This window comes from Actinomadura sp. 3N407, assembly GCF_052245875.1.
Taxonomy (GTDB): Bacteria; Actinomycetota; Actinomycetes; order Streptosporangiales; family Streptosporangiaceae; genus Spirillospora.
On the sequence record NZ_JBQQBP010000002.1, the window covers coordinates 280,874 to 338,544 of the forward strand.

Consider the following 57,671-nt stretch of genomic DNA (forward strand, 5'->3'; position numbering starts at 1 on the left):
ACGAGGCCCTCCGCATGATGACCCGCTCGTACGTGGAGCACATGCGGCACAATGACCCCGTCCACACCTGGCCTCTCGGACCGTAGTTCTTTACAAGTCCTGAGTTCTTCACAAGTCCTGCACATTTCGGGCTCGTTGCGCACATAACGGGCTTCTAGAGTCTGGTCCGTGACTGGGAACGAGACGCGGATCCTCGTCGTCGAGGACGAGCCGACGATCGCGCGGGCCGTGGCCGACCGGCTGGCGGCGGAAGGGTTCGGCGTCGAGGTCGCCGGTGACGGGCCCTCGGCGGTCGAGCGCGCCCGCGCGTACGAGCCCCATCTCATCGTCCTGGACGTGATGCTGCCCGGATTCGACGGGCTGGAGGTCTGCCGGCGGGTGCAGGCGGAACGCCCCGTGCCGGTGCTGATGCTGACCGCCCGCGACGACGAGACGGACCTCATCGTCGGGCTCGGCGTGGGCGCCGACGACTACGTGACCAAGCCGTTCAGCATGCGGGAGCTCGTGGCCCGCATCCGCGCGGTGCTGCGCCGGGTCGACCGGCCGCGGGTGGACGCCGTGGCCGACGGGCCCGTGCGGATGGGGGCGCTGGAGATCGATCAGCGGGCCCGGCGGGTTCGCAGGGACGGCCGCGAAGTGCATCTCACGCCGACCGAGTTCGACTTGCTCGCCTGCCTCATGCGGAACCGGGGGGCGGTGCTGACCCGGGCCGTCCTGCTCGAACAGGTGTGGGACTGGGCCGACGCGTCCGGGACGCGGGTCGTCGACAGCCACGTCAAGGCGCTGCGCCGCAAACTCGGGCAAGGGCTGATCCGGACCGTCCACGGTGTCGGCTACAGCCTGGAGGGCACGTCGTGACGGCCGTCGAGCGCGGCTTCGTCCACAGGCTGTGGACAAGGCTGCCCCGGCCGCTGGATCCGCTCCGGTCGATCAAGGTGAAGTTCGGCGTCGTGGTGGTCGTCACCGCATGCGTCGCCGTCCTGATCGTCCTGTGGGGGTACCCGCTGGGGTTCCGCGCGCGGGAGACGATGCCGGTCGGCCTGCTCATCTCGGTCGTCGTGATACAGCTCGTCGCGCACGGCATGACCGCGCCGCTGCGCGAGATGACGACGGCGGCGCGGGCGATGGCGCGCGGCGACTACAGCCGCCGCGTGCGGGCCACGTCCCGGGACGAGGTCGGCGAGCTGGCGCAGGCGTTCAACCGGATGGCCGCCGACCTCGCCGAGGTCGACCGGCAGCGGCGCGAGTTCGTCGCGAACGTGTCGCACGAGCTGCGCACCCCGATCAGCGCGCTGCGGGCCGTCCTGGAGAACGTCGCGGACGGTGTCACGCCCGCGACGCCCGACGTCCTCGAATCGGCGCTGGACCAGACCGAGCGGCTCGGACGCCTCGTCACGCAGCTCCTGGACCTGTCGCGGGTCGAGGCGGGCGCGGCGACGCTGGACGTGGCCGACATCGACGTGGCCGCGTTCACCGCCGACGTCCTGGCGGAGGCCACCGCCGGGCACCCGGACGCGGTGTTCGAGTCCGATGTCGCGCCCGGCCTGCACGCCGTCGCCGACCGCGACCGGCTCCACCAGATCGTCGCGAACCTGCTCGACAACGCGGCCCGGCACGGCCCGGACGGCAGGCCCGTCACCGTGACGGCGCGTCCGGCGAACCTACCGGGCGGGCTCGTCATCGAAGTAACCGACGAGGGACCCGGCATTCCACCGGAGGAACGCGCCCGTGTCTTCGAACGCTTCACCCGCGGCTCCGCGTCCGGCCCCCGCGCCGGGACGCCGGGCGGCGGCACCGGTCTCGGCCTCGCCATCGCGAGCTGGGCGACCGACCTGCACGGCGGCGACATCACCGTCCTGGACACACCGAGCGGCTGCCGCATCCGTGTCGTGATCCCCCCGAACATCGGAGAATCCGCATGACGAAACCTTCGCAGGACTCGTCCGGCAAGCCCGAGGAACCCTCCACCCCGGACAAGGAGCCGGCCGCCAATCCGGGTGAGACGGCCGCCGCCCCCACAGAGCCGGCCGCAGCGTCCGCCAAGTCGGCCGCCGCGTCCACGGAACCGGCCGCCGCGTCCACCGAAGCGACCGTCCCGACGGAGAAGGACACCGCACCTGGCGAGAAGGACACCGCGCCCAAAGAGACGACCGCGGCCTCCGCCAAGCCGGGGGCCGCATGGGCGGAACCGGCCGTCTCCCCCGGGCCCGGGAGGGCCGCCGCTTCCCAGGCGCCCCCGGAGGCGGGCACCGGGCATGCGGGAGGTGTGCAGGGGCGTGCGCCATATGGGGCCGCGCCATACCCGGCGGGTTATGGGCGGCCGCCCTACCCGCCGCCGCCTCACGGCCACCGCGGTTATCCGCCGCCGCCCCCGGTCGTCTACACGCCGACGAAGCTGGACCGGGCCATCGCGGCCTGGAAGCGTCCCGCGCTTCCGATGTCGCCCGCGCTGGCCGCGGGCGCGGCCATCGCCGGGCTGATCGGCGCGGTCACGATCGGCCCCGCGCTGCGCGGCGGGCATCTCGGCGTGGGCGTCCTCATCACCGCCGCGGCCGTCGCGTACGTGACGGGGGCGTCGGCCTGGTCCGCGGGACGACTCGTCCGGGGCTCCTCCGCCAAGGGCGCCTCGCGGTTCAACCGGACCGGGGGCGTGTTCCTGCTGCTCGCGCTGTGCCTGTCGGCGACCGCGGCGGTCCGCGACGCGGACTGGATCGTCCTGCCGGCGTTGCTGCTCGCCGTCGCCGCCGGCTCGTACGCGGCGTGCGGCGGACGGTCCTGGGCGGAGGTCCTCGGCGGGGGGCTCGCGATCATGCCGGCGGTCGGATACATGATGCCGTGGGCGGGACGCGGCGCGTATCAGGCGGCGTCGCCGCGCCGGGGCAACGCCTGGCCGGTCATCCGGACCGGCCTGATCGTGGCCGGGCTGCTCGCGGTGTTCGGCGGGCTGTTCGTCGGGGCGGACGCGGCGTTCGGCAGCCTCGCCGCCGGTCTCGTCCCCGAGATCTCGGCGGCCTCCGTCGTCCTGTACGTGTTCGCGGGTGCCGCGACGCTGCTGCTGGCGTCCGCCGCCGCGTACCTCGGGCAGGCGCCGCCGCCGCTGCGGATGCTGATCCCCGAGCCCGCCAAGCCCGCCGGGCGCTGGTCGTGGGCCGTGCCGATCGCCGCGCTTGATCTGCTGTTCCTGATGTTCTGCGCGATCCAGGCCGGTGTGTTCCTCGCCGACGACAAGGACAAGCTGCTCGCCTCGACCGGCCTCACCTACGCCGAGTACGCGCGCCAGGGCTTCTTCCAGCTCGTCATCGTGACGGTCCTCGTCCTCGCGGTCGTCGCGGTCGCCATGCGGTACGCGCCTTCCGGCGGGCGCGGCGACCGCGTCACCGTCCGGGTGCTGCTCGGGCTGCTGTGCGCGCTGACCCTCGTCGTCGTCGCCGTCGCGCTGCGGCGCCTCTACCTGTACGAGGAGACCTTCGGCTGGACGCGGCTGCGGCTGTGGGTGCACGCGTTCGAGTTCTGGCTCGGCGGCGTGGTGGTGCTGGTCGCGGTCGCGGGCGTCATGAAGGGACGTGCCGCGTGGCTGCCGCGGGCCGTCGCGGCCGGCGGCGCCGTCGCGTTGATCGCCCTGGCGTCGATCAACCCGGACGGGTTCATCGCCGGGAACAACGTCGACCGCTACGAGGACACCGGCAAGCTCGACGTCGGTTACCTGCGGGGCCTGTCCGCCGACGCCGTCCCGGCGCTGGACCGGCTGCCCGAGCCGCAGCGGTCCTGCGCGCTGCGCTCCATCGCCCGCGACCTGGAGGACGACGAACCGGCCATGGGCGCCAACCACGCGCGGAGCAGGGCCCGCGAGATCCTGGAGCGCCGTCCCGTGGACGACGCCGCGAGCTGCGCCGGCTCCTACCGTTCCGGTTGAGCCGGTCGTCCGCGGTCGAGCCGGCCGTCCGTGGTGAGCTGGTCGTCCATGGTGAGCAGGGCGAACGCGGCGAGGGTCGAGTCGTCGGTGATCCGGCCCTCCCGCACCAGCGCCGCGAACTCGTCCCTGGAGAACCACTTCTGCCGCATGTCCTGCTCCTCGGGCTCCCGGTCGGTCTCGCCGGCGCGCAGGTCGGACGCGACGAAGATGTTGAAGCCCTGGCCGCTCGTCCCGTGGGAGCAGTTCAGGTAGCCGAGGTGTTTCAGCGTCCCGGCGCGGAGCCCGGTCTCCTGCGCGAGCTCCAGGCGGGCCAGCTCCTCCGGGTCGGCGTCCCGCCGGCCGGGGAGGGAGCCCTGCGGGAAGTTCCAGGTGCGCTTCCCGATCGGGTACCGGTACTCCTCGACGAGATGGAACCCGTCCCCGTCGAGGGGGATGACGAGCACGAAGTCGGGTTTGTCGACGACCCCGTAGATGCCGCGCGAGCCGTCCAGCCGCTCGACCTCGTCCTCCCGGACGACCATCCACGGGTTCTCGTAGACCACCCGCGTGCCGACCTGGCGGACCGCGGGCTCGCCGGGCTTTCCGGTGTCATGCATGCTCAGGCTCCCGAACCGTAGCGGTAGACGAGTTCGTGCCGGTCGCCGACCACCACCCGGTGGGTGACCTCGACGACGCGGCCATCCTGGTCGTACGCGCGGCGCCACAGCGTGAGGACGGGCTGATCGGGGCCGATCTCCAGCGTCTCCTGCTCGTCCGCGCACGGCAGCCGGCACGTCACCGACTCCTCGAACGTGATGTGGTGGCCGGTCTCCTCCAGCCGCGAGTAGATGCCGCCCGGACCGGTGTCGACCTCGCGCAGCACCGGGATCCGCTCGACGACCTCGGGGACCACCCAGGTCGTCGCCGTCTGGACGGGCGGTTCGCCTTCCACTCCCTGGACGCGGGCGCGCTCCAGGACGCGCGTCCCGGGCGGCACGTCCAGCCGGGGCGCGAGGCGCTCACCGGCCTCGACCTCGCTGACCGTCGTCCGGGTGAACGGTGTGCGGCCGTCCTTCCGCGCCGAGACGTGGAACCCGCGCCACGCCCCGTCCTGCCGCGTGATGTCGGCCGCGGCGCGCCGCACCCGCTGCGCCGTCCGCACCTGCGTGCCCGCACCGTGCCGCAGCCGGACGAGTCCCTGTTCGGCCAGCATCCGCAGGGCCCGCCGGACGGTCGAGCGGTCGGCCTCGTACGCGCGCGCCAGCTCCCGCTCGGACGGCAGCCACGCGCCCGGATCGAGCTCACCCTCGACGATCCGGGCGGCCAGCGCGTTGCTGATCGCCTGTGCCTTCGTGGGGGGTCGCGGCATACCAGATCCTGCTCCGGGTCGATGCGTTGGCCTCACACCGTACAGATGCCACAACGAACGGCCGCCTTTTGGGGTTATGCCGAACGCGTTGTGACCGGTGCTCGACCGTCCTATGGTAGACCTACCATAGGCCCACCGAGGGAGCCCGCGCGATGTCGGTGATCATGTGCATGCCCGGCTGGCACAGCGAACGCTCGAACAGCGGCCTGCGGGCCACCCGAATCAGTCCCCTGTCGGACTACCAGCTGCTCAACGGCTGCCTGGAGGAGATCGTCGCGGCGGACGAGGGCGAACTGTGGCTGCTCTGCGACGCCCAGACCCGGCTGGCCGAGCGCGTCGCCACCGCCGAGCGGCTCCGCGCCGCGCCGGCCCGGCCCGGCCCGGGTGGTTCCGGGGCGGGCAGGTCCGGCACGGGCAGGACCGGGACGGTCACGTCCGGCGGAAGGTGACCACCTCGCCCGAGTCGCCGACGGCCTCGCGCGGCGGCTGGATCATGCGCTCGCCCGCGTTGTCGGCCAGCAGCGCGCGGGCGCGCAGCACGATCTCCAGGTCGAACCGCAGGTCCGGGTCGAGAAGCTGTTCGCCGAACAGTTCCTCCAGCTGACGCAGCCGGTACCGGACGGTCTGCGGGTGGACGTGCAGCCGCATCGCGACCTCGTTGGCGTTGCGGCCCGACTGCAGCCACGCCAGCAGCGTCTCGGCCAGCCGGTCCTGCTGGCTGGGCCGCAGGTGCGCCAGCGGCGCGAGGCGCAGATCGGCCAGCGAGGTGATGAGCCCCTCGTCCTGGAACAGGATGAGCGTGGACATGTGCTCCACGCTGCGGATCACGCCGCTCTCCGCCTCGATCACGCCGCGCTGGACGAGGCAGAGCGTCTTGCGGGCCCACTGGATGGAACGCGCCGCCTCCATCAGCGGGACGGTCGGGCCGACGACGGCGAGCGTCCCGGACAGGGCGCGGTCGACGAGCTTGGCGCGTCCGGGACCGTCCGGGTCGGGGATGATCAGGCTGGGGGTGCGGCGGGTGAGGTCGGCGAGGACGTCGGGCGGGAACGCGGGCTGCCGGTTGCCCTGGTGGTGGCGGCCGAGCGCCACCGCGGCGATCGTCCGGGGGACGGGCCAGTGCGCGGCGGCGGCGAGGTCGGCGATGGCCTCCTGCGCGGCGGGCGGGTCGGCGAACAGCAGGTCGAGCAGGCGCTTGCGGCGGCGCTGCATCTCCCCCGCGACGGCGGCCTTGGCCTGGGAGAACCCCTCGGCGGCGGCGTGCGCCAGCTCGTTCTGGAACTCCATCAGGACCTCCCCCACGGCGCCGAGGGTGCGCGGCGAGACGTTGAGGGCGTCGGCGCCGTCGGTGAGCCGCCGCCAGGCGATCATGCCGCCGACCCGCATCGCGCTCTGCATGGCGTCGAGGCTGCGCCCCTCTCCGGCCTCGCCCCGGCCGATGGCGCGGAAGAAGTCCACCACCGCTGCGGAATCGTGGCCGGGGTCGGCCACCCGGTCCACGAAGTAGTGGAGCACCCGCTCGACGGCGAGCCGCAGTGTCCCCGAATAGGAGCCGTCTCCCGGCCGGTCGTACTCCCTGACGCGCGTCTGGATTTCCTGGATCATGTCGTCCGCCACCTCGTCGAGGTGCGGCCGCATGTGATCTGCCAGTTCTCTCGGCAGATCCGGCCACAGGCGCCCGTTCGTGGTCGAACCAACGTCCGCCACAGAACCTCCCAGCTCTCGTCCCCCTGCGTTGCGCGCCGTACACACGGGGTAATTACTTACTTATGTGACTTGTGTGAGGCAAATCATGACCCGCGGCGGGCCCGGGAGCAAAGTGTAGGTCGAGATTCGACCGAATTCGGCCTGCTTTGTGATGAGGAATCAACAGGTCGGCGAACCCTGGCCGGTTCGCTCGCCCGATGCGACAGTGGGAGCACAGCGAGCGAAGCGTGAGGTGATCACGTGCCTGCGAGCCCCGGCGACCGCACCCCCGCCCAGGCCCCCGGCGTCCCCCCGAAGGCCCTGGGCGCCGCCGGCCGAGCCGCCGACGACCGGTTCGGCGCCACGTCGTTCATGCGGAAGGCGCTGCGCAAGGCGTTCCCCGACCACTGGAGCTTCCTGCTCGGCGAGATCGCCATGTACTCGTTCTTCGTCATCCTGCTGACGGGCGTCTTCCTGACCCTGTTCTTCGTCCCGAGCATGAAGGAAGTCGTCTACGACGGCTCCTACGAGCCGCTGCAGGGCGTCCGGATGAGCGAGGCGTACGCGTCGACGCTGCACATCAGCTTCGACGTGCGCGGCGGGCTGCTGATGCGGCAGATCCACCACTGGTCGACGATCATCTTCATGGCGGCGATCCTCGTCCACATGCTCCGCAACTTCTTCACCGGAGCGTTCCGCAAACCCCGCGAACTCAACTGGCTCATCGGGATCGTCCTGTTCATGCTGGTCATGGTGAACGGCCTGTTCGGCTACTCCCTGCCGGACGACCTGCTCTCCGGTACCGGCCTGCGCATCCTCGAAGGCGTCATCGCCTCGATCCCGCTCGTCGGCTCCTACGTCCTGATGTTCCTGTTCGGCGGCGAGTTCCCCGGCACCGTGATCATCCCGCGGCTCTACGTACTCCACGTCCTGCTGATCCCCGGGATCCTCCTCGCCCTGATCCCGCTGCACGCCGTCGTCCTCACCTGGCGGCAGACCCACACCCAGTTCCCCGGCAAGGGCAGCACGAACACGACCGTCCGCGGCTACCGGTTCTTCCCCGTCTTCATCGCCAAGACCACCGCGTTCTTCCTGTGGGTGTTCGGCGCCACGGCCCTCCTCGCGACGATCTTCCAGATCAACCCCGTCTGGCTGTTCGGCCCCTACGACCCGGGCGCGATCAGCTCCGGCTCCCAGCCCGACTGGTACATGGGCTGGCTGGAGGGCTCCCTCCGCATCATGCCCGCCTGGGAGATCAGCGCCTGGGGCCACACCGTCCCGATGAGCGTCCTCGTCCCGGCCCTCGTCGTCCCCGGCCTCCTGTTCACCGGCCTCGCCGCCTACCCGTTCCTCGAACGCTGGGTCACCGGCGACCATCGCGTCCACCACCTGCTCGACCGTCCCCGCGACGTCCCCGCCCGGACCGCCATCGGCGCGGGCGGCGTCGCCTTCTACGGCGTCCTGTGGGCGGCAGGCGGCAACGACGTGATCGCCGAAACCTTCGAGGTCCCCCTCTTCTGGACGACATGGTTCTTCCGCGTCGCGATCGTCCTCGGCCCGCTTCTCGCCTTCGTCATCGCGTACCTCATCTGCATCGGCCTCCAGCACGGCGACCGCTCCCTGGTGCACCACGGCCTGGAGACCGGCGTGATCCGCCGCCTCCCGAGCGGCGAGTACCTGGAGGTCGAACGGCCCCTCGACGACGAACGCCTGGCCCCCGTGACCGACGACCGTCCACCCGCCGCCGTCGACCTCGACCGTCCCGGCACGGACGGAGTGGACCCACCCGAAGCCCGCACCCGCCTCGGCCGACTGCGCATAGCGCTCAACCGCCGCTTCAGGGACGACCTGGCCCGCCCACCCGCCGACGAGCACAAAACCCTCGGCCCCTGACCCGCGCGGGACCGCGTCAGCCGAACTCCAGATCAAAGCCGGAGGCACCGGCACACCCGGCGATCGTGGCGGCATCGGACTCGGCCGCATCCCTGTGCCGAGGGGCCAGGGCATCGAACGGCTCGACCCTCAACGCCAACCGGTCACGTTTCCGCCGTTGCCGCCACACCCCGGCGATCTCGCCGTCGACCAGCACGATTCCCGGATTGGCGGCCGGCCGCCACACCGCCTTGCGCCGGGCCGGGTCGGGCACCAGGAGATGCCGGTCGCCCAGCTCGGTGATCGGATCGTACGGCGGCAGCAGGCGGACACCACTCGGATCGGCCGCCGCCCCGAGCGCCTCGATCTGCTCGGCGTGCGCCCAGTACTCGGCGCCGTCCACCTCGACGGGACGCAGCTCCTCTTCGACCGGCTTCCACCAGCGGCGCGCGGCCCGCGGCGTGATGCCCAGCCAGGACGCCAGCTGAGCCGGCCCGGCCGGACCGGACGTCGCGAGGAAGCCACGCACCAGCCCGGCGCGGCCGTCGACCGGATCCGCGGGCCGGAACGGCTCGGCCGGACGGTAACGGAACCGGCTCGGAGTCCCGGTGTCGACCTCGATGACGAGCCCGGCCTGAAGCGCGGCCCGACGGAAACAGCTGGTCCTGGACGTGGAACACCCCGCACCCCTCGCACCACGGCGCGAGCCGCCGGTCCACCTCCGGGCTCACGGCCCCGCTGAGTTCACCCTTCGTCGGCGACCGCCCGTCCGCGACAGCCGCCCGCATCACCGTGGCGACCTCGTCCAACGCGGCCCCGAAAGAGAGGCCCTCTTCGGCGAGTGCGGCACCGAACGGCCCGATCGACTGCGGCGGCAGATCACCACCGTCCTCAATCCGCAGCGCCGCCGCCAGCCGCGCCAAGTCGGCGGCGCGGTGCATGTGCATGGCCGCCCGTATCGAATGAACCAGCACCATCGACGCGTCCGGCACCTGCCCCGTCCGCAGCCGCACGGCAAGTGGCGCGCTCCGCCCAGGCGGATAATCCTGGACGCCGGTCGCCAGCACCGTCTCCGCCCGTCCCCGCGGGCCGAGCCCGTGCGCGGCGAACCGGTACGCGATCACTTGGGCACGGCCGACCATCATTCCGCCGCCCTCCGATCGCACATCACGTCGAGCAGCTTCCCCATCACCGACTGGGCTGTCGCCGACGCCCGGGGCCCGACCGCGGTGAGCGACGCGACCAGCACGGCCGCCTCCCCCGGCGTCAGGGTGAGCGGCGGCAGCGCCGGACGCAGATCGAGCCCGTACCCGCCACCGCTGCCGCGCCGAGCTCGGACGGGCACACCCGCGTCCTGAAGCTCGGCGACGTCCCGTTCGACCGTCCGGGTCGTGACGCCCAGCGTCTCGGCCAGTTCCCCCGCCGACACGTACGGCCCGCTCCTGAGCCGCAGCTCCTCGATGAGCCGATGCTGACGCTCCACCCGTCCGATCACAGGTTGCGTGGACCTGAGCATGTGAACCACGCTAGGCCACCATCCCGACACGCCCATGTCGGGAACCCGCCGAGCGGCGCCCGCCATCGGCGCAGACCCTCCGAGACATGCGGCCTGAAAGGCATAAATCCCGTGAGCCGGGTAAATGGAATGACCTGACCAGGGGTTCGGGACCCAATGCCTGGATGTGACATGTTCGAGATCGAGGACATTCGCGAGTGGCGCGGCCGTGAAGTGATCGACGAGTCCGGAAGCAAGGTCGGCCAGCTGGAGGCCATCTACGTCGACACCGCGACCGACCAGCCTTCCTTCGCCACCATCAAGACCGGCCTGCCGACCCGGCAGCGCCTCGTGTTCGCACCGCTCTCCGGGGCGACGGTGGGCCCGGAGCACCTGCGGGTCGCGCGCGCGAAGAAGCAGATCAAGAACGCTCCCGCGATCAGTACCGACGGAGAGCTTCTCGCCGGCGACGAGCAGGCGGTCTTCGACTACTACGACATGCCCTACCGGGCGGCCCCGGACGAGCGCCGGCTCGCACGCCGCTGACCGGCCACCACGTCCCGCCAGGGAGGGATCGCCGTGACTTTGTTCTTGTTCATCCTTCTAGTGGCGATCGCGCTGGGAATCATCGGCTTCGTCGTGGAGGGCCTGTTCTACTTGCTGATCATCGGCGTCCTGGTGTTCCTGGCCAATCTCGTCCTGAGCGGAATACGCCTGGGCCGCCACCGAGCCTCCCGCCCCACCCGCTGACCCAACGACCGGCTCACCTGACCGCGAACACTCAGGGCACCAGGGCGCGGTTCATCGGTGCCACCCCTCGTACGCTCCCGGAGCCGAACCCAAGGTGGAGTTCACCGACGCCGCCTGGCACCGGGATGCGAGGGCAAACACCGGAACAGCTCCCCGTGACGGGGAACGCCACACGGACGCCGTGGAGTTCGATGAACTCGCGCTAGACCGTGGGGGACGCCGCGCTCCGTCGGCCGCGCGGGCAGGCGCACGGCTTGCGCCGGCGGTGTCTAGTTGAGGTGCTCGGGCGCGTCCTTGTGGGTGAGGGACGTAGCTTGGTCGAGGGGCCTGTAGGAGGTAGCGGGTGCGGTACATGGTGTTGGTTTATGACTGCGACGGATCTCCAGAGGACAGCGAGGAGTACGTCGCGAAGCGCGACGCCGTCCTGGACTATGTCTCGATGCTTCGCGAACGGGGCGTCTTCCGGGGGGCAGACCCGCTGCGGGGGCCGCACGCCGCGACGACGGTCAAGGTTCAGGACGGGGAGACGCTGGTCCGGGACGGGCCTTTCGCGGAGACCCGGGAGTGGTTCGCGGGATACTTCCTTCTTGAGTGCCACGACTTGGACGAAGCGCTGGAGTATGCGGCGGCCTGTCCGATGGCAGCGGACGCGGGGGTGGAGGTACGCCCGGTTCGTCTGGTGCCGCAGTGGTATGACCCCGTCGACCGGCTCCGGGAAGTGCTGAGCGAGTGACCTCCGCCCCAGGTGCGGACGACGAGGGATCCGCCGATCGCCGGGATGCTGAGATCGGCGAACAGGCGGACGCCGGTGCAGCAGGTGTCGCCCAGGCCGAACTGGACCGGGTGTTCTCCGAGCACCATGGGCGTCTTCTTGCGGGACTCGTGCGCGGCCTCGGAGACTTCGAGGCCGCCGAGGACGCGCTGGCCGACTCGCTCGAGATCGCGATGCGGCACTGGCCCCGGGACGGGATACCGGACGACCCCGTTGCCTGGTTGTTGACGGTGGCGCGTCGACGCGGACTCGACCGGCTGCGAAGGGTCGAGGCGAAGGAGGCCAGGACTCGCGCGGCCTTGTCGGTCGACCCGACCGCCCACCGCTTCCGGGCTCCGGCGGTGGAGTGGGAGTCGGGACTCGGGGCGTTGGGCGATGAGCGACTGTCCCTGCTGTTCACGTGCTGCCATCCGCTGCTCGGGATGCCCGCCCGGGTCTCGCTGACGCTCCAGGCCGTCGGGGGCCTGACCGCCGCCGAGATCGCCAGGCTGTTCCTGGTTTCGGAGGCCGCGATGGCCCAGCGTCTGGTCCGTGCCAAGCGGAAGATCCGCGACGCCGGGATCGCCATCGCCGTGCCGCCGGATTCCGCGCTCCCCGAGCGTCTGGATTCCGTGCTCGCCGTGATCTACACGATGTTCACCGGCGGGTACGTCCGCGGGCCTGGCGACGAGCGGCTCCTGAGCGTCGACGTGTGCTCCGAGGCGATCCGGATCGCCAAGCTGCTCGCCGTGCTGATGCCCAGCGAGCCGGAGGTTCTCGGGCTCAACGCGCTGTTGCTGCTGCAGCACTCCCGTCGGGCCGCCCGGGTCGGCCCCGGCGGCGACCTCGTGTCCCTGGAGGACCAGGATCGCGGCACATGGGATCGTCGAGATGTCGACGAGGGTCTGCGAGTCCTCCGGGCCGCGGCTCGTCACAGGCGCCCCGGTGTCTATCAGCTTCAAGGGGCCATCGCCGCTGAACATGCGCGGGCATCCGCGGCCTCCGAAACCGACTGGACCACGATCGCGGAGTTGTACGCCGCGCTGGCCGAGATGGACCCTTCTCCGGTGGTCGCCCTCAACCACGCCGTGGCCGTGGCGATGGCGACGACGCCGCAGGGGGGTCTGCGGCTGCTGGACGGCCTGGCCGGCCTGGAGGCGTACCACCCGTTCTACTCGGCACGCGCCGAACTGCTCCGCCGCGCCGGCGATGCCCCCGGCGCCCGGGTCGCCTACGAGCGTGCTCTGGAACTGGTCACGAACCGGGTCGAGGAGCGGCATCTGCGGGCCCGGCTGACTGCGCTCGACGCCTGATTCACGACCCGGCGCAGCTTTCCTCTCATCGAGGTGTCGAGTCCGGCGGGGCGATTGCGTCCTTGGTTCGGAAGACGGAGCGAGGCGCTCCCACCCCACCGAGAGGAAAGCTCTGATGAGCACAAATCTGGTCTGGTTCGAGATTCCCGGCGCGGGACGCATGGCCGTCTGCAAGGACGACCAGGGCACCACGTTCGGGCTCTACGAGCCCGCGCGAGCATGAGCCGGGAGAGGGTGCCGGCCTGGACGCTGGCGATCACGTGCACGGCCGCGTTCATCGAGGCGGTCGATCTGCTGGCGGTCACGACGGCCCTCCCGCAGATCGGGCGGGACACGGGTGCTTCGTTCATCGACCTCGAGTGGGTGATCAACGCCTACGCGCTGGCCGTCGCGGTCGGGCTCTTCGCCGGCGGGGCGCTGGGTGAGCGTTTCGGACGGCTCCGCGTCTTCAACGCCGGCGTGGCCATCTTCACGATCGCGTCGATCGCCGCGGCGCTGGCGCCCGACGCGGAGACGCTGATCGCGGCGCGGGCGGCGCAGGGCATCGGCACGGCGATCGTGACACCGGTGACGCTCACGCTGATCATCGCCGCCTTCCCGGCCCGGCGCCTCGGCGTGGCACTGGGAGTCTGGGGCGGAGTGGTGGGCACCGGCGTCGGTGTGGGACCACTCGTCGGCGGCGCGGTCACCGACGTGTTCGGGTGGCAGTCGATCTTCTGGATCAACGTTCCCCTCGGCATCCTGACCGTGGTGCTCTCGCTGCGCTTCATGGCCGAGTCCCGCGGTCGTGGACAGCCGCTCGACCTGGTCGGGCTCGCCTTGGTCAGCGCCGGTTCGCTCGTGATCGTGCGGGCCGTCCAGGGTGCCGACAGCGCCGGGTGGGACGACGCGTCCACGCTGGTCCAACTGGTCGTCGGCGCGGTGATCGTGGCCGGGTTCGTCCTGTGGGAGAGCAGGACGCCCGAACCGATGCTGCCGCTCTCACTCCTGCGGATGCCGAGTTTCGCCTCGGCGAACGCGAGTGCCTTCCTGATGGGCGCGGCACTCTTCAGTTCCGGTGTACTGATCACCCAGTACTTCCAACTCGGGAGGGGCTACTCGCCGACCGAGTCGGGCCTGGGGCTGCTCCCGTGGACGGCGACGCCCATCCTGGTCTCCCCGATCGCGGGCAAGCTGGCGGAGTCGGTCGGCAACCGGCCTCTCATCGCGGCCGGATTGCTGCTGCAGGGCATCGGGCTCGGCTGGTTCAGCGTGGTGGCCGGGGTCGGAACGTCCTACCTCACCTTGCTGGCGCCGCTGTTCGTCGCCGGAGTGGGCATCTCGCTGGTCTTCCCGACCGTGGCGGCCGCGACCCTCGACGCCGCCGGCCCGGCCAGGATGGGCGTCGCGTCCTCGACCACCAACGCCGGCAGGCATGTCGGCGGGGCCATCGGGATCGCGGCCATCGGAGCCGTCTTCCTGGCGGCCGGGGGGTTCGAGTCGCAGGACTCGATCGTCGATGGCCTGCGCCCCGCCCTCGTGACCGCCGCGGTCCTTTCCGTGCTCGGCGCGCTGACGGGCTTGGGCGTTCGACCATCTCCCTCCCCGGCCGGCTCCGAGCCGACCGGCGCCGGTTCGGGCACCGAGCCGCGCACCGCGGAAGCCAAGTGAGGCGACCACGGCCACGAGCATGATGTCGCTCACCACCGGCGATCACAGGTCGCCGGCCCAGGTGAGGGCTCGATCGACTGAGTGGCGGGTGAGGCCGGTCGCGGAGTCGATGGAAATGAGCAGCGGACGTGTCACCTTGGTGTCTCTCCCCAGACGAGCCCCCGCCCAATGAGGGCAGGGGCTCGTTGCCTTGCGCCACCTAGCGGTTGACAGGTCCGGTGCGGTCACCCGTACTCCTCCATCACCTTCGTGATCAAGGTACGCGACTCCTCGACGGGCGTGAGGTGGAAGGCAGGCCGCGGGGCTCGGGCAACGCCGAGGGCACGACTCCTAGGCGAAGAGGTCGTCGGCGGTGTCGGCGGTGACGACCCGCTGAATCCAGCGCTCGATCTGGCCAAGATCAGTGCAGCCCTCGACCCGGTCGCGGACATCGTCGGTGACGGGGATACCACGGGCTTCCAGCAACAGCAGAAGCGCCTTGACCTCACCTTCCACGCGACCTTCCTCACGGCCCTCCACGCGGCCCTCCGCACGGTGGCTCTTGGCGAAGTCCGACTCCCATTCGTAGCCCTTGACCGACATCGTCTCCTCCAAGATTTTGCGGGCCGCGTCAGACAACCGCGACGTTACACTTCTGATCTCGTGGGCGTAGCTGTGACTCCACCACCACACCCAGCTTGGGACGCTTGGGGTCCCCGAGTAGGACGGTGGCGTCACACCTCAGCTCGGCCGGGTTGACGTCAGCGTAGGACTCCGACGTCAACGTGGTCGGCACAAGGTCGGGCACATCGACGCCGAAGACGCTGCGCAACAGTTCGGGAACGAGCTGCGGGCGGTTGCGGACCATCTCAAGCGGTAGCGACGGCCGGTGGTTCGTTTCGAGCACCGGAGAGCGGCTGGGGCCATGCGACGATCCGGAGCGCGCGGCTGTCAGGCTCGCCGTTCTCCTCGTTCCCTGGATCGTCTGCGCCCTTGGTGGCACAGCGCTCACATCCGGCGAGGAGCGCGCGTCCGAGAAGTTTCGCAACACTGAGTGATCGTCCCGATGCAATCTTTGGGATGTCCGCTGGGCCATTTGAACGTGTCGCGAGAACATTCCCGGAGGGTGAACAGTGACTTAGACGGCATGAGACGCGAGCCGTTCTCTCGCCCGGTGGGGCGTGACGCAGAGTCGCCGATTCCGGTTCCGCGGCTCGACCCAGTGTGATCGACTTCACGCTTTACGGTGAGCATGTGCGGAGGGCACGGAGGGTCGGTCGACAAGTTTCTCCGGATTTTCGGAGAGCCCGTACCCGGGCCCTCACCAAAGCGGAGGAACGCTCCGCACGACTTGGCGAACAGCGGCGTTTTCGCTGGTCAGAGCATTGACATTGTGGTCTTGAAGGGACATGTCGCTCAGTCATTGAGGGGGTTTACACGATCCTCAGAGTGACCGAGTCAGGCCATTCACCAGCTGTTTCCCCACAATTTGGGTTGCGCCGGAACGAGTCATCGCTACACTGCTGGCTCATCGTCACCCTACGTCTCTCCGGGCACTCGTAACTGCGAGCACACCCGCATGTCTGCCGCGTCACGCGGCATCCCCCGCCATCGCTCAGGTGTGATTCTGGCCCGGGAGACGAGGAGAGTTCCCCGATCATGAGGAGAAACGCAATGCGCTCAACTCGGCTGGCCGCGGCAGGAGTCGCCGCGGGGGCAATGGTGCTCGGGATGGCGGGCCCGGCACTCGCTGATGGCAAGGCCTCGGCTTCCCCCAACCCGTTCACGGCGGGCTCGAAGATCACCGTCACGGTGGCCGGCTGTGAGAGCAAGCCGGTGCTCGCGCACCAGGGCACCATGGTGTTCGCCGAAGTGGTGAAGTTCACCCAGAGCGGCGCCAACTGGACGAGCGGCCCGGTCACGACGTTCGACAGCAGGCATCTGAAGGCCGGCCAGACCTACAACTACAAGGTCACCTGCCACGACGCCAACCAGCAGAAGCTGACGATGACGCTGCCCCTCACGGTCGCCAAGCCCGACGGGAACCCGGACCCGACGCCGGAGTTCAAGTTCGGGTACGACAAGGTGAAGCTGTCCAGCCGCCGCGTCGCCCCCGGCCAGAACGTCACGTTCACGGTCAACTGCCCGACCGCGGTCAGCGTCTCGGGCAACGGCTACACCAAGAACCCGCTGCCGGTGAAGAAGGCGGGCAAGGACACCTTCACCGCCACCGGCACGTACCGCAGCAACCTGCCGGACCCGACCACCGTCACGGTGGTCTGCAAGGACTTCGGGTCGGTCAAGTACAGCACCAGCCCGGAGAAGGCCGGCGGCAGCGGCAACGGTGGCGGCAACGCCATGGAGCCGAAGACGCCGAAGATCCCCACCGGGCCGATCAACACCGGTGACGGCAGCTCGCTGGGCAACGACGGCTCGCCGATGATGGCCGCCGCCTGGGGCGCGTTCATGTTCCTCGGCCTCGGCGCGGTCGCGCTGCGCCGCCGGACGGTGCAGGAGCGTTCGTAAGTTGCCTGACTTCTCAGCAACGGCCGCCGGTCGCCGCGCCATGGGCGTGGCGGCCGGCGCGCTGCTCACCGGACTCCTGTTGAGCGGCTGCGGTGGCGACGACGGCAGCGTCACCTCCGAGGGCACCCCCGCGGCGACCGGCTCCGCCGGTGCCACCGCGGCGGCGGTCTCGGCGCCGCTGACCCATTCGCAGCCAACGAAGATCACCATCCAGAAGCTCGGCGTGTCGGCTCCCGTCAGCGAGATCGGGCTCCTGCCCAACGGGCGCGTCGAGGAACCGCCGCTGAGCAAGCCGAACCTGGTCGGCTGGTACAAGGAGGGCGTCACGCCGGGCGAGATCGGCCCGTCGGTCCTCCTCGGCCACGTCGACGCCAACGGCAAGCAGGCCGTCTTCTACCGCCTGAAGGAACTCAAGGCGGGCGACAAGATCCAGGTGGCGCGCAAGGACGGCACCACCGCCACGTTCGCCGTGCAGCAGATCCAGCGCGTCGACAAGAACGCCTTCCCTCACAAGAAGGTGTTCGGCGCCCAGCTGGACCACGCGTCCCTTCGCCTGGTGACCTGCGGGGGTGCTTTCGACCCCAAGTCGGGCCACTACAAGGACAACGTGATCGTGTACGCCAAGCTGGCCGGTTCCTGACCGACCCCAACGCGACCGCCCGCCCGTCCACGGCCGTGGAGGGGCGGGCGGTCTCTTGGTCTCATCACCGGCCTCCGTGTCGCCCGCCGACGGGAGACCACGGCCGTCCCCGTGCGCGGCGCCTCAGGCCACGCTCGTGGACGCGCGGCCCCTGCCGCATGGCGGGGGAGGGCCCGGTGTTCAAGCCAAGTCCCGGAGGCCGGGAGCGTCAGCGGCGGTACAGGTTCAGCTTCTCCTCGCCGATGCGTGCGCGGAGGGCCGGGTCGTCCACGCCCTGCCCTTCGCCGGTGGCGCCGCACAGGACGGCGACCTTGCCGATGTGCTGGTTGGTCTGGACGGCGCGGGTCGCGTCGCCCGCCTCGTCCAGCGGGAACACCGCCGACAGCGTCGGGTGGATCATGCCGAGGCCGATGAGGCGGTTGACCTCGACGGCCTCGTGGTAGTTGAAGCCGTGCGACCCGATGATGCTCTTGAGGCGCATCCACAGGAACCGGTTGTCGTACTCGTGCTTGTAGCCAGTGGAGGAGCCGCAGGTGACGACCTTGCCGCCGCGCTTGGCGACGTACACGGACGCGCCGAACGTCTCGCGGCCGAGGTACTCGAAGACGATGCCCGGGTCCTCGCCGACGAGGCGGCGGATCGCCTCGCCCAGCATCCGGCCGGCCTTGGGGTGGCGGAGGCCCTGCTCGCCGAGGTTCAGCTCGTTGCGGTTGATGACGTGTTCGCAGCCCTGGGAGCGGACGATGCCGGCCTTGTCGTCCGACGAGACGACACCGACGGGGATGCCGCCGCCGTTCCTGACGAGCTGCGTCGCGTACGAGCCGAGACCGCCGGTGGCGCCCCAGATCAGGACGACGTCGCCCTGCTTCATGCGGGCGCCGTGCGTGCCGACGAGCATCCGGTAGGCGGTGGCGGCGCAGAGGGTGTTGGAACCCGCCTCCTCCCAGGTGAGGTGGGCGGGCTTGCGGATGAGCTGGTTCGCCTTGACGATGCAGTACTCGCCGAGGGAACCGAAGTTCGTCTCGAAGCCCCACGCGAGCTGCGTCTCGCTCATCATGCCGTCGTCGTAGGAGCCGTGGTCCTCCTCGTCCACGTAGGACGGGGACAGCACGACCTTGTCGCCGACCTTCCAGCTCTTCACGCCGCTGCCGGTGCGGACGACGACGCCCGAGCCGTCGGAGCCGAGGATGTGGTACGGCAGGTCGTGCCGGGCGCCGTACCAGCCCTGCCGGCCGAACTTCTCCAGGAACGCGAACGTGGGGACGGGCTCGAAGATCGCCGACCAGACGGTGTTGAAGTTGATCGCGGCGGACATCACCGCGACGACGCACTCGTCGGGGGCGAGCTCGGGCATGTCGACCTCGCCGACATGCATGGAGCGGCGCACGTCCTTGTCCGCCTGACCCTCGAAGATCCCGACCTCGTCCTTGCGGGTGAACGCGGCGCGGAAACGGGTCGGCAGGTCGATGTCCTGCAGCTCGGGTCCGGTCGCGCCGGACCGTACGGCGTCGAGCAGGTCGTGGGACTGGGCCATGGGGGTGTCCTCCGTGGAACGACGGGGTTCGGGGCGGCCCTCAGCGGGCCGGGTTCGACGTGGTGGCCGGGGCCGGAACGGCGTGCTCCCGCCGTCCGCCGAGCCGGCCCTCCAGGTGCGCGGCGAGAGCCTCCACACCGGGTGGGTCGAGCAGGTTGAGGTGGTGCACCCCGGGGATCGTGACGATCTCCAGGTCGGAGCAGAGCCCGCCGAACCCGTTGGTGCCGTCGAGCACGTAACGGGCATCGCGGACGGCCCAGGGGGTTTCCTCGGGCGCGTGGTAGAGGATGACGCGGCCGTCGTACGGCTCGGGCCGGTACGCCTCCAGGGAGCGGGTGTCCTGGTGGGACGTGAGCTGATGCGTGAGGGCCGCCGGCGGGATGTAGTCCACGAGCGGGGCCGCACGCTCCATGACCAGCGCGAACTGCGCCTCCTCGTCCAGCCCGGACAGCTCCTCGTAGGTGAGGGTGACGTCCAGGCCGTACGTCTCGTTGATGTAGTCGGCGAACGCGGAGAACCGGCGGGCGAGCGTGTCGGACTCGTCGTCCACGGCGAGCGGGAGGCCCGCGTCGAACAACGCGACGAACTCGACGTCGCGTCCGGCGGCGGTGAGCTGCCGCGCCGTCTCGTAGGCGAGGACGCCGCCGAACGACCAGCCGCCGAGCCGGAACGCGCCGTCGGGCTGCGCCTCCAGGAGGTGCCGGACGTAGCGGGCGGCGCGTTCCTCGACGGACGGCGCGTCCTCGAACCGTTCCAGCCCGTACACCGGCTGGTCGTCGCCGAGCAGGTCGATGAGCTGCCGGTAGCAGGCGGTGGTGCCGCCGGCGGGGTGCGCGATGAAGATCGGGCGGCGGCCGCCGGACGGCTTCAGCGGCCGGACGGTCTGCCGCGCGGCCTCCTCGTCGGCGGCGCGGATGAACTCGGCGACGTTCTCCGCCGTGGGCACCTCGAACAGCTCGCCGCGGGTGACCCCGGGGCTCTCCCCGGCCGGCCGGCCCCGGCCTGCCACCTCGGCCAGTTCGGCCGCGACCAGGGCGACGATCTGGTCGGCCTGGTCTTCGCTGCCGCCCAGTTCCGCGAAGAAGTCGGCCGTGACGCCGACGCGGTCGAGGCCCAGGACGTCCTCGAAGATGCGGACGGCGAGGCGTTCGGCGGCGTCGCGCGGCATGACGTATCCGGCTTCGGCGTTGGACACGGCGGCGTCCCGTGCCGGGGCCGGGGCGTCCGACAGGCCCAGTTCGCCGGCCGCCCACTCCTCGAAGACGTTGACGCTCGCGCCCTGCAGCAGCACCGACGCGGGGACGGTCAGCCCGAGGTCGTGCTCGACCCCGCTCTTGATCCGGACGGCGACCAGGGAGTCGAGGCCGAGGTCGGTGAGCGGGACGGACGGGTCGAGGCGCCCCGGGTCGAAGCCGAGGACGGCCGCGATCCGGTGCTTGACCTGCGTGGCGATCATCTTTCGGGCGGTGGCGGCGTCGACGTCCTTGAGCGCCTCGACGCCGGGCCAGTCGCCCGCGTCGCCCGCTCCGGCGTCGTCGGCCGCCTCCGTCAGCGCGGCGAAGTACGGCATGTCGCGGATCTCGGGGAACAGCCCGACCGCCGTGACGGGGTCGAAACGCAGCACACCCGTCGCCGGCCTGTCGTGGACGAGCAGCGCCTCCAGCGCCTCGGCGCCCTCCGCCGGGCTGATCGGGTCGATGACGGTGACCGACGTGTCCGCCGCACCGCCGACCTGTGACCACGTGCCCCAGTTGATGGTGGTTCCGGGGCGTCCATTGGCCCGCCGGTACGCCATCAGCGCGTCGATCGCGGCGTTCGCGGCGGCATAGGCGGCCTGGCCGGGCGAGCCGAGCAGCGCCGCGGCCGAGGAATGCATGACGAGCCAGTCGAGGTCGAGATCCCAGGTGGCCTCGCTGAGCCGCCGCGCGCCCTCCACCTTCGCCGTCCACACCCTGTGGAGATCCTCGGCGCCGAGGTCGGCGATCAGCCGGTCGTCGATGGCACCGGCGCCGTGGACCACGCCGCGCAGCCGCGCGCCGCCCTCCTGCGCGACACCGATGAGCCGCTCGGCCATGCCCGGCCTGGCGATGTCGCCGAGGACGACACCGACGTCCACGCCGTCCTCACGCAGGCGGGCGATCACTTTCTCCGCGTCGGCGTCGGGCCCGCTCCGCCCCGACAGGACGATGCGTCCCGCACCGCGTTCGGCCAGCAGCCGCGCGGTGACCAGGCCGATCCCGCCGTACCCGCCGGTGATCACGTAGGCGCCGCCGCGCCGGACGACCCGCCTCGGCCTGGCCGCAGCCTCCGGCAGCCGCGCCTGCGCGAGACGCGCCACATGACGTACGCCGCCGCGCCAGGCGACCTCTCGCGCGTCACCGTCGCCGAGAAGCTCCGCGACCAGATCGGCGGGACGGTCGACGTCCACATGCGTGACCCGCTGAACGGTCCGTTCGAACGCCAGCACACGGGTGAGCGCGCTGATGAAACCGTGGCCGGGTTCGCCTCGCTCCCCGTCCTTCACAGGGACCGCCCTGTGCGTCGCGACGTAGAGACGGGGGCCGTCCGGGAGCGAACGGCTCACACCGGCGACGGCCAGAACCAGGTCCTCGTCCACAAGATCCGCGGACGGGACGAGGACGACGCCGTCCACCGGACCGTCCATCGCCGGATGATCGTCCGGCGGGCGGTTCGTCAGCCGGTGCCGGACGACCCGCCGCCCGCGCCTCTCCAGCCCGGCGACGGCCGCGGACGCGAGCGCGTCCTCCTCATCGGACAGCACCAGCCAGGCACCTCCGGCCTCGGCCGACCGGGCCGCGTCCGGCGCGGGACCGTCGAGTCCGGATGCGCCGAGTCCGGATGCGCCGAGTCCGGATGCGCCGAGTCCGGGTTCGTCGAGTCCGGGTTCGTCCGTGCCGGGCAGCGGCGACTCGTTCCAGACGAGTTCGACGAGCTTGTCGGCGACCGGGACGGGCACGTCGTGACGCTCGACGCGGCGCAGAACGATACCGGTGGCCTCGGCGAGGAGCCGGCCGTCCGCCGCGAGGAGCAGGACCGAACCCGTGATGCCCTCGTCGTCCAGGCACACCGCGGCGCGGACATGCCCGCCGCGATGCGTCGGCCCGTACACGCGCAGGCTGCCGATGGTCTCGGCCAGCCACGTCCCCTCGGCGAGGGCCGCCGCCTCGTCCGACAGGACGGACAGGCAACGGCCGAACACCTCGGGGTGCAGCCGGTAGTGGCGGCTGCCGCGCTCGGCGCCCGCGACCTCGGTGGCGGCGCCGGACCCGGACTCCGCCGGTGACCGGTGGTCCTCGCCGACGTCCGCGCTGGCCAGCCGCGTCCATGTCCCCGCGGGCGTCAGCGCGTGCACCTCCACCCGCTGCTCCGCCTCCGCGAACGTCGTCGTCACGGTCGTGTGGTCGGCGAGCGCGAGCGGCCGCTCTATCCACAGGCTGTTGACGCGGACGCCGTCGATGCCGAGCGCGGTCGCCCCGGCGGCGAGCGCCATCTCCGCGAACGCCGCGACCGGCAGCGTGTGCAGGCCGTGGACCATCGTCTCGCCGAGCCACGGCTGGGCGGCGAGACCCACGTCGGCACGCCAGGCGTGTCGCTCTTCGCCGGGCATTTCCACATGCGCACCGAGGAGTGGGTGCTCGTCCCGTCCGCCGGACGTGCGCGACGACAGGTCGACCCAGTGCCGCTCGTGCCGCCACGGCGACTGCGGCACGTCGATGATCCGCCCGTCGGCGGGCGCGGCGATCGCGTGACCGTACGCGGCCAGGGTGGCGAGCTGCGCATGGAAGGTCAGGGTGTCGTCGGTTTCCTGCCCCTTCGGTGCCCGCTTGAGCGTGTGGGTGACGAGCGCTCCCGTCCCCTCGAGGGTCTCCCCGACCGCGTGCGCGAGAATGGGATGCGCGTTGACCTCGACGAACGTCCGGAACCCGTCCTCGGCGGCCGCCGACACCGCATCCGTGAGCCGAACGGCGTTCCGCAGATTCGCCGCCCAGTAGGACACCCCAAGCCCACCCGCACTGCTCGTGGGCGCTGCGGTGTTCGTGGAGGTCGCGGTGTTTGTGGAGGTCGCGGTGAAATCGAGTAGGGCGCGGGGGTCGTCCAGGGCCGTGGTGTAAAGCTTGATGCCTTCGGCGAGGGGCGTGCCGCGTTCGGTGCCGACCTCGGCGAGAAGCTCGCGCAGTTCGGGGAGCAGCGGGTCGACCTGGGGCGAATGCCCGGCGCCTTCGGCCTGGACCATCCGGGCGAGGCGCCCTTCGGCCTCCGCGCGCTTGACGATCTCGGCGACCTGGCCGGCGTCGCCGGTGACGACGGTCTGCTTCGGTGACGAGTGCACCGCCGCGTACACCTCGGGCAGACCCTCGCCCAGGCGCGCCACCTCGCCGGCGGACGCGCCGAGGACGGCCATCGCGCCGCCGCCGACGAGCCGCGTCAGCAGGCGGGACCGGCGGCAGATGACGCGGACGCCGTCCTCCAGGGTGATCGCGCCGGCGACGACCGCGGCCGCGACCTCGCCCATCGAGTGGCCGATCACCGCGCCGGGCGTGACGCCGTACGACTTCCACATCCGGGCCAGGCCGATCTGGATCGCGAACAGCACCGGCATCGTGACGACCGGGCCGTCCGGCTTCTCGCCCCCTTCGAGCAGCGCCCACAGGCCCGGACCGCCCTCCGCGGCGAACAGGCCGTCCAGGTCGTCGATGGCCTCGGCGAACGCGGGCTCCTCCTCCAGGAGCCGCTGCGCCATCCCTGCGCGTTGCGCGCCGTAGCCGGAGAACACCCATACGGGACGGCCTGGAGCGCCGAGAGCGGAGCCGTTCACCACACCGGGATGGGGCCGGCCCTCCGCGAGAGCGGTCAGGCCGTCGATGAGCCCTGCGCGGTCCCGGGCGGCGACGGCGGCGCGGGCTCGTCCGCGGCCACGGCGGCCGTGCAGAGTGCGCGCGAGGTCGGGGAGTTTCACGTCCTGGTCCGGGAGCCACCCGGCGAGGACGGCCGCGTGGTCGCGTATACGGTCGTCGCTGGTGTCGGACAGCGGGAACGTCCGGACGACGGCCGCCTGGACGGTCGTCTCCTGCGCTGGGGCCTGTTCCAGAAGGACGTGTGCGTTCGTCCCACCGAAACCGAAACCGGACACGCCGGCGCGCGCGGGGTGACCCCGCTCAGGCCACGGCGTCTCTTCCGCGACGACCGCGAGGCGCAGTTCGTCGAACGGGATGTGCGGGTTGGGTTCCTTGTAGTGCGCGCTAGGCGGGATGACCCGGTGATGTAGCGCAAGGACGGTTTTGATGAGCCCGGCTATGCCCGCCGCAGACTCCATATGCCCGAGGTTGGATTTGGCGGAGCCGAGCAGGAGAGGCACATCGGGTTCGCGTCCGGCGCCGAGAATTTCACCGACCGCCTTGGCCTCGATCGGGTCGCCCAGGAACGTACCCGTCCCGTGGGCCTCGACGTAGTGGACCTCCTGCGTGTCGACGCCCGCGCTCGCGTACACGTCGCGGAGCAGGGCGCGCTGCGCGTCGGAGTTGGGGGCGACGAGGCCGTTGGACCGTCCGTCGGAGTTGACGCCGGAACCCTTCACGACCGCGAGGATCCGGTCACCGTCCCGCACCGCGTCCGACAGCCGCTTCATGACGACGGCGCCGCAGCCCTCCGCGCGGACCATCCCGTCGGCGGACGCGTCGAACGCCTTGCAGTGCCCGTCGGACGCCGTCCCGCCCGCGAGGTCGAACGTCATCGTGACGGTCGGCGACAGCAGGACGTTCACGCCGCCGGCGAGCGCCACGTCGGCCTCACCGCTGCGCAGCGCCTGCACGGCGAGGTGGGTGGAGACCAGCGACGACGAGCACGCCGTGTCGACGATCATGCTGGGGCCGCGCAGGTCGAGCAGGTACGACAGCCGGTTCGCGATGATGCTGAGCGCCGCGCCCGTCGCCGTGAACGGCTCCAGGGACGCCAGGTCGGACGCGGTGAACGCCGCGTACTCCGGCGCGGAGACGCCGACGAACACGCCGGTGCGGCTGCCGCGCAGCGACGCCGGCCCGATGCCCGCGTGCTCGAACGCCTCCCACGCGACCTCCAGGACGAGACGCTGCTGCGGGTCCATCACCGCCGCCTCGCGCGGGGTGATGCCGAAGAACTGCGCGTCGAACCCGGCGACGTCGTCGAGGAAACCGCCGAGCCGGGTCGTCCTCGCGAGCAGGTCGCCGACCTCGGGGGAACCGTCGTCGAACGGATCCCAGCGGCCGTCCGGCACCTCGCGGATCGCGTCGCCCCGGCCGGTCAGGAAACGCCAGTAGTCTTCGGGGCCGGTAAGGTCGCGTTCCCCGCCGGGGAAGCGGCAGCCGATGCCGACGACGGCGACGGGCTCGTCGTTCGCGGCCTCCCGCACGGCGAACGCCGGCTCCGGGCGCCGCACCTCGGCGGCACCGCCCGCGAGCGCCAGGGAGAGCTTGTTGATCGTCGGATGTTCCCAGACGAGGGTGGCGGGGAGGGCCCGTCCCAGCATCTGCTCGAGCTCGCCGGCGATCGCGACCGCGTCCCTGGACGCCAGCCCGAACTCCTCCAGCGGCCGGTCGGGGTCGATCTCGGCGACGTTGATCCTGGAGCGACGCGCGATCTGCTCGATCAGGTGCCGGCGGATCGAATCCTCACTGATCCGAGTCTCGTCCTGCGCGTTGTCCCGCGCGGCTCCGGAACGATCATTGCTCTGCATGCGGTGGGTTCCCCCCAAAACCGGGATCGTTCAGCGAAGCGGAGGGACCCACTTTGTCCTACGATGACCAGCTCATGATGCGCATCCAGACCACTTTTCTCATCCGCTACTTGTCACGGTGATGACAAGACTCGGGAGTAACCATTGTGGCCTGATGGGATAGTTGAGGTGCCTTGGCCACAGTCAGGGTGGAGTAACGAACTGCCAACCAATAGTGACAATAGCGACGAGCGCTTTTAGGGGGAAGCGGCGGATTTCCTGACTGTGGGGATTTCACGCCGTACGCACAGTGACCCGCGGCCGGTACCGATGGGCGCTGGCGGTCGTGGCCGTCAGCGCGTTCATGACCACCATGGACAACACGGTGGTCTTCACGGCGCTGCCCACGATCATGGCCGACCTCGACATGTCGTCCTCGGCCAAGGACTGGGTCGCCACCGGGTACATCCTGATGTTCTCCTGCCTGATGATCATGGGCGGGAGGCTCGCCGACGTCTACGGCTGCCGCGTCACGTTCACCTCCGGCATGGTCGTCTTCACCGCCGCGTCGGCCGTCTGCGGGCTCGCCCAGACCTCCGACGTGCTCATCCTCGCCCGCATCGTGCAGGGCGCCGGGGCCGCGCTCGTGCTGCCCGCCACACAGGTGATGGTCACCGTCGGACGCACCGACAAGCAGCGCTCCATCGGCAACATCGCCTTCATCGGCGCCGCGTCCAGCGCGACCGCGCTCGGCCCCACCATCGGCGGCGTCATCGTCCAGCACTGGCACTGGGGCTGGATCTTCCTGATCAACATCCTGCCCGGCATCCTGGTGATCGTCCTCGGCCTGTTCGTCCTCACCTCGCACGGCGAGAACAAGCACGCCCGCATCGACCTGCCCGGTGTGCTGATCTCCGCCACGATGCTGTTCGCGTTCATCTACGGGCTGGAGTCCGGCAACAAGTACGGCTGGGCCAACCCCTCCGTGCTCAGCGTCTTCGCCCTCGGCGCGATCGCGCTGGTCTGCTTCATCCTGGTGGAGAGCTGGGCCCCCGACCCGATGATCGACCTGCGGTTCTTCCGCAACCGCGTCTTCACCGGCGGGCTGATGTCGCAGATGCTCTACGGCATCGGCTTCAACGGCATGATGTTCTACTCGCAGCCGTTCCTGCAGCGCTTCCTGGGCTTCTCGCCCCCCGAGGCCGGCCTCGTCATGCTGCCGCCCGCCATCGCGATCATGGTGCTGACCCCGGTGGCGTTCCTGCTCGCCGCCAAGATCGGCCCGCGCCCGGCGATCGGCGCCGGCATGGTCCTGATGGGCCTCGGGATGTTCCTGTTCTCCACGCTGCAGACCGGCGACGGCTACGCCGACCTGATGCCCGGCGTCATGCTCGTCGGCATCGGCGCCGCCCTGGGCATGCCGCTGGTGATGTACGTGCTGAAGGCCGTCCCGGAGCGGCGGGCGGGCGTCGCCAGCGGCGTCATCAACGTCATCCGCGAGGCGTCCGGCGCGTTCGGCATCGCCATCATCGGCCTCCTCATCTACACCGTCCCCGACGAGGGCGCGAGCGCCACCGAACTGGAGACGTTCCGGGACGGCACCTCGTCCGGCCTCATCCTCGGCGCCGGCCTCGTCCTCATCGGCGGCGTGATCAGCGCCCTCACCCTGCCCAGCCGGCGCGGCTGGCTCGGCCCCAAACACGGCAAGAAGCCGCCCGTCATCCCCGAGCCCGGCCCCGGGCCCGGCCCCCGCGAAACCACCCCCGACCCCATCCCGGTGGCCCCCCTGGGCGCCCCCGTCGACCTGGCCCTCGTCAGCGCGTCCCCACCCAACGCCCCCGTTCCGCTCCCAACCACCTGGGAGGACGAAGCCATGCCGGACGACCGCGCCCCCACCCCGGGCCCCCACTGGTGGACCGACACCGAGACCAAGCCCACCGACGACACGTTCACCTGGCAGAAGGACACCGGCCCGCCGACCCCCTGGCCGGCGCCCCCCGCCGAACCCCCGCCCGCCCCGCCGAACGCCTGGGAAGACTGGCCCACCACGACCAGCACCACATCCCCCTCCGAGAGCGCTCAACGCAACACAGTCCCCATACCTGTCGTCCCGCCCCCACGCGCGACAGGCACCTGGAAGGACACCCCGGAACAGCCCAGCGACGACGACCTCCCACCCCCGCTGACGGCTCACGGCCCATCGGAGACCACCACGAACCGCCGCCCCGAAGACGCACGTGGGCCGACCACCGAGAACATCGGCGACGAAGGACTGACCACGCCGCACCCCAGCCGACCGTCGATCGGTGAGGCGCCCTCCTCCCCCCACGGGACCGACCCAAGTGTCGACAGCGGCCGCCCCAACCCGTCCGCAAGGACCGAGGAAGCCAAGGCACCTCTCACCGAGCCCGCCGACACGGTGGACGCCGAGAAGCCTGGTAAGCGATACCTCGACCAGACCACCGAAGCGCCGTTCGGCGCTGGAAGGATTGCTTCTCCGCACACGGGGACGCACACCGCCGAGGTCAGCCCGTCCCAGAACGGCGAGGGCACGACCGAGCAGCGCTCCGAGCAAGGCGCGCCATTGACGAGCAGTGAGTCTCTCCCTCTGCCGAGGCGCACGAGTGAGAGCCCGGCCCCGGAACTCCTGCGCATCGAACCAGTCCCACCAGCCGACAGCCACCCAGAGCCGCTGAAAGCCGCCTCCGCCGCACACCCGTCCGAGGACATTGAGCCCCTGCTCCACCCCACCACCACCGAAGACACCGCCGCGCTGCCCGGCCGCAGCCAGACAGGACCCCCGGCGGGACGCACCTGGGAACCGGCCCAGGACGTGGGCGCCCAAGCCGGTACCGCCGAGGACACCGGTGCGGGAGTGAGTGACCATCAGGGGGAGTCGGTGGCGGGCGGCGGTGAACGTCCGGGCGACGGCGTCAGGTCGTTGCGCGTGACCGCTCGGGCCGCCTCGGTCGGGGACGCCGGCGCGTTGGTCGGGGAGCCTTCGGGGCAGGGTGTGGGCTCGGCGGACGAGGTCGTGGGCGGGGATGGTGCGGACGGGCCTTCTGCGGAGGACGGTGGGCGGCCCGCGCCGCCGGAGGGGTGGTACGAGCCTTATGTCCCCGAGGAGAGCCCCGTGGACGAGCCGCAACCCACGCCGCGCAGCGACGCCTGGTAGGAGGACAGCGTGAGCAGAATCGTGATCTTCGCGGCGGGGTCGCGGGGGGACATCCAGCCGTGTGTGGCGCTGGGGCGGGTGCTGCGGCGGCGGGGGGACGAGGTGCGGTTGGTGGCGAGTGCGCGGTACTCGCCCATGGTCGTCGCCGCAGGGCTGGAGCTTGCGCCGTTGACGGCGGATCCGGCGGAGATCCTCGAATCGGATGCCGGTCAGGAGTTGCTGGCGGGCGGGCGTAATCCGGTGAAGTTCCTGGGCGGGTTCCGGCGCATTCTGGGGCCGATGGCCGAGCGGCTGTTGGCGGAGTGTTTGGACGCTTGTAAGGATGCCGACCTCATATTGGGGCCCACTCTGGGTTTCCTTCCTCAGCACATTGGTGAGCATCTCGGTGTTCCTTGGGCGCTGATTCATTTCCAGCCGAGCCGGCCTACGGGTGCGTTCCCGCATCCGTTCGTTCCGCAGGCGCGGATGTTCGGGCCGTGGGCGAACCGGGCGAGTTTCCTGGCGGTCGATCAGATCGCGTGGCAGTTGTCGCGGCCGTTCATCAACCCGTGGCGGGACGAGGCGCTGGGGCTGCGGCGGCTGCCGGTGCGGGGCAGGCGCGCGGACGGCGGGACGGTGCTGGCGTGCTTCAGCCCAGTCGTGGTTCCGAGGCCGAAGGACTGGCCGTCCAACGTGAACCTCACCGGGTACTGGTTCCTTGACGAGCCCGAGTGGGAGCCTCCGAAGGAGCTTGCGGAGTTTCTGGCGGCGGGCCCCGCACCGGTGTACGTCGGGTTCGGGAGCATGGTGCCGAAGGACTCCACAATGACCGGAATGGTGGTGCGGACGGCGTTGAAGCTCGCCGGGGTGCGCGGCATCGTGCAGGGCGATCCGGACACTTCGGATGAGCAGGTTCTCGCCGTCCGGGACGTCCCGCACTCGTGGCTGTTCCCGCGAACGGCCGCGGTGGTGCATCACGGCGGTGCGGGGACGACCGCGGCGGGGCTGCGGGCGGGTGTGCCGACCGTGGTGTGCCCGTTCTTCGGCGACCAGCCCTATTGGGGGGAGCGCGTCGCGTCGCTGGGGGCGGGGCCGGCTCCGTTGCCGTTCCGCGCGCTGACGGTCCCCCGGCTCGCGTCGAGGATCCGGCGCGCCGTCCGGGACGAGGACATGGCGGACCAGGCGAGCGAGCTGGGGCGGCGGATCCGGGACGAGGACGGTGTCGGGCGGGCGCGGGAGATCATCGACTCGCTCCTTCGGTGAGGTGTCGTAGCTGCGTCGGATGAACGAGCCGGACTCCGATGGGGCGTCGACGGAAGTCGTCCGTGCCTCGGGGGTAGGTGCATCTGGCGACGGAGTTAGGTTCGCCGTGTAGGGCCTGATCGTGGTGCACGAGATCGGTGACCGTGGCGCAGCGGTGGCCGCTGCGGCTTGTCAGGCGTCGTCCTGCACCTCGCCCCAGTGCCATCCGCTGCCGTCCGGGTTGGGGACGATCGCCCGCTTGGTGCGGGGCGCGCGCGGGGGCGCCGGCTGTGGCGGGCCGTCCGCCCAAGGGGTCCATGGCTCCTCGGACCGCCTGTGTCCGCCGTTCTCTGGGCGGGACGACGCCGCCTCCGAGCCGGGCGGCGTCCGGAAGACCAGCTTCGGTGGTTCTTCGACGGTGGGCGGCGGGACGGGCTTGAAGGCTTCGTTCGCGTCCACCTGCGGGACCCGGTGCGCCCGTCCGGGCGCTGAAGGCTCCGGAGGCTCGCTCGACGGCATGGGAGGCGCCGCGGGTGGCATGTGCGGCGCGGGGCCGTCATCGGGCGTCCTGGGACGCGGCGCAGGCGGTGTGGCGGCGGGTCGGGCGGGGACGGGGGTCGCCTCTTCCCAGTGGAGGGCGTACGGGAACGGCTGCTCGTCCGGCAGGCGGGGCGGCACGGCCGGGCCGGCCGCGGTGAGAGGGGTGCTGCGTTCGCGCAGGTCCATGCGGGTGTGCAGGCCGGCGAGGAAGCCCGGGAGCCACCAGTTGGCGGCGCCCATGAACCGCATCGTGGCCGGGACGAGGAGGGAGCGGACCAGCATGGCGTCCACGACGATGGCGACGAACATGCCGACGCCGATGAGTTTGACGACGGTGATCCCGGCCGTGCTGAACGCGCCGATGACGACGAGGAAGAGCAGGGCGGCGCTGGTGATGATGCTGCCGGTGTGCTGCATGCCGCGCGCGACCGCGGCGCGGTTGTCGTGCGTGAGGTCCCATTCCTCGCGGATGCGGCTGAGCAGGAAGACCTCGTAGTCCATGGACAGGCCGAACACGACGGCGAGGATGAGGATCATGCTGGTGGCCTCGACGCCGCCGGTGGGGGTGAAGTTGAGGATGCCGGCGAGGTGGCCGTACTGGAAGCCCCACACGATCGCGCCGAAGGACGCTCCGATCGACAGCACGTTCATCACGATGGCCTTCAGCGGCAGCACGATGGAGCCGAAGAACATGAACAGAAGGAAGAGCGTGCCGATCCCGACGACGAGCGCCATCTTGGGCAGGGTTTCCATCAGGCTCGACATCAGGTCCATCTGCGCGGCGGTGCTGCCGCCGACGTCGACGTGCATCGGGTAGCCGTCCTTGGACAGGCTCATGCCCCGGATCTTCGTGACGAGGTCCTGGGCGTGCCGGTCCATCGGTTCGTACTTGTGCGTGACGGAGATGCGAACGCCGCCGTACGTGCCGGAGTAGCCGGTGAACTGGGCGTCCGACACGCCTGGCAGCGACCCCAGCTTCTGCCTGAACTCCTCCAGGTAGGGCGGGATGGGCTCGTCCTTGCCGGCGGGCGTCCAGTTGCGCGGGATGAGGTCTCCGGAGACGACGACGTCGATGGGTTCGGCGGACCCGTTGGGGAAGTCCCGCTTGACGGTCTCGACCACGGCGCGGGTGGGGCTGTCCTCGGGTAGGACACGGGCGTCCACGCTGCCGAACTGCACGTTCAGGAACGGCACGAACATCACGCCCAGGATGACGAGCACGATCGCGAAGTACGGCAGCGGATGCTTCATCACGCTGTGGCCGAGGCGGTACCAGAAGCCGCTGTTCGGGTCCCGCTGCGCGCGCTTTGACGTGGGACGCCGCCACGGCATCCGGCCGAATTCGACGCGCGGGCCCAGGAGTGCCAAGAGCGTCGGCAGCAGGACGGTGGCGCCGAAGACGGCGACCATGACGGTGGCGATGCCTGCGAGCCCGATCGTCCGGAGGAACATCTGCGGGAAGAGCAGAAGTCCCGCCAGGGCCGCCGACACGGTGACGCCGCTGACCACGATGGTGCGGCCGGCGGTGGCCATGGTGGTGGACAGCGCGCCCTGCCTGACAGGACGCATCGCCGTTCTGTACGCCTTCTTCGCGGCCTTGCGAGATCTCCTGTCGCGTTCTCGTTTCCAGGGTTTGCCTGCCGCGATGCCCTGCGCGGCCATGTCGCTTGCCAGTTCTTCACGGAACCGGCTGGTGATGAACAGCGAGTAGTCGATCGCCAGGCCGACGCCCATCATCGTGACGACTTCAAGGGCGAAGGACGTCACGTCGGTGGCGTAGGTGACCACATGCAGGACGGCCAGCCCGCCGATCGTCGAGAACACGGCCACGATGATCGGCAGGAAGGAGGCGGTGAGCGCACCGAAAAGGATGACGAGCAGGATGACCAGGGGCAGCGCGGTCATGAGCTCGGCGCGCACGATGTCGGCGACGACCTGTTCGCCGAACTCCTCCCCCAGGGGGATGGCGCCGCCGAACTGGACCTCCAGCCCAGGCGCGCGGAGCTGTTCCTTGACGACGTGGTAGTTCTCGATCATCGTCGCGCCGTCTTCGCCCCGGAGTTTCACGGCGACGAACGTCGAGCGCCGGTCGTGGGACGCGAACGACTCCGCGGCCTTACCGTCGAACGACCAGTACGAGATGATCTCCTCGACGTTGGCCTTGGGCAGCCGCGCGATGGTGGTGACCACGCTCGCCTGGTAGCGCGGGTCGTCCACCGTCATGGTGTCGCTGCTGTAGAGGACGAGGACGTCGGGGTTGGTGCTGCCGAAGTAGGTGGCGCCCAGCTTCGCGACGAGGGTCGAGGACGCGTCGGGGTCCTCGAAGCCGCCCTCCTTGAACTTGGAGAGCACGCCCAGGCCCCAGGCTCCGGCGACGCCCGTCATGATCATGATCAGGACAAGGCTGGTCCAGCGTCGCCGGTGGATGAGACGCCCCAGCCCCGAAAGCATGATCCTCCTGTTTCGTCACGGCCGCCGGGGAGCTGCGTCGCCCCCGCCGGCCCTTGCCCGTCCCGGACCGCCGGCCGCCCGTCCTCTACCGCAGCCGCTCACCCGGGACGGCGCGCCCGCCCAGACGGACGGGGGACCCGTCACGCCGACTTGCGAGACGCCTACTTACGAGACGCCAGTCGAGCCTCTGTCGTTGGCAGCTCGCCGTCAAGGTAACGCTGCCGGGTGGCCGTACGTGCGATCTTTCCGCTGGACGTACGGGCCACGCCACCCGGTTCGATCAACACGAACTCGTGGACGCTCATCTCGTGCTCGACGTTGATGGCGCCCCTTACCGCGGACTCCACCTCGTCCACGTCCACCCGTCCAAGGGGGACGCGGCGGTTGCGCTCGGCGACGACCACGAGCCGCTCGGTCTCCTCCCCAGGCAACGCGAACGCGGCGACGTGGTCGGGGCGGATCGCCGGGTGCGCCTCCTGCGTGGTGACCTCGATGTCCTGCGGGTAGTGGTTGCGGCCGTCCACGATGATGAGGTCCTTGATGCGGCCTGTCACGTACAGCTCGCCCTCGTGGACGACGCCGTAGTCACCGGTCTTCATCCAGGGCCCGGACGGAAGCGCCGTGTTCTCGCCGGCCCCCTGGCGGGTGCCCACCCCCGCCTCCGGTTCCGACAGTTCACCGCCGAACGTCTCCTGGCTGCGTTCGGAATTGCGCCAGTAGCCGGGGGCGGTGTTCGGGCCGTGCACCCAGATTTCGCCGACCTTGCCGTCCGGCTGCTCGACGCGCGCGTCCGGATCGACGATCGCGACGAGCTGCCCGCAGGGCCGCCCGCACGACACCAGCGCGCTGGCCCGTTCGGACTCCTCGTCGCAGAGCCGCAGGTCGCCCTGGGTCAGCGTGTCGCGGTCCACGAAGATGACCTTCGGCGGGACGTCCTCGGCCGCCGCGGTGACGAACACGGTCGCCTCGGCCAGCCCGTATCCCGGCGCCTGCGCGCCCGGACGCAGACCGGCCGGCGCGAACGCCTCAGCGAACATCGACAGCGTGGACGTGCGGATCGGCTCCGCACCGTTCAGGCACGTCGTCAGCCCGGACAGGTCCAGCGCGGCGACCTTCTCCGGCGTCGCCTGGGACGCCACGTACTCGTAGGCGAAGTTCGGCCCCGCGGTGTAGACGTTCTTGCCCGGACGCTGCGAGATCAGCTGGAGCCACCGCATCGGGTTCATGATGAACGAGACGGGGTCGGTGTAGATGGCGTGGTCGCCGCGCACCAGCGGCAGCGCCATCGTCGCGATCAGGCCCATGTCGTGGAACAGCGGCAGCCAGCTCACCAGTTCCGGGTCGGGCTTTTCGGGCGCCCACCCTGCCCAGAGCTGCGCGGCGTTCGCCGTCACGTTCCCGTGGGTGATCTCCACTCCGGCGGGGCGGCGGGTGGAACCCGACGTGTACTGCAGGTACGCGAGGTCGTCGAACGCGATCGGCTCGTCGTCCCACCGCCCGGCCAGGGAGAGGTCGATCTCCTCCGCGAACACGATCTCCTTCGGCTGCGGGACGTCGTGGTCGGCCAGGAACTTCTCGACGTGCGGCAGCGCGTTCCGCGTCGTGACGATGACCGCGGGTTCGGCGTCGGCGTAGGCGCCGATCAGCCGGTCGGCGTGCCCCGGCAGGTCGGGCGAGAACAGCGGCACGGCGATGACGTGCGCGTACATGGCGCCGAGCATCGTCATCATGTATTCGAGGGTCTGCGGCAACAGCAGCGCGGCGCGTTCGCCGGGGCCGGTGACCTGCCGGAGGGTCGCGGCCACCGCCCGAGCGCGCCGGTCCGTCTCTGCCCAGGTCAGCGTGACATGGGCGCCGGACGGGTCGGTCGAGTAGTCGACGAAGGTGTAGGCCGGGGCGTCCGGCTTCTCCTTCGCCCACCTCGCGACCCGCTCGATCAGCGGGGTGCGGCCGGAACCTCCGGGCAGGAGGTCGGGAAGCAGCGAGCCCAATGCCATTGATCATTCTCCCGAGGGGACGAGCCGGGCGGGCCAGGTGAGGGTGGGCGCCGTCGGCGGGTGTGGCGCGCGTAGGGCCGGACGACTGTGTCTGGCGCCCCCCGGCAACCGGCGATGATCGTTAAGCTACCGGATGGTAGTCAGTGCGCGATATTAGCCCGCGGTCACATTCGTCAAGCTCCGGTTTGTCACCACCGTGACAAGAGGAAATCCCCTTTTACAGGTGGGCGTCTACGCGGTCACCGACCGTGCCCGGGGCCTACTGATCGCCGGAGAAGATCTGCTGCACGATTCCTCTGCGGTGCCGTCCCTGGTACGTCGTCTCCGGGTTCACCTCGTCAGGAAGCTCGGCGAGGTAGCGGCTCTCGGCGTCGATCAGCTGTTCCAGCTCGCCGCGGTCGAGAAACACGCCCTTGCATCCCGGGCATTCCTCGATCACGACCCCGTGACGTTCATGGGCGCCGAGCGTGGACTCGCACTTCGGGCATCGCAGCGTCGTGTCTGACATCCCGGATCCCCTGTCCGTCACGACAGCGTTTACTACCAGGCGGCCAGCTTACTGACACGGCCCCCTATTCGGAACGGTGCGGAGACAGGCGTCCGCCGATTCGGCTGTCCGGAACCGGCGAACCCTCGTCCGCCTCGTCCGGCACGCCCGCGGACCCCCGGGAAGGCACTCACGCCCTCTGTGGCCGGGCCCCGGCCCAACCCTTCGGCCGGGCCGGCATCACCCCATGGCCGGGCCGGCCTCCGCCGCCTTGGACGCGGCACGGTACAGCGCGATCCGGCGCCGCCACAGACCGACGCAGGCCGCGCCCCACAGCAGCCCGATCTCGGCCACGAGCGCCGCACCGATGACGATCGCCCAGTCCGTCTCGTCCCGTTCGCTCATCGCGGTCGGGGACATCAGCGTCATCCGGCCCTCACCGGCCGCTGAACGCGCCGGGTCCGGAACGGTCAGCGGCGGCAGTACGGCCGCGTCCGACCCGGGTGCCGACGGTGCCGACGGCGCCGACGTGGGCAGGTCCGGCACGGGGAACTCCTGAACGCCCTGCCCCTCGGCCCCGGACGCTCCCGCCCCCGGCCCACCGGAACCCCCGGAACCGGCGGAGCCCCCGGAACCGGCAAAGGGCATCTGTGCGGCATCACAGGACTCGCCGCCCTCCCCGGGCCGACACGTCTCACCGGAGGACGCCCCGGCGCCCGCACCCGCGCCCGAGTTCGCACCCGCACCCGGGTTCGCCTGACCGTGCCCCCTCGGCTTACCGGTGGGCTTACCGTCCGGTCTTGCCTGACCAGCCGGAGTCGGCTTGCCGCCGGCCCCGGTCGGTTTGCCGCCAGACGGAGACGGCTTGCCGCCGCCAGTCACCCCAGACGGACCAGAAGGCTCGCCGCCCGCACCAGACTGACTGCTCGGACTGGGCTGGGCCGCGCCACCATGCTCTCCCGCCTGACAAGGCTCGCCGCCCTTACACGGCTTGTTCTCACCAGGCTGGTCTGCCGGTGTCGGCTCGCCGCCACCGGTCTCCCCGGACGGACCAGAAGATTCACCGCCCGCACCAGACTGACCACTTGGACTGGGCTGGGCCTCCTGACAAGGCTTGCCGTCAGCGTCGTCGTTGCACGAAGGCGTGTCCCCCTCACCAGGCTGACCGCCCACCGTGGGCTCGTCGCCGCTGGGCGTCCCCGCGTCCGTGGGGTCTTCGCTCCCATCGGGCTGACTGCTGGCACTCGGTTCGGCTCCGCTGGGCTCCCCTGCATGGCAAGGCCTGTCGCCCTTACACGGCGTACTTCCGGGGCTTGGGGCGACGGTGGGTTCGGTGCTCTGGCATGGCTTACCGCCCTCAGTGGGCTGGCCATCATGACCTGTCCCAGGGGACTCGGACGTTTCGCCCTGGCAGGGCGTTCCGTCGCCACTCGGTGGAGTCTCCGCTATCGGGACGGGATCGTCGGAGAGGTTGATTACCGCGCGGGTCGACCGGCGGTCCGTGTTCGCGGCGTCTGCCACGGCCAAGACGCTCAGCGGCTTCGCGGACGGCCCCGAGACCATCGAATTCGGCACTCGGACGGAGGCCGTCCGCTCAACCGCCGTCTCGCCAAGGTCACCCAGGTCGCATCGCAGTTCGTGCCCGGAGTCCGTCTCCGTGCAGGCCGGCGAGTGCGTCGTCCAGGACAACGGATGTTCGGCCATGAGACGCAACGTCGCGTCCCGCGCCGTCCCGCCCTGTGCATGCACTCGGACGGTGTACGCCAGCGCAAAGTCCGGGCCGGTTGTCGTTCTCCCCGTCGCCGTCATGTCCATGAGTAACCGGACAGCGGACGGGCGTTCGTCCGGTACGGCATCGGCGGCTGGGCCGACGAGCGTCAGCGACGGCACGGCCAGTGCGATCGCACCCCAGCGTGTCCTACGGCGCCCCGTTTGCACCCGATCCCCTCTCGCGCTTGCTCTCTCCCTACGGTTGCCAGGGGGCGGCGACGCGGCGCCGGGCACAGACAGTTATTGCCATGTCTCAGCATGTGTAACGTGCATCACTCCGCCAACACCCCCTCTTTCGCACAGTGAAATCGGCTCTCCGTAGAATCCGGGGGAGTCCAAGGGAAGGAGACGGGGTGGCGGAGGCCGTTCGGTCACTGGAGCGTGCGTTCGATCTGCTGGAGCATCTGGCGGACGCGGGGGGCGAAATGGCCCTGTCGGAGTTGACGGAGGCCTCCGGGCTGCCGATGCCGACGATCTACCGTCTGATGCGGACGCTGGTGAACCAGGGGTACGTGCGCCAGGAGCCGTCCAAGCGGTACGCCCTGGGCCCGCGGCTCGTCCGGCTCGGCGAGGGCGCCAGCCGCCTGCTGGGCACGTGGGCGCGCCCGGTGCTGTCCCGCCTCGTGGACGAGGTGGGCGAGACGGCCAACATGGCGGTGCTGGAGGGCGACGAGGCCGTGTACGTCGCGCAGGTGCCGTCCAAGCACTCCATGCGGATGTTCACCGAAGTGGGGCGGCGCGTCCAGCCGCACTGCACCGGCGTGGGGAAGGCGCTGCTGTCACAGCTTTCCGACCAGCGGGTCCGGGAGATCCTCGGGCGCACCGGCATGGACGCGCACACGCCCAACACGCTCACCGACCCCGAAGCCCTGCTGTCCGAACTGGAACGGATCCGCGAGCGGGGGTACGCGCTGGACGACGAAGAGCAGGAACTCGGTGTCCGTTGCCTCGCCGTACCGCTGCGGGGCGCGCCGGCGCTGACCGCGATCTCGGTGTCCGGCCCGTCCGGGCGCATGACACGCGAGGCCGTCCCGAACATCGCGCCGATCATGCAGGAGGCAGCCGAGCGCTTCGCCAAGGAGTTGGGCCCGAGCACGTGAAAAGGCGAGACCATCCACATGGATGGCCTCGCCTTCAACGGGCTGTCAGTCGACGGGTTCGCCCACGATGACGGTCGGACGCCCACCGCGCTCCCAGGCGACGAAGTCGCCCGCGGACTTCACGAGAAGCGTGGCCAGCCAGAGGGCCAGGCCGGCGTCATCGGCGATGCCCGCGATGGGAATCACGTCGGGGATGGCGTCGATCGGGGAGACGATGTAGACGAGGCCCAGGGCGAGCAGTCCGAGCGTCCCGAAGGACATGCCCTTGTACTGCCCGCGGAGGACCGACTTGAGCATCCGGGGGACGGCGCGTACACGTTGCCACAGCCCAGGTGCGTCGGGTTCCAGGGTCTCGCGATAGATCTGCCAGGCCTGCCCTGCGGCGGCCGCACTGCGCTTCCTGTCCACGAGCACTCCTCATACGGACGTTCAGGAGGGCGCGCCCCCGCGGCGCCCACGCTTATCTAGGACGCGGCAAGTGCCGGAAATGTTCCACCGAACCGATCATGAGGCGGGTGTCACAGCCGCCCCGCCGGGACCGGCGCCGGAACGATCGCGAAACACCCCGGGCGGACACTGACCCGAGCATGCGATCGGGGTCACCTCAGGTGAGTTCTTCATCACTCGTGGGCGACGCGCAGCGGGTTCGCGGCGTGTTGCCCGGCGTCCGCTGGCACCATGGGCCGTCGCGGGAGGAGTGCCGCCTCCCCCGGCACGACCGGCATCGCCGTAGACCATCGCAGGAGCCGAAGTATCTGATGAGCGGCGACCATACGCATCACCCCGTCCATGGCACCGCAGGGGGCGCCCCCTACGTCGCGCTGCCCCCGACCGCGGTAGACGGGACCGCCACGGGCTCGACCCGCCTGATCGTGGCCTGGCCCGGTTTCGACCCCCCGCGCACCGCGAGCGCGCTCGCGGCGTCGATCCCGATGACGGGCGTACCGGTATGGCGGGTCTACCTCGACCTGCCCGCACGCCCGGACGGCGGGCTCGGATCGGGCGCGATCCTGCAGACGGAGACCATCGAGACGTACTGCACAGCGGTCGAGAACGCCGCGCAGCACCTCCCCGCCGCCCTGGCGGACATCCGCCGCGATCTCGCCCTGCCGGACGGCCCCATCGGCCTGGTCGGCTTCAGCACGGGCGGCGCCGCCGCACTGCTGGCCGTGGCACGCGACGTCGTGCCGGTGAGCACCGTCGCGCTCGTGGCGCCCGTCGTGGCGCCCTCGCGTGCCGCACGTGCGGTGGAGAAGCGCTCCGGCCTCGAACGGTCCTGGACCGACCGCGCCCGCGCGCTCGCCGACCGGCTCGACCTCGGCGCCATCGCCGCCGACCTCGCCGGACGCGACGTCGCGACACTGCTCATCGGCGGCGCCAAGGACCGCGTCGTCCCCGCCCGCGAGATCACCGCCCTGCGCGACATGCTGCGCCGCCACGCCACCGGCCCCGTGGAGTCCACCACGTTCCGCATGGGACACGCCCTGGCCGCGGAACCCGGCACCGAGGCCCGCGCGCCCATCACCGAAGCCGTGCGCGTGGACGGCGTCCTCACCGACTGGTTCCGCGAACGCCTCGCCACCCCATCGCCGCCGACGCCGGCGCACACCCACCCGGCGCACACCCGCCCGGCGGACGCTCAGCGCGTGGACGCGCCCGCCGGGGAGGCACAGCCGGTGGACGCCGGGCATGGGGCCTGGTCACTGGACGCGGGCGGCGACGCCTCTCAGACACCGAACACGGTCGAGGCCCGCTGCGCAGAGGTGAGCAGCGGACGCTGACCCCCGCAGCCCACCGAGAACGATGTACGAGCGCTGACGCTGTCGGGCGCTGAACTGGTGCGTCTCCGACCGGCAGGCACGATCCGGCGACAGGCGCGATCCGGCCGGATGGCGCGATCGGGCCGACGGACGATCCGGCCGGCGGGCGCGGTTGGGCGCCCGCCGGGCGGGTTCGTGCGCCTCAGGTGATCAGCCGCGCGACAGGACCTCGTACCGGACGGGGATGACACCCGCGCCCGTGCCGCCGACCTTCTTCATCGCGGCCCTGGACAGGTCCAGGCAGCGTCCGCCGGTGTACGGTCCGCGGTCGTTGATGCGGACGGTGACCGAACGGCCGTTGTTCTTGTTGGTCACGCGGACCTTGGAGCCCATCGGCAGCGTCTTGTGCGCAGCCGTCAGCTCGCTCGGGTCGAACGGCTCCCCGCTGGCGGTCATCTGACCCTGCCAGTAGTAGGAGGCCTTGCAGGAGCCCGACTCCACGACCTTGTTCTGCTTCTTCTTCTCGGGTTCGGGCACATGGCCGGCCTGCGTGTCGGGCTTGCGCTTCGGAGTCTTCGTCTTCGCCGGTGACGGCTCCGGTGAGCGGGTCTTGCCGCGGCTCGCCCGCGGCGGTTCCGATCGCGGCCGGTCCCCCAGCGGTGTCGTGGCCTGCGGCGCGGTCTGCGCGGCCTGGGTCGACTTCGTGGTGCCGTCACCGTTGACCAGGGCGAACGCGCCCAATGCGAGGACCGCGGCGGTGGCACCGGAGATGACCAGGATGGTGCGTAGGCGTGCTCGAAGAAGACGCCTGAAAGGGCTACCCACAGAGTGTCCTTTGTTCGGGGACAGGGCCCCGGACGCCCGGCGTGTCGTACCGCCGTTCTCGCGGCGCGTTCAGGCGACGTCGATCGTTCTCGTCCCCGAATCCCCCGCCGCCCGCGGGCTCACGGGCCCACTTCCGCACCGATCTTCAAGGCGCCTGCGCATCATGGTCTTGGGCGCTTGCGCGTCATCGCGGTCACGGCGTCCGGCAGGTGCGGCTGGAAAGGCATCTTTACTTTTGATCTCTAAGACGCCGCACAAGTCCTTGACCGTACGTTGCGTCTCGCGTGAATCAAGCCGCAGGCCCCTGGTTTGTGGGGTTTGTCACCCGATCTTTTGCCCTACGAAGTGGATCAACCGCATGGGGTAACCGGTTTCGAAGATCACATTTACTCGCCTGAGAACGTATGATCTCGGGCAAATAACAAACGCTTGGCCGCAAACGGAACGGGGCGTTCCGCAGATGCGGTCGACACCTGCGGAACGCCCCGTTCCCTCGCCGGCTCAGCCGAGGCCGGGCACGCCCGGCAGCCCGAGCCCGGACGGGTCGAGCAGGGACACCGGGCCGTCCAGCGGACCGTCCGCCCGGGCCGCGACGCGCTCCCGCGCCTTCAGCACCTCCACCACCTGGCCGACGCTGCTCTCGGTCTTGTCGAGGCCGGCGCCGGCCTGGTTGACCGCCTTGTTCGCCTGGCCGAGGACGTCGTCGGCCGGTCCCGGCCGCGCGCGGCGCCCGGCCGGCGGGAAGAGCGTCGTACCGACCGGCAGACCGGCGGGCTGCGCGGAGCCGAGCGTGGACGGGAGGGCCGGCAGAGGCATGCTCAGCGGCGCCTCGGCATAGCGGCCGTTGGGGAGGGCGGTGCCCCCGCCCGCCAGCCCGCCGAGCGAGCCGGTGTTCAGGGCCCCGCCGAGGTTGGTGAGGTTCCCCAGGAGCCTCCCGGGCAGGTCGCCCGCGTTGCCGGGGAGTTCACCCGAGTCGCCGGACGGGACGGGCAGCGCGTCCCCCGCCGAACGGAGGTCGCCCCGGGACGCCGAGCCAAGGCAGTCGCCCTTGGCGAGACCACCCACCGGGGTCTGGCCGGGGACGATCAGCGGGGTCTCCGGAAGGCGCGTCCCGGCGTGGGAGTTGACCGCCTTGCCGGGGTCCAGGGTGCATCCCGCCTGGCGGAAGCCGGTCCCGGCCGGGGCGCTCTGGAGGGCACCGTCGACCGCTCCCGTGGTCAGTTCCGCGGTCTGCCCGGCGACTTCCGTGACGGGCTCGGGGAGCGTCCGGGCGGCCGGCGCGGTCGCGGCGTACGACTCGTAGAAGAGCGTGGTGGACGGGCCCGGCGCGGCGTTCGCCGGTGCGGCCGCGACCGCGAACGCGGCGGCGACCGGAGCGAGGACGGAGATGCTCAGCAGATTTCTGACGGATCGGTTCATGCTTCCCCCCGGGGTATTCGGACTGACCCTGCACGTGTGATGTGCGCCCGCGCGGCTCGCAGAATCCGGCGCACCGTCGACCGGCGACATTAGTACAGGCCGGAAGCGTGCACAGCCGATTGGAGAAGCAATTGGCAAACACCATATAGATCTACGGAAATTGATCGGCGACATCCCCGCGTACACCAAATGGTGACAAGATCCGATAAAGCCGTCCCGGCAATGCGGAACGATCCCACGAACGAAACCCGGCGCACAGACGCCGAACGGGGGCGGCCCGAGGGGCGCCCCCGTTCTGGGTCGTGGGCTGGCTACTCTGTGACGCCGCCCAGGGTGATGGCCTCGTCGACCTCGTTCTTGCGGGCGGCGAGCTCGGCCGCGTAACGCTCCTCGTCGACCTTTTCGGCGATCTCCTCGTCCTGCTTCATCAGCGCCTCAAGGTCGGCCTTGGCGTTGTCGAGGACGCCCATGTCCGCGTAGGCGGCCTGCACCTTGTCGCCCCAGAGCCCCACGTCCCGGACGCACGGGACGATCCGGCTGAACAGCAGCGACTGATAAAGCGTGTACATGTCGGAGTTGTCGACGAATTCCATGCACTTGTCGACCGGCATGTCGAGCTGCTCGAAGACCTCGCGTCCCTTGAAACGGTCCCGCATCAGGTAGCAGCCCTCGACGACGAACTCCTCGCGCTCGGCCCGCTCCTTGTCGGTGAGCTCGGCGTAGTAGTCCTTGAGCGCGAGCCGGCCGAACGCCACGTGCCGCGCCTCGTCCTGCATGACGTAGGCGAGGAGCTGCTTGACCAGCGGGTTCGTCGACATGTCGCGGTAGAGGCCGAACGCGGCGAGGGCGAGGCCCTCGATGAGGACCTGCATGCCGAGGTACGGCAGGTCCCAGCGGCTGTCCTCCAGCGACTCGGCGAGCAGCTTCGCCAGGTCCTGGTTGATCGGGTAGTACATGCCGATCTTCTCGTGCACGAACTTCGTGTACAGCTCGACGTGCCGCGCCTCGTCCATGGTCTGGGTGGCGGCGTAGAACTTGGAGTCCAGGTCGGGGACGGACTGCACGATGCGCGCCGACACGTTCAGCGCACCCTGCTCGCCGTGCAGGAACTGGCTGAACAACCACGAGCCCTGGTGCCGTCCGAACTCGTCGCGCTCCTTCTGCGACATCTTCTCCCAGATGTCGGAGCCGAAGAGCGGGTTGAAGTTCTCCGGCAGGCCGGCGACGTTGACCGGATCGACCTCAAGGCCCCAGTCGATGCGCTTCTGCGCGTCCCACTGTTTGTCCTTGCCCTTCTGGTACAGGTTCAGCAGCCGGTCGCGGCCGTCGTCGTACTCCCAGGTGAAGCGGGTATCACCCGCCATCGGGACGTTCCACGTCTCCTTCGGGACAGGCGTGGTGTAGAGGTCGTAGGAACTCACGGGGGGATCCTCCTCGGGGGGATGACGCCGCGCGATCGCGACGCAGGTGTGCTCCGCCCACGGCTTTACATACCTTGGTAACATGTAAAGCGCCACGAGGCCAGCGTCATGCAAGAACCCACCGACAAACCCGGTCGCAAATCCTCCTGCGAACTTCTCTGGCAAACCCCTCTGGCAAACCGCCCCGCACGACCGGCGGACGGCAGGGGCGAAGACCCCCGGACGACAACACGGACGCGTGTGAGCACGTGTCGCGGCGACGGGTCACCCGGGGGCGTGCGGCGCGAGGGTCAGCGGGATTGGAGGGCGTCCAAGCCCACGGCTTGGGCGATGACCAGGCGGCGGTCGATGCGCGGGTCCTTGATCTCGACGACGTAGCGGTCGCGGATCCCGAACTTCTTGTCGACCGAGAAGACGACCTGGTCACCGGCGTAGAAGTCGAAATGGTACGGCCAGGCGAACGGCAGGGCATCGACGTAGGGGATGACCTGCCAGATGCGGCGCAGCAGCGCGATCGCCTTGTTGCGTTCGCTGCCCGTCGTGACGCCGAGGCCGGGCTGCTCCAGGTGCCAGGTGGAGGCGAGCAGCGACTTCTTGAAGTCCTTGCGGAAGACGCCGATCGGCTGGCCGTGCGCGTCCGTGATGTCGTACGCGGACGCGAGGTCGATGCGCTTGCGGGCCTTGAAACCGAGGATCGGACGGGTCTTGGCGTCGTCCGCGTAGAGGGTCACCTGCTCCTTGAACGCCAGGCGCTTCTGCTGCGCGAAGGCGAGCAGTTCGCCCTCCCCGCCGCCCGGCGCCTCGGCGTGCACCTCGTACTGGTTCACCATCAGGCGGATCCGCTGCCGGATCAGCAGCCGGTTCTGCGCCTGAAGCCGTTCTTCGTCCAGCGGACTCACCCGTTCTGTAGCTTTTTGCGGAGTCTGGCACAGACGAGTGCCCCAGTCAGGACTCTTCGATGTGCGAGGCCAGATAGCCGTGGATCAGCCGCTCCGCCTCGGCGACGATCAGCGGGTCGCCGTCCGGGTCACTGCGGAACGCCATTTTCAGTACGGCGTCGCCTGCCTCCACCGAGATGGCGAGGGCGGTGGCGAGCCCAGGGGTGTCCCGCAGGTCGAACGTCTCGACGATCATCTGGCGGAGCCGGTCGGCGACGACCGCGTTGTTGTCCGCGTCCGAGTCGAGCAGGTTGACGTCCGCGACGTCGCCGAACCGCAGCACCCGGAAGCCGGGGACGGTGCGGTGCATCTCCACGAAGATCTCGATGACCGCGCCGACCGTGTCGGACCAGTCGGCGAAGTCGTCCTCGGCGAGCCGCGCCGAGATCCGCTCCCCGAACACCTCCAGGTTGCGCAGAGCGAGGGCCTGCGCGACCGCGCGCTTGTCGGGGAAGAACTGGTACACCGAGCCGATCGCCACATCGGCGCGCTGCGCGATGCGCGTCGTGGTGAGGCCGTCGTAGCCGTCCTCGTCGAGGATGTCCGCGCAGGCGTCGAGCATCCGCTGGACGCGTTCGGCGCTGCGGCGCTGGGCGGGACGACGGCGGAGCGGAGTCCGGATCTCGGTCACCCCACCATTGTCACCCCAACGTGACGGCCCTCGGCATGCACGACCTGCCGTTCCCCACCGCGGGGTCATGGGAGTCTTCCGTGCACACCACCCGAGCGCCTAATATCCGAAAGCTATTCGCATTTGGCCAGGCATGGGAGAGGGACGCGATGGGGCTTCCGGAAGGCTTCCGCTGGGGCGTCGCCACCGCCGCCTACCAGGTCGAGGGCGCGGCCGACGAGGACGGGCGGGGACCGTCCACCTGGGACACGTTCTCCCGCACACCGGGACGCGTCCGCGACGGCCACACCGGCGACGTCGCCTGTGACCACTATCACCGCTGGCCCGAGGACGTCGCGCTCATGGCCGGCCTCGGCGTCGACTCCTACCGCTTCTCGATCGCGTGGCCGCGCGTCCAGCCGTCCGGGAGCGGACCGGTCAACACCCGGGGACTCGACTTCTACGACCGCCTGGTCGACGGCCTCCTCGCCGAAGGCATCGCCCCCGCCGCGACCCTCTACCACTGGGACCTCCCCCAGCCCCTCGAAGACGCAGGCGGCTGGATGGAACGTGACACCGCCTACCGGTTCGCTGAATTCTCCTACCTCGCCGCCGAACGGCTCGCCGACCGCGTGGAAATGTGGATAACCCTGAACGAGCCGGTGGTCGTCATGGCCTACGGCTACGCGTTCGGCGTCTACGCCCCCGGCCGGACGCTCATGCTCGACGCGCTCCCCACCGCGCACCACCAGCTCCTCGGCCACGGACTCGCCGTCCACGCCCTGCGCAGCCGGAACGCCCGCACCATCGGCCTGACGAACCACTACTCCCCGGCCTGGGCCGCGACCCCCGGCGACCAGCCGGCCGCGGACGCCTTCGACGCGTTCATGAACCGGCTGTTCACCGACCCCGTCCTCCTCGGGCGCTACCCCGCCATCATGGGCGACGCGCCGTTCGTCCGCCCCGAGGACCTCGCCGTCATCGGGGCGCCCATCGACTTCCTCGGCGTGAACTACTACCAGCCGACACGGCTGACGACGCCGTCCGAGGGCCCGCTCCCCTTCGACATCACCGACATCACCGAGTACCCCACGACCGGGATGGGCTGGCCGATCGTCCCCGACGCGTTCCTTTCGCTACTGCGTACGCTCGACTCCAGGTACGACCTGCCGCCGCTCTACATCACCGAGAACGGCTGCTCGTTCCCGGACGAGATCGGCCCGGACGGCGCCGTGGACGACTCGTCCCGCATCGACTTCCTGGACGCCCACATCAAGGCCATGCGGACCGCCACGGAAGAGGGCATCGACATCCGCGGCTACTACGCGTGGTCGCTCCTGGACAACTTCGAATGGGCGGAGGGCTACCACCCGCGCTTCGGCCTCGTCCACGTCGACTACGAGACGCAGAAACGCACGCCGAAGAAGTCCTACACCTGGTACCGCGACCTCATCGCATCCACCCGAGAGCACGCCAAGTCACACTGACACCACCGAACGAGACGACGTCACCGCACGAGACGGTGGGGAAGGCCGTCGCGCTGGCGCGCGAGCGCGCCGCCCGCGCGGGCCTTGCACCGGAGGTGGCCGAGTCGGTCTGGCGGGCGATGATCGGCGCCTTAATCGATCTGGAACTCGCGCAGCACACAGCCGGACGCCCGAACTGAACACGCAGCCCAATACACCCGTCCTGAGCCCCCCGGGCGGACGCCGTCCTGAACGCGAGCGCGGCGCCGCACCGCCGTCCCTCCGCCGCCCGAAGAAACCCTGCATGACGGGACGGCCTCGGACATCAGGTGAGAGCGCCCGCAGATAGTCTGCTCACCCCGCTTCCGCCGTGGAGGTCCCGAATGCCCGACGCGCGTCCGCTGCGCTCCAACGATCCCCGCGAGGTCGGCGGGTTCCGGCTGACCGCCCGGATCGGGGAGGGCTCCCAGGGCAGCGTCTTCCTGGGCGAATCGGACACCGGACAGCGGGTGGCGGTGAAACTCCTGCACGCCGACTTCGGACGCGACGCCCGCGCCCGCACCGGTTTCGAGCGGGAACTGGCCGCCGCCCGGCGCGTCGCCCCGTTCTGCACCGCGCCCGTCGTCGCCGCGGAGGCCGACGGGGACACGCCGTACATCGTCAGCGAGTACATCGACGGGCCTTCCCTGCGTGACCTGGTCTCCGAGCGCGGGGTGGTCACCGCCGCCGAACTGACCCGGCTCGCCATCGGCACCGCGACCGCGCTCGCGGCGATCCAGGACGCGGGCGTCGTCCACCGCGACTTCAAACCGGCCAACGTGCTGCTCGGCGCGGACGGTCCGAAGGTCATCGACTTCGGCATCGCCCGGCCGCTGGACGCCACGTCCGCGACCATGACCGGGGCCGTCGGCACGCCCGCCTACATGGCGCCGGAGCAGGTGGCCGGGACGACCGGCGGCGCGCCGCTGGACATGTTCGCGTGGGGCTGCACGATGGCGTTCGCCGCGAACGGGGTCCCGCCGTTCGGCAACGACTCCGTGCCGGCCATCATGCAGCGGATCCTGTACGGCGAGCCGGACCTGGGCGCGCTGACCGGGGACCTGCGTGATCTGGCCGCGTCCTGCCTGGCGAAGGACCCGGCGGCGCGCCCGACCGCACTTCAGGTTCTGCAGCGGCTACTGGGCTCCGGAACGGGCGCGAACCTCCTCGCGGAAGGCACCTCAGCCGCCGCCCTCCCCGCGGCCCCGCCACCTCCCGCAGCCCCGCCTCCGTTCGCGCCGCCGGACGGTGCGGGGCCGGCCGGAATGTTTCCACCCGCCGTACCGCCTCAGCCCCAGTCTTCGCCGCAGCTTCCGCCTCCGCCTCCGCCGGGATTTCCGTACTCCACGCATCCGGCGGCACCTGGGCGGAGCGGCCGCCCGCTGCTGATCGCCGCCGCAGCCCTGACCGTCGTGCTGTTGGGCGCCTGCGGGGTGGTCGCCGCGGTCCTGCTCAGGGACGGCGAGAAGCCCGGTGCCGAAGGCAAGACGCCGGTGGCCCGGTCTTCTCCCACCGTCACCTCCTCTACCAGCGTGGACGGCTGCGGCTACGAGCCCGTGACCACCGGGCAGGTGAAGGACGTCGGGACGCCGCCTGCGTCATCGGGAGCCCTGCCGGCCGGCGCGACCGTCAAGACCAACCTCGGCACACTCCAACTGGAATTGGACGCCGACAAGGCGCCGTGCGCGGTGAACTCCCTCGCCTACCTCGCGAATCAGAAGTTCTACGACAGCACGGCGTGCCATCGGCTCACGACGAACCCGACCCTGAAGGTCCTTCAGTGCGGCGATCCGTCGGGCACCGGAACCGGCGGCCCCGGCTACAAGTTCGCCAACGAGAACACGACCGGCATCCGGTATACCCGGGGGACCGTGGCCATGGCCAACGCCGGTCCAGATACGAACGGAAGCCAGTTCTTCATCCTTTACGAGGATGCGCAGAATCTGCCCGCCAACTATCCCGTCATCGGCCGCGTCACCTCCGGCATGGAGATCGTGGACAAGGTCGCCGACGCGGGGGTGGGCAACGGCTCCGACGACGGCGAACCGAAACAGGAAATCACCCTCACCGAGTTCCGCACGCTCGGGAGTTAGCGCCTACGCCACCCGGCCGACTCGCATCGGTCACCGTTCCCCCGATGAAGCAGATCTGCCGTCTCGCATGACATGCTGCGGCCTACCGGTCAGGGCTTTGCGGGGGGTGACGTGGATCTGTATGCGGCGTTCGCGGACGTTCCGCGTCCGGCGGAATTGCACGGGTGCCCGTGTTGTGTCGGCCCTGACGAGGGACGGCCGCTGCTCGCCCACCCGCTCCGCGACCTCACCGCAGAGGACCTGGCCCGGTACGCGGCCAAGGCGCTGAACACCTGGGGCGGCCCCGAGGAGTTCCGCTACTTCGCACCGCGGCTGCTGGAACTGGCCGCCGACGACGCTTTCGGCTGGCCGGACCCGGAAATCGTCTTCACCAAGTTCCGTGAGGCGGGCTGGCACGATTGGCCCCAGCGCGGGGCCGTCATCGCGTTCTTCCACGCATTCTGGACGCGGACGCTGGCGGGCTATCCCACCTGCCCGTCCGTGGACACGGCCCTTTGCGCGCTCGGCGGCGCAGGTCCCGACATGGGCCCCTTCTTGGACGAGTGGGGCGCACTGACGTCCGAACAGGCCATCAGGCATCTGCACGAGTTCGTCAGCCTTGAACCGACATGGCGACGACAGCGCCCGCGGCTGGGGAACGCTTTCTGGGACACCTCGTCCCGTCCATATCGGCAGGTCGTCGCGTGGCTGACCGGCGGTCCGGCGGCCGACGCCGTCAGCGCCGCCTTCGCCCGGCTGGAGGACGAGGCGGCACTGCAACTCCTGGAGGAAATCGACTCCCGACTAAGGCCGAACTCACCGTGATTCCCTCGGCCCGTCCACACTCCGTCACGACAGGAGGACCCGACCGTGTCCCGCTCCGTGCTCTACATGTCCATGTCGCTCGACGGCTTCATCGCCGGCCCCGATGACGGCCCGGAGAACGGCCTCGGCACCGGCGGCGAGCAGCTGCACGCGTGGCTGTTCGACGGCGACCACGAGGCCCGCGGGGGAGTCGGCCTACCGGTCCTCCGGACCGACGCGGCCAGCGTTCCGGTGGTCCAGGAGATGTTGGCCACCGGTGCCGTGCTGACGGGACGGCGCACGTTCGAGGCGGCCGGCGGCTGGGGCGGCGACCACCACGACGGCGTCCACATTGAGGTGTTCACCCGCTCCGAGGCCGGCGACGACGCCGTCCAGGGCCCCAACGTCCGCTACGCCACCGACGGCATCGAGGCGGCCATGGCGCGGGCCAAGGAGGCCGCCGGTGACCGCGACGTGATGGTCCACGGGGCGACGACGGCGCAGCTGGCGCTGCAGGCCGGAGTGCTGGACGAGCTCGAGATCCACCAGGTCCCCGTACTGCTCGGCGCCGGCCGGTCGCTCTTCGGCGCGCCGGGCTCGCCCCATCAGCTCGACCTCGTCCGCGTCATCGACGCCCCAGGGGTCACGCACCTGCGCTACCGCGTGGTCGGCTGAGCACGCCTGGCGCCGTCGCCGGTCCGGATCGACTCGTCCACCGAGGCGAACCAGCTCGTGCTTCGCCCGCCGCGACTTGACTTGAGACATCAAGCGTCGCTCAGGGCGTGAGCCGGGACGGTTCGCGTGGTGCGGCGGCGGAGATAGTGGACGGTCAGGATCGCCAGCAGCGGGCCCCAGGCGAGGAACGGCGCATAGGCGAACGTCATCAACGCCGCCGCGAACCCGTCCGGGCTCTCCGGGGCGGACATCGCCCCCGCCCAGTTCGAGGCTCCGGCCACGCCGATGAGCGTGACCGCGGCGGCACCGAGCGACGCGGCGCCGACGGCGAAGGAGACGGGCACGCGGCGTCCGCCGACCAGCGGGAACCGGCGTGGGAAGACCTCCCCCCACGGCCGCACCAGCCCGAGCGCGAGCAGGGCGAAGAGTTCGGCGAGGATGCTCAGCGTGAAGACATAGGGCGTCCCGAACGGATGCGGGAAGTCGGTGAACCCGCTCCCCTCGGTGAATCCCACCGGCACACCGAGACCCAGGGCAATCCGCCACAATCCGGACGGCAGCACGGTGAATGGGATGATGTGGGCGATGCGGTCGGCCCACGGGGGAACCGGGCGAGCGGTGGTCATGGCGGCCTCCCTTTGCGCGAACGCTTCTGCACGCACGCTTCTGCGCGAACGCTCCTCTGTACGAACGCTCTTCATGCTCATCGGCCGCGCCGTCCTGCACCTCCCTCCAGAGACCCGGTGCCGTCCCCCACCCGAGTGAAGCGGTAGGACTAAAGCGGCGGCCACGGCACGTCGCACGAGGCGGCCACCCTCACACGGCCGTCTTCATCGCCGTCCTGATCATCACCGTCGTCGCCCACGCCGTCGCGGCCGCCGCGTTCCTCGTAATGGGGCACTGACACAGGCGGGGCCGGTCAGGCGTCGAGAACGCCCAGGGGGTCGGCCAGGAGCGCGGCGAAACCCAGTTCGGCGGCGCCCGCCAGGGTGGAGTCGTATCCGAGCGCGGCCGTCCGGAGCGCGACACGTTCGCGGGAGACGGGCAGGACGCCGGCCTTCACGCGGGCACTGACCTGGGGCGCGGACCCCCGGTAGATCTCGCTCAGCATCCCGCCGAAGACGACGACGCCGGGATTGAACAGGTTGATGAGATTGGTCACGCCGATGCCGAGCCAGTCGCCGACCCGGTCCAGGGCCGCGCGGGCGGCCACGTCACCGTTCTCCGCCGCCTTCACGACGGCGCGCACGCCGTCGCGGCCGATCGGCCCGCCGGTGCGTCCGGCCGCCTCCAGCAGCGCCGACTCGCCCACCTCCGCCTCCAGGCAGCCACGCGAACCGCAGTTGCACGGACGGCCGTCATACGGATTGACGATCATGTGCCCGAGTTCGGCGGCGTAGCCGTCGTCACCGTCCAGCAGCCTGCCGCCGACGATGATGCCGCCGCCCACCCCGACGTCCCCGTGGAGGTAGACGAGATTCCGGCTGCCGACGCCCGCACCGCGTTCATGCTCGGCGAGGGCGCCCAGATGGGCTTCGTTGCCGACGGCGACGGGCAGCCCCAGTCCCAGCCGGCGGCCGAGAGCCGGACCGAAGTCGACGTCCGTCCAGCCGATGGTGGGCACCAGGCGCACCTTCCCGTCGGCGGCCCCGATCAGGCCGCAGTACGACGCGCCGACGCCCACGCATGTCGCGCCCGGGGGTGCGGCGGCCACGAGCGCGCCGCCGAATTCGGCGAGGGCGGTGACCACCTCGTCCAGGTCGTCCTGGCTGCGGCGCCGTACCGTCTCCCTGCGCTCCAGCACCGTGCCGCCGAGCCCGACCCTCGCGGCGACGAGCCGGTCCACCGCGACATCGAAGGCCAGCACGTACACCTGGCTGGTCGCGGGACGGACCACCAGCGACGGCCGGCCCGCCCGGCCCGTCGTCGCCGAAGTCTCCTCACGCACCAGGCCCGTCGCCGCGAGCTTGGCGATCAGCGTCAGGATCGTGCTCCGGTTCACGCCCATCCGGTCGGCGAGCTCGGTGCGCGACACCGCCCCGTCCCGGTGCACCTCACGCAGCAGAACCCCGAGCTTGCGTTGCCGAGTCGCCGGCGAAACCCGCCGCCCCGTGCCGGTGCCGCCCGACACGAGAGAGGACGACACTGCTCCTCCTCTCACCGTGCGACACCACCAAGTTACCCAAGCGACCGTGCTCGGAGCCCGTCCGCCGACCTTCTCGTACTGGCGCGCAACGCTCGGACGCTCGACATACCAGTGATACACCGGCCGATTTGGGCAAGCCAGATGCACATGGGCGCGGCCGTAAAGATTCCGTAAACGGGTTGCGCCATGCTCCAGGGAGTCGAGGTTGAAGGCCACAGGCCGGACGGATCCGCCGTCCTCACCCGAACTCGACCCGAACACGAACACGAACACGAACACGAACTTGAGCACGAACTCGGAAGGGACGTCCCGTGCGTAAATTCAAGCTTCAGGTCCAGACCAGCGTCGACGGCTACATGGGCGGCCCGAACGGCGAGATGGACTGGATGACCTTCCCCTGGACGGACGACATCAACGCCTACATCGACGCGCTCACCCAGCCGGTCGACACCATCGTGCTGGGCCGCAAGCTGGCCGAGGGGTTCATCCCGGCCTGGGAGTCCGGTCCGGAGGGTGAGGACCAGGCATCCATCGACTGGATGAACAACACGCCCAAGGTCGTCATCTCCGACTCGCTCACCGAGTCGCCGTGGAAGAACGCCACCGTCGCCGGCGGCGACCTCGCCGAGACCGTGAACCGGCTCAAGGCCCAGCCGGGCGGCGACATGATCGCCTACGGGGGCGGCACGCTCGTGGCGAACCTGATCGCGGAGGGCCTGCTCGACGAGATCCACCTGTTCGTCAACCCGACCGCGCTCGGGGAAGGGATGCCCGTGTTCCCCAAGCTGGACTCCCACCAGCGGCTTCAGCTCGTCACGGCACGCCCGTTCGACTGCGGGATCACCGCCCTGCACCTCGAACCGAAGCGCTCCTGAGCAGGCGAACACACCACCGTGGCCACGGACGATCGCCGTGGCCACGGGTGATCCGGCGTGATCGCCCCCTCGCCGAGGGCACTCACATCCGTGTGCCGTCTGCCTCCCAGCCCGGTCAACCGTGGGTCTGCGCGAACCGTTCGCGGTAGGCGGAGGGGCTGAGGCCGGTCTGGCGCCGCATCTGCGCTCACAGGTTGGCGGTGCTGCCGAGGCCGCTGGCCTGGCGACCACGTCCAGCCTCGGCTCGCCGCGTTCGATGAGGGTGCAGGCCAAGGAGACGCGTCCGGCGGTCAGCCAGGCGAGCGGAGTGGTGCCCAGCTCGGCCTGGAACCGCCGGTGCAGGGCCGCCGGGCTGACGGCCGCGCGGGCCGCCAGAACCGCCACGGTCAACGGACGATCCAGACGTTCCCGTGCCCAGCCGACCAGGGACGCCAGAGACGTGTCCGGGACCTCGGGCACGGGACGTTCGAGGAACTGCCGTTGACCGCCGTCACGATGCACGGCGAACACCTGGCGGCGGCTCACCGCGTTCGCGACCTCGGAACCGTGGTCACGGCGGACGATGTGCAGGCCGAGGTCGAGCGCGGCGGCGCTGCCGACGGAGGCCAGGACGTCGCCGCCGTCCACGAACAGCACGTCCGGTTCGAGGCGCACCGCGGGGAAACGGGACCGCATCAGCTCCGCCCAGCACCAGTGCGTGGCGGCGCGGCGTCCATCGAGGACCCCCGCCGCCGCCAGCGCGAACGCGCCGGTGCAGAAGCTGACCAGCCGGGCGCCGCGCCGTGCGGCGCACTGGACCGCGTCCAGCACCGCCGGTGGCGGGTCCACCTCCGGGTCGGGCCGATTGGGGACGATCACCGGGTCGGCGTGCTCCACCGCCGCCAGATCCGCGACGCCCGAGATGGTGAAGAACCCGGCGTGCATGACGGCCATGCCGCCCGCGGCGCACAGCCCGAAGTCGTACCACGGCCGTCCCAGTTCCGGACGGCGCAGACCGAACAGTTCGGTGGCCACCCCGACTTCGAACGGGTTGGAACCGGCGTCGACGATCATCACTACGCGATGCGAGGATTCGTGCGGCGTCACGCGACGATCACTGATGATCTGCGGCAGACAGCCGGTATGTGGTGCCGCTGCTGCCCTGCACCCAGGCGTCGGGCAGAGCCGAGGCCAACGCGTGCTGGGCACGCCAGCCGGTGCAGTGACCTGGGACGACGAGGCTCGGGCCGAACTCGGTCAAAGCGTGGACGGTGGGCGCAATGACCGGTTCGAAGGCCGGGCCGCCCAGGTGCAGCCCGCCGACGAGGGCGTGCAACCGGTCCACCCCCGTCAACCGCCTCGCATGCCGGACGATGTTGATCGCGCCCGCGTGACCGCAGCCCGTCAGCACGACCAGCCCCCGGTCGCGCACGTTCACGACGAGAGCCTGATCATCGGTCACCAGCGGGTCGTGGACCCACTCGGTACCCGTCCACGCCTGATGCGGGCGCGGCATGCCGTGCTCGAACTCCGTGGTGCGGTCCACCTCCCCCGTGATCAGCACACCGCCGTCCAGCAGGAGCGAAGGCTCACGGCGTTCGATGACCTCGAAGCCCTCCCCGTCCAGCGCCCGCTTGCTCAAGGTGGGGAGGTACTCCGTCTCCCGACCGGGCACCGCGAGCCGTCGCTTCGTCCACGCCCGCGGGTGCAGCACCATCGGCAGCGACCGGACGCCGCCCCCGCGCGCCAGCCCGGCCAGCCCGCCCGCGTGATCGAAATGACCGTGGCTGAGCACGACGGCCCGGACGTCACCGAGGTCGATCCCGATCCGCCCGGCGTTGGTGACCATCGCGTCCGGGGACAGGCCGGTGTCGAACAACAGCGTGTGCGAGCGACCGGCCCGGCGCACCGTCACCAGCGCCGAGAAACCATGCTCCGCGATCATTCCGGTGGGGGTACGCCCATCCTCGAACTGCGGCGCCTCCACCATGCCGGCGCCGAACCCGACCCGGCGGGTGCGCTCGCCGTCCGTCAGCAACGCGTCATAGACGTTGTCCACCAGGGTGACGATCTCGACTTCGTCCACCGGTTCCAGCGCAATGGGGTCAACCGCCGCCCCGGCCGCCGGACGCGGCATAGACGCTACAGCTTCCCCCTGTGTGCCCGCTGTCTCGCACATAACAGCACCCTAACCTCGGCCTCCACCAGAGGCAGACGAGCCCCGACACCGGTGGACGACGACAGGCCGCCTGCGCCACAACGGAGGAACCCGCGTCCGCAGCCGACGCCGGCAACGCTGGGGCCGCCGACGCTGGGGCCGCCGACGCCCCAAAGCTGCATGACCGACCCGGTGAACGTCGTGGTCACCGCACTAGGCACCCAAGTTTCAGGAGTGCCGTCCTATGTCACCAACGTCATGAGCCGCAAAAGCAGTAGACGGTGGCATCAGGGCGCGGTCAGGCGTGGCTGCGCGCGAAGATGACGGCTCCCGGGGAGTCCTCGTCCGGCCCGATGACCAGTTCGGCCTCGATCGTGAACCCCGCGTCACGAAGCCAGCCCGCGACCTTGCTCGGCCGGCGGTGGTGACTTTCAACGTTGATCGGGCGACCCGTGTAGCCCTCGGACGTATGTCGTGTCTCGTCACCAACGTGAAAGCCGACCAGTAGCGGACCCCCCGCGCGCAACACTCGGTGGAACTCCTCGAACACGCCGGGCACGGCGTGGTCGGGCACGTGGATCACGGACCAGAACGCGAGTACGCCGGCGACCGAATCGTCCGCCAGGTCGAGGGCGGTCATCGTCCCGACCTCGAAGCGTAGGCCGGGGTAGTCGTGCCGCGCGATGGCGATCATCTCGGGCGAGATGTCGATGCCGAACGCGTCCACTCCGAGGTTGTGGAGATGACCGGTGACGTAGCCCGGCCCGCAGCCGACATCGGCGACCGGCCCGCCTCCGGCACCGTGCACCAAGTCGGCGAACAATGCCAGGCTCGCGCGTAGATAAGGCCTCCCATCAAGCAGGCCACGCACCTTCTCGGCGTATCCGGAGGCGTCGGTGTCGTACGAAGAGCGGGTATCGGACAGCCAGGTGTCAGGCATGGGCGACACGGTAGCCAATCCGTCAACCTCCGGGCGCTGGCAGGGGCTGTTGATCTGCGGCGTGCTCGCCTTGGTTGCGCTTGGTAAGACGAACACGCCGCAACATCAACGAAGTGCGCGTGACTCAGCGGAGGCAGGTGGTCACCGCACTAGGAGGGGAGGCCCGGTGTGGAGGTGTGGCGCCTTCACACCGAGCCCTGGAGACTCGCCGATCGCGGGACCTACCCAGCAGAGCATGTGGGGGTCATTCCGGTGCCGCTCCCGGTGCCCTGGAAGCCGAACTCGGTCGACTGGCCAGGAGCGATGGAGCCGTTGAAATTGACGTTGGCGAACTCGACCGTGCCGGTGTTCCCATTACGGTCGGCGTTCCACGCGTTGGTGATGCTGGTGCCCGGCGGCAGGGGCATGGTGACCGTCCAGCCATTGACCGGCGAGGAACCTGCGGTGACTTGCACCGTGGCGACGAAACCGCCCGTCCACTGGTTGATCGACACCGACGCCGAGCAGTCACCGGTCGGTGCGGTTGTCGGCGGGGTGGTCGGGGTCGTCGGGCCTTCGGAGAGGGTGGGAGTCTGCCAGTCCCGCCACTCAGCCAGGTTGCCGGCCTTGCTGCTCGAGATCCTGAATGTGCCAGACG

At 70.5% G+C, this 57,671-nt stretch carries 46 protein-coding genes and 1 pseudogene (2 of these 47 running past the window's edge); 23 read left to right on the forward strand and 24 right to left on the reverse strand.

All coding sequences use genetic code 11. The features are described 5' to 3' along the window. The 4 genes from ACTWPP_RS05415 to ACTWPP_RS05430 form a co-directional block, all read left to right on the forward strand. A protein-coding gene (locus ACTWPP_RS05415) for a glutamate--cysteine ligase (protein WP_443102963.1) crosses the window boundary here: on the forward strand, positions 1 to 86 show its 3' portion. 1,396 nt of this gene lie to the left of the window's left edge; 86 of the gene's 1,482 nt are visible here — the last part of the coding sequence; its start codon lies off the left edge, out of view; the stop codon is at positions 84 to 86. Positions 87 to 168: 82 nt separating this feature from the next. Beyond that, the gene (locus tag ACTWPP_RS05420) at positions 169 to 858 is read left to right on the forward strand and encodes a response regulator transcription factor (RefSeq protein ID WP_443102964.1); all 690 of its coding nucleotides are present in this window, start codon (positions 169 to 171) and stop codon (positions 856 to 858) included. Next, positions 855 to 1,922 carry a sensor histidine kinase gene (locus tag ACTWPP_RS05425; RefSeq protein WP_443102965.1) on the forward strand — a complete coding sequence of 356 codons (1,068 nt, stop codon included), beginning with the start codon at positions 855 to 857 and terminating at the stop codon, positions 1,920 to 1,922. Before ACTWPP_RS05420 ends, ACTWPP_RS05425 begins: the two co-directional genes overlap by 4 nt. After that, positions 1,919 to 3,913 (forward strand): DUF4153 domain-containing protein, encoded by a 1,995-nt coding sequence (locus ACTWPP_RS05430; RefSeq protein ID WP_443102966.1) that lies wholly within the window; start codon positions 1,919 to 1,921, stop codon positions 3,911 to 3,913. The genes ACTWPP_RS05425 and ACTWPP_RS05430 overlap by 4 nt, the downstream gene beginning before the upstream one ends. Here the strand turns inward: ACTWPP_RS05430 and ACTWPP_RS05435 are convergent. Beyond that, entirely contained in the window at positions 3,898 to 4,509 is a 612-nt protein-coding gene (locus tag ACTWPP_RS05435; RefSeq protein WP_443102967.1) for an NUDIX domain-containing protein, read from the reverse strand. The two genes, ACTWPP_RS05430 and ACTWPP_RS05435, sit on opposite strands and share 16 nt — an antisense overlap. A 2-nt stretch (positions 4,510 to 4,511) precedes the next feature. Next, on the reverse strand, positions 4,512 to 5,261 hold the full coding sequence (locus ACTWPP_RS05440; protein WP_443102968.1) for a GntR family transcriptional regulator: 750 nt from the start codon (positions 5,259 to 5,261) through the stop codon (positions 4,512 to 4,514). Between the two features lie 152 nt (positions 5,262 to 5,413). On the opposite strand from ACTWPP_RS05440, the gene ACTWPP_RS05445 reads away from it, so the two are divergent. Beyond that, positions 5,414 to 5,710: a hypothetical protein gene (locus tag ACTWPP_RS05445; protein ID WP_443102969.1), complete on the forward strand. Its 297-nt coding sequence runs from the start codon at positions 5,414 to 5,416 to the stop codon at positions 5,708 to 5,710. Here ACTWPP_RS05445 and ACTWPP_RS05450 read toward each other — a convergent pair. After that, positions 5,691 to 6,899, reverse strand: a complete 1,209-nt coding sequence (locus ACTWPP_RS05450; RefSeq protein ID WP_443103411.1) for a helix-turn-helix domain-containing protein — start codon at positions 6,897 to 6,899, stop codon at positions 5,691 to 5,693. The two genes, ACTWPP_RS05445 and ACTWPP_RS05450, sit on opposite strands and share 20 nt — an antisense overlap. A gap of 309 nt (positions 6,900 to 7,208) precedes the next feature. Here ACTWPP_RS05450 and qcrB point away from each other — a divergent pair, with 309 nt between their 5' ends. Continuing rightward, complete coding sequence (gene qcrB / locus ACTWPP_RS05455) at positions 7,209 to 8,840, forward strand: cytochrome bc1 complex cytochrome b subunit (RefSeq protein WP_443102970.1); 1,632 nt, start codon at positions 7,209 to 7,211, stop codon at positions 8,838 to 8,840. Positions 8,841 to 8,856: 16 nt separating this feature from the next. Here qcrB and ACTWPP_RS05460 read toward each other — a convergent pair. Together ACTWPP_RS05460 and ACTWPP_RS05465 are read right to left on the reverse strand one after the other, a co-directional pair. Beyond that, positions 8,857 to 9,459 (reverse strand): annotated as a pseudogene (locus ACTWPP_RS05460) (DNA glycosylase AlkZ-like family protein); the annotation flags it as partial. A 501-nt stretch (positions 9,460 to 9,960) separates the two neighbouring features. Further along, positions 9,961 to 10,302 carry a helix-turn-helix transcriptional regulator gene (locus ACTWPP_RS05465; protein WP_443102971.1) on the reverse strand — a complete coding sequence of 114 codons (342 nt, stop codon included), beginning with the start codon at positions 10,300 to 10,302 and terminating at the stop codon, positions 9,961 to 9,963. A gap of 204 nt (positions 10,303 to 10,506) precedes the next feature. Between ACTWPP_RS05465 and ACTWPP_RS05470 the strand changes: the two genes are divergently transcribed. From ACTWPP_RS05470 to ACTWPP_RS05490, 5 genes are all read left to right on the forward strand, one after another. Continuing rightward, positions 10,507 to 10,860 carry a PRC-barrel domain-containing protein gene (locus ACTWPP_RS05470; protein ID WP_443102972.1) on the forward strand — a complete coding sequence of 118 codons (354 nt, stop codon included), beginning with the start codon at positions 10,507 to 10,509 and terminating at the stop codon, positions 10,858 to 10,860. Positions 10,861 to 10,893: 33 nt separating this feature from the next. After that, entirely contained in the window at positions 10,894 to 11,064 is a 171-nt protein-coding gene (locus tag ACTWPP_RS05475) for a hypothetical protein (RefSeq protein WP_443102973.1), read from the forward strand. A gap of 352 nt (positions 11,065 to 11,416) precedes the next feature. Beyond that, positions 11,417 to 11,797 (forward strand): YciI family protein, encoded by a 381-nt coding sequence (locus ACTWPP_RS05480; RefSeq protein WP_443103412.1) that lies wholly within the window; start codon positions 11,417 to 11,419, stop codon positions 11,795 to 11,797. Beyond that, the gene (locus ACTWPP_RS05485) at positions 11,794 to 13,128 is read left to right on the forward strand and encodes an RNA polymerase sigma factor (protein ID WP_443102974.1); all 1,335 of its coding nucleotides are present in this window, start codon (positions 11,794 to 11,796) and stop codon (positions 13,126 to 13,128) included. Before ACTWPP_RS05480 ends, ACTWPP_RS05485 begins: the two co-directional genes overlap by 4 nt. A gap of 219 nt (positions 13,129 to 13,347) precedes the next feature. After that, positions 13,348 to 14,778, forward strand: a complete 1,431-nt coding sequence (locus ACTWPP_RS05490) for a DHA2 family efflux MFS transporter permease subunit (protein WP_443102975.1) — start codon at positions 13,348 to 13,350, stop codon at positions 14,776 to 14,778. A 330-nt stretch (positions 14,779 to 15,108) separates the two neighbouring features. Here ACTWPP_RS05490 and ACTWPP_RS05495 read toward each other — a convergent pair whose 3' ends face one another. Next, complete coding sequence (locus ACTWPP_RS05495) at positions 15,109 to 15,360, reverse strand: hypothetical protein (protein WP_443102976.1); 252 nt, start codon at positions 15,358 to 15,360, stop codon at positions 15,109 to 15,111. Positions 15,361 to 15,388: 28 nt separating this feature from the next. Then, complete coding sequence (locus tag ACTWPP_RS05500) at positions 15,389 to 15,808, reverse strand: hypothetical protein (protein WP_443102977.1); 420 nt, start codon at positions 15,806 to 15,808, stop codon at positions 15,389 to 15,391. A 623-nt stretch (positions 15,809 to 16,431) separates the two neighbouring features. Here ACTWPP_RS05500 and ACTWPP_RS05505 point away from each other — a divergent pair. Together ACTWPP_RS05505 and ACTWPP_RS05510 are read left to right on the forward strand one after the other, a co-directional pair. Beyond that, positions 16,432 to 17,283 (forward strand): hypothetical protein, encoded by an 852-nt coding sequence (locus tag ACTWPP_RS05505; RefSeq protein ID WP_443102978.1) that lies wholly within the window; start codon positions 16,432 to 16,434, stop codon positions 17,281 to 17,283. Position 17,284: 1 nt separating this feature from the next. Further along, positions 17,285 to 17,923 (forward strand): class F sortase, encoded by a 639-nt coding sequence (locus ACTWPP_RS05510; RefSeq protein ID WP_443102979.1) that lies wholly within the window; start codon positions 17,285 to 17,287, stop codon positions 17,921 to 17,923. 208 nt (positions 17,924 to 18,131) lie between these two features. Here ACTWPP_RS05510 and ccrA read toward each other — a convergent pair whose 3' ends face one another. Together ccrA and ACTWPP_RS05520 are read right to left on the reverse strand one after the other, a co-directional pair. Next, complete coding sequence (gene ccrA, locus ACTWPP_RS05515; protein WP_443102980.1) at positions 18,132 to 19,457, reverse strand: crotonyl-CoA carboxylase/reductase; 1,326 nt, start codon at positions 19,455 to 19,457, stop codon at positions 18,132 to 18,134. 40 nt (positions 19,458 to 19,497) lie between these two features. Further along, entirely contained in the window at positions 19,498 to 26,187 is a 6,690-nt protein-coding gene (locus ACTWPP_RS05520; protein ID WP_443102981.1) for an SDR family NAD(P)-dependent oxidoreductase, read from the reverse strand. A gap of 289 nt (positions 26,188 to 26,476) precedes the next feature. On the opposite strand from ACTWPP_RS05520, the gene ACTWPP_RS05525 reads away from it, so the two are divergent. Next, the gene (locus tag ACTWPP_RS05525) at positions 26,477 to 29,341 is read left to right on the forward strand and encodes a DHA2 family efflux MFS transporter permease subunit (RefSeq protein ID WP_443102982.1); all 2,865 of its coding nucleotides are present in this window, start codon (positions 26,477 to 26,479) and stop codon (positions 29,339 to 29,341) included. A 9-nt stretch (positions 29,342 to 29,350) separates the two neighbouring features. Beyond that, positions 29,351 to 30,583: a glycosyltransferase gene (locus ACTWPP_RS05530; RefSeq protein WP_443102983.1), complete on the forward strand. Its 1,233-nt coding sequence runs from the start codon at positions 29,351 to 29,353 to the stop codon at positions 30,581 to 30,583. Between the two features lie 171 nt (positions 30,584 to 30,754). Here the strand turns inward: ACTWPP_RS05530 and ACTWPP_RS05535 are convergent, their stop codons facing one another. The 4 genes from ACTWPP_RS05535 to ACTWPP_RS05550 all read right to left on the reverse strand — a co-directional run bounded on the left by ACTWPP_RS05535 (position 30,755) and on the right by ACTWPP_RS05550 (position 36,583). Continuing rightward, complete coding sequence (locus ACTWPP_RS05535; RefSeq protein WP_443102984.1) at positions 30,755 to 33,553, reverse strand: MMPL family transporter; 2,799 nt, start codon at positions 33,551 to 33,553, stop codon at positions 30,755 to 30,757. Between the two features lie 161 nt (positions 33,554 to 33,714). Then, complete coding sequence (locus ACTWPP_RS05540; protein WP_443102985.1) at positions 33,715 to 35,550, reverse strand: fatty acyl-AMP ligase; 1,836 nt, start codon at positions 35,548 to 35,550, stop codon at positions 33,715 to 33,717. 259 nt (positions 35,551 to 35,809) lie between these two features. Then, the gene (locus ACTWPP_RS05545; protein WP_443102986.1) at positions 35,810 to 36,058 is read right to left on the reverse strand and encodes a TFIIB-type zinc ribbon-containing protein; all 249 of its coding nucleotides are present in this window, start codon (positions 36,056 to 36,058) and stop codon (positions 35,810 to 35,812) included. A 219-nt stretch (positions 36,059 to 36,277) separates the two neighbouring features. Further along, on the reverse strand, positions 36,278 to 36,583 hold the full coding sequence (locus ACTWPP_RS05550; RefSeq protein ID WP_443102988.1) for a hypothetical protein: 306 nt from the start codon (positions 36,581 to 36,583) through the stop codon (positions 36,278 to 36,280). A gap of 1,577 nt (positions 36,584 to 38,160) precedes the next feature. Here ACTWPP_RS05550 and ACTWPP_RS05555 point away from each other — a divergent pair. Next, the gene (locus tag ACTWPP_RS05555; protein WP_443102989.1) at positions 38,161 to 38,907 is read left to right on the forward strand and encodes an IclR family transcriptional regulator; all 747 of its coding nucleotides are present in this window, start codon (positions 38,161 to 38,163) and stop codon (positions 38,905 to 38,907) included. A 45-nt stretch (positions 38,908 to 38,952) separates the two neighbouring features. Here ACTWPP_RS05555 and ACTWPP_RS05560 read toward each other — a convergent pair whose 3' ends face one another. Further along, positions 38,953 to 39,315, reverse strand: a complete 363-nt coding sequence (locus tag ACTWPP_RS05560; RefSeq protein ID WP_443102990.1) for a YkvA family protein — start codon at positions 39,313 to 39,315, stop codon at positions 38,953 to 38,955. Positions 39,316 to 39,665: 350 nt separating this feature from the next. On the opposite strand from ACTWPP_RS05560, the gene ACTWPP_RS05565 reads away from it, so the two are divergent. Then, positions 39,666 to 40,688 carry a hypothetical protein gene (locus ACTWPP_RS05565; RefSeq protein ID WP_443102991.1) on the forward strand — a complete coding sequence of 341 codons (1,023 nt, stop codon included), beginning with the start codon at positions 39,666 to 39,668 and terminating at the stop codon, positions 40,686 to 40,688. A gap of 189 nt (positions 40,689 to 40,877) precedes the next feature. On the opposite strand, the gene ACTWPP_RS05570 is transcribed toward ACTWPP_RS05565, so the two are convergent. The 5 genes from ACTWPP_RS05570 to ACTWPP_RS05590 form a co-directional block, all read right to left on the reverse strand. Further along, positions 40,878 to 41,492 carry a septal ring lytic transglycosylase RlpA family protein gene (locus tag ACTWPP_RS05570; RefSeq protein ID WP_443102992.1) on the reverse strand — a complete coding sequence of 205 codons (615 nt, stop codon included), beginning with the start codon at positions 41,490 to 41,492 and terminating at the stop codon, positions 40,878 to 40,880. A 501-nt stretch (positions 41,493 to 41,993) separates the two neighbouring features. After that, positions 41,994 to 42,911: a hypothetical protein gene (locus tag ACTWPP_RS05575; RefSeq protein WP_443102993.1), complete on the reverse strand. Its 918-nt coding sequence runs from the start codon at positions 42,909 to 42,911 to the stop codon at positions 41,994 to 41,996. Positions 42,912 to 43,222: 311 nt separating this feature from the next. Beyond that, positions 43,223 to 44,332, reverse strand: a complete 1,110-nt coding sequence (locus tag ACTWPP_RS05580) for a ferritin-like domain-containing protein (protein ID WP_443102994.1) — start codon at positions 44,330 to 44,332, stop codon at positions 43,223 to 43,225. Positions 44,333 to 44,622: 290 nt separating this feature from the next. Next, a complete protein-coding gene (locus ACTWPP_RS05585) occupies positions 44,623 to 45,231 on the reverse strand; it encodes a hypothetical protein (protein ID WP_443102995.1) in 609 nt (202 codons plus the stop codon). Between the two features lie 46 nt (positions 45,232 to 45,277). Further along, on the reverse strand, positions 45,278 to 45,901 hold the full coding sequence (locus tag ACTWPP_RS05590; RefSeq protein WP_443102996.1) for a TetR family transcriptional regulator: 624 nt from the start codon (positions 45,899 to 45,901) through the stop codon (positions 45,278 to 45,280). Between the two features lie 149 nt (positions 45,902 to 46,050). Here ACTWPP_RS05590 and ACTWPP_RS05595 point away from each other — a divergent pair, with 149 nt between their 5' ends. The 5 genes from ACTWPP_RS05595 to ACTWPP_RS05615 all read left to right on the forward strand — a co-directional run bounded on the left by ACTWPP_RS05595 (position 46,051) and on the right by ACTWPP_RS05615 (position 50,936). Further along, on the forward strand, positions 46,051 to 47,367 hold the full coding sequence (locus ACTWPP_RS05595) for a GH1 family beta-glucosidase (RefSeq protein WP_443102997.1): 1,317 nt from the start codon (positions 46,051 to 46,053) through the stop codon (positions 47,365 to 47,367). 35 nt (positions 47,368 to 47,402) lie between these two features. After that, the gene (locus ACTWPP_RS05600) at positions 47,403 to 47,546 is read left to right on the forward strand and encodes a hypothetical protein (RefSeq protein ID WP_443102998.1); all 144 of its coding nucleotides are present in this window, start codon (positions 47,403 to 47,405) and stop codon (positions 47,544 to 47,546) included. 183 nt (positions 47,547 to 47,729) lie between these two features. Further along, positions 47,730 to 49,478 (forward strand): protein kinase domain-containing protein, encoded by a 1,749-nt coding sequence (locus tag ACTWPP_RS05605; protein ID WP_443102999.1) that lies wholly within the window; start codon positions 47,730 to 47,732, stop codon positions 49,476 to 49,478. Positions 49,479 to 49,589: 111 nt separating this feature from the next. Then, the gene (locus ACTWPP_RS05610; RefSeq protein WP_443103000.1) at positions 49,590 to 50,282 is read left to right on the forward strand and encodes a hypothetical protein; all 693 of its coding nucleotides are present in this window, start codon (positions 49,590 to 49,592) and stop codon (positions 50,280 to 50,282) included. A gap of 45 nt (positions 50,283 to 50,327) precedes the next feature. After that, positions 50,328 to 50,936, forward strand: a complete 609-nt coding sequence (locus tag ACTWPP_RS05615; protein WP_443103001.1) for a dihydrofolate reductase family protein — start codon at positions 50,328 to 50,330, stop codon at positions 50,934 to 50,936. An 89-nt stretch (positions 50,937 to 51,025) separates the two neighbouring features. Here the strand turns inward: ACTWPP_RS05615 and ACTWPP_RS05620 are convergent, their stop codons facing one another. Together ACTWPP_RS05620 and ACTWPP_RS05625 are read right to left on the reverse strand one after the other, a co-directional pair. Then, complete coding sequence (locus ACTWPP_RS05620) at positions 51,026 to 51,562, reverse strand: hypothetical protein (protein ID WP_443103002.1); 537 nt, start codon at positions 51,560 to 51,562, stop codon at positions 51,026 to 51,028. Between the two features lie 293 nt (positions 51,563 to 51,855). After that, positions 51,856 to 53,082 (reverse strand): ROK family transcriptional regulator, encoded by a 1,227-nt coding sequence (locus ACTWPP_RS05625; RefSeq protein WP_443103003.1) that lies wholly within the window; start codon positions 53,080 to 53,082, stop codon positions 51,856 to 51,858. Between the two features lie 311 nt (positions 53,083 to 53,393). On the opposite strand from ACTWPP_RS05625, the gene ACTWPP_RS05630 reads away from it, so the two are divergent. Then, positions 53,394 to 53,957, forward strand: a complete 564-nt coding sequence (locus ACTWPP_RS05630; RefSeq protein WP_443103004.1) for a dihydrofolate reductase family protein — start codon at positions 53,394 to 53,396, stop codon at positions 53,955 to 53,957. Between the two features lie 1,093 nt (positions 53,958 to 55,050). Here the strand turns inward: ACTWPP_RS05630 and ACTWPP_RS05635 are convergent. The 3 genes from ACTWPP_RS05635 to ACTWPP_RS05645 form a co-directional block, all read right to left on the reverse strand. Beyond that, on the reverse strand, positions 55,051 to 56,022 hold the full coding sequence (locus tag ACTWPP_RS05635; protein WP_443103005.1) for an MBL fold metallo-hydrolase: 972 nt from the start codon (positions 56,020 to 56,022) through the stop codon (positions 55,051 to 55,053). 370 nt (positions 56,023 to 56,392) lie between these two features. Beyond that, positions 56,393 to 57,130, reverse strand: a complete 738-nt coding sequence (locus tag ACTWPP_RS05640) for a class I SAM-dependent methyltransferase (protein WP_443103006.1) — start codon at positions 57,128 to 57,130, stop codon at positions 56,393 to 56,395. Positions 57,131 to 57,255: 125 nt separating this feature from the next. Next, on the reverse strand, positions 57,256 to 57,671 hold the end of the coding sequence (locus ACTWPP_RS05645; protein WP_443103007.1) for a glucuronyl esterase domain-containing protein. It continues 1,189 nt past the right edge of the window; 416 of the gene's 1,605 nt are visible here — the last part of the coding sequence; its start codon lies off the right edge, out of view — the gene reads right to left on this strand; the stop codon is at positions 57,256 to 57,258.

What these genes read in the sequence shown, in the direction of transcription:
- ACTWPP_RS05620 (WP_443103002.1), bottom strand. Translation starts at nt 51,562, where the DNA reads ATGACCACCGCTCGCCCGGTTCCCCCGTGGGCCGACCGCATCGCCCAC.
- ACTWPP_RS05565 (WP_443102991.1), top strand. Translation starts at nt 39,666, where the DNA reads ATGAGCGGCGACCATACGCATCACCCCGTCCATGGCACCGCAGGGGGC.
- ACTWPP_RS05595 (WP_443102997.1), top strand. Translation starts at nt 46,051, where the DNA reads ATGGGGCTTCCGGAAGGCTTCCGCTGGGGCGTCGCCACCGCCGCCTAC.
- ACTWPP_RS05440 (WP_443102968.1), bottom strand. Translation starts at nt 5,261, where the DNA reads ATGCCGCGACCCCCCACGAAGGCACAGGCGATCAGCAACGCGCTGGCC.
- ACTWPP_RS05505 (WP_443102978.1), top strand. Translation starts at nt 16,432, where the DNA reads ATGCGCTCAACTCGGCTGGCCGCGGCAGGAGTCGCCGCGGGGGCAATG.
- ACTWPP_RS05450 (WP_443103411.1), bottom strand. Translation starts at nt 6,899, where the DNA reads ATGCGGCCGCACCTCGACGAGGTGGCGGACGACATGATCCAGGAAATC.
- ACTWPP_RS05540 (WP_443102985.1), bottom strand. Translation starts at nt 35,550, where the DNA reads ATGGCATTGGGCTCGCTGCTTCCCGACCTCCTGCCCGGAGGTTCCGGC.
- ACTWPP_RS05535 (WP_443102984.1), bottom strand. Translation starts at nt 33,553, where the DNA reads ATGCTTTCGGGGCTGGGGCGTCTCATCCACCGGCGACGCTGGACCAGC.
- ACTWPP_RS05605 (WP_443102999.1), top strand. Translation starts at nt 47,730, where the DNA reads ATGCCCGACGCGCGTCCGCTGCGCTCCAACGATCCCCGCGAGGTCGGC.
- ACTWPP_RS05470 (WP_443102972.1), top strand. Translation starts at nt 10,507, where the DNA reads ATGTTCGAGATCGAGGACATTCGCGAGTGGCGCGGCCGTGAAGTGATC.
- ACTWPP_RS05445 (WP_443102969.1), top strand. Translation starts at nt 5,414, where the DNA reads ATGTCGGTGATCATGTGCATGCCCGGCTGGCACAGCGAACGCTCGAAC.
- ccrA (WP_443102980.1), bottom strand. Translation starts at nt 19,457, where the DNA reads ATGGCCCAGTCCCACGACCTGCTCGACGCCGTACGGTCCGGCGCGACC.
- ACTWPP_RS05575 (WP_443102993.1), bottom strand. Translation starts at nt 42,911, where the DNA reads ATGAACCGATCCGTCAGAAATCTGCTGAGCATCTCCGTCCTCGCTCCG.
- ACTWPP_RS05490 (WP_443102975.1), top strand. Translation starts at nt 13,348, where the DNA reads ATGAGCCGGGAGAGGGTGCCGGCCTGGACGCTGGCGATCACGTGCACG.
- ACTWPP_RS05430 (WP_443102966.1), top strand. Translation starts at nt 1,919, where the DNA reads ATGACGAAACCTTCGCAGGACTCGTCCGGCAAGCCCGAGGAACCCTCC.
- ACTWPP_RS05545 (WP_443102986.1), bottom strand. Translation starts at nt 36,058, where the DNA reads ATGTCAGACACGACGCTGCGATGCCCGAAGTGCGAGTCCACGCTCGGC.
- ACTWPP_RS05495 (WP_443102976.1), bottom strand. Translation starts at nt 15,360, where the DNA reads ATGTCGGTCAAGGGCTACGAATGGGAGTCGGACTTCGCCAAGAGCCAC.
- ACTWPP_RS05520 (WP_443102981.1), bottom strand. Translation starts at nt 26,187, where the DNA reads ATGCAGAGCAATGATCGTTCCGGAGCCGCGCGGGACAACGCGCAGGAC.
- ACTWPP_RS05480 (WP_443103412.1), top strand. Translation starts at nt 11,417, where the DNA reads ATGGTGTTGGTTTATGACTGCGACGGATCTCCAGAGGACAGCGAGGAG.
- ACTWPP_RS05435 (WP_443102967.1), bottom strand. Translation starts at nt 4,509, where the DNA reads ATGCATGACACCGGAAAGCCCGGCGAGCCCGCGGTCCGCCAGGTCGGC.